The sequence below is a fragment of the Williamsia sp. z71 genome (assembly GCF_059553375.1).
Genome location: NZ_JCANWX010000006.1, coordinates 400,500 through 453,949 on the forward strand (window position 1 = coordinate 400,500; position 53,450 = coordinate 453,949).

54 protein-coding genes, 1 tRNA gene and 1 rRNA gene (1 of these 56 only partly in view) are annotated in these 53,450 nt (G+C 65.2%); 26 read left to right on the plus strand and 30 right to left on the minus strand.

Translation table 11 applies throughout. The features are described from left to right. The 4 genes from rox to AC51GR_RS17085 all read left to right on the plus strand — a co-directional run. Window positions 1-1,283, plus strand: partial view of a rifampin monooxygenase gene (rox, locus tag AC51GR_RS17070; RefSeq protein WP_496325818.1) — the 3' portion only. 142 nt of this gene lie to the left of the window's left edge; 1,283 of the gene's 1,425 nt are visible here — the last part of the coding sequence; the start codon falls outside the window, past its left edge; it ends in the stop codon at window positions 1,281-1,283. Between the two features lie 149 nt (window positions 1,284-1,432). Beyond that, window positions 1,433-2,548 (plus strand): polyprenyl synthetase family protein, encoded by a 1,116-nt coding sequence (locus tag AC51GR_RS17075; protein WP_496325819.1) that lies wholly within the window; start codon window positions 1,433-1,435, stop codon window positions 2,546-2,548. A gap of 78 nt (window positions 2,549-2,626) precedes the next feature. Then, window positions 2,627-3,790, plus strand: a complete 1,164-nt coding sequence (locus tag AC51GR_RS17080; protein WP_496325820.1) for a glycosyltransferase family 2 protein — start codon at window positions 2,627-2,629, stop codon at window positions 3,788-3,790. After that, window positions 3,787-5,292, plus strand: coding sequence for a phytoene desaturase family protein (locus AC51GR_RS17085; protein ID WP_496325821.1), 1,506 nt, complete (start codon window positions 3,787-3,789; stop codon window positions 5,290-5,292). The genes AC51GR_RS17080 and AC51GR_RS17085 overlap by 4 nt, the downstream gene beginning before the upstream one ends. A 59-nt stretch (window positions 5,293-5,351) precedes the next feature. Here AC51GR_RS17085 and crtI read toward each other — a convergent pair whose 3' ends face one another. The 4 genes from crtI to AC51GR_RS17105 all read right to left on the minus strand — a co-directional run bounded on the left by crtI (window position 5,352) and on the right by AC51GR_RS17105 (window position 9,329). Next, window positions 5,352-6,935, minus strand: coding sequence for a phytoene desaturase family protein (gene crtI, locus AC51GR_RS17090; protein ID WP_496325822.1), 1,584 nt, complete (start codon window positions 6,933-6,935; stop codon window positions 5,352-5,354). Beyond that, entirely contained in the window at window positions 6,932-7,849 is a 918-nt protein-coding gene (locus AC51GR_RS17095) for a phytoene/squalene synthase family protein (RefSeq protein WP_496325823.1), read from the minus strand. The genes crtI and AC51GR_RS17095 overlap by 4 nt, the downstream gene beginning before the upstream one ends. A 36-nt stretch (window positions 7,850-7,885) precedes the next feature. After that, a complete protein-coding gene (idi, locus tag AC51GR_RS17100) occupies window positions 7,886-8,464 on the minus strand; it encodes an isopentenyl-diphosphate Delta-isomerase (protein ID WP_496325824.1) in 579 nt (192 codons plus the stop codon). A gap of 103 nt (window positions 8,465-8,567) precedes the next feature. Continuing rightward, window positions 8,568-9,329, minus strand: coding sequence for a class I SAM-dependent methyltransferase (locus AC51GR_RS17105; protein ID WP_496325825.1), 762 nt, complete (start codon window positions 9,327-9,329; stop codon window positions 8,568-8,570). Between the two features lie 138 nt (window positions 9,330-9,467). Between AC51GR_RS17105 and AC51GR_RS17110 the strand changes: the two genes are divergently transcribed. The 3 genes from AC51GR_RS17110 (at window position 9,468) to AC51GR_RS17120 (ending at window position 12,241) form a co-directional block, all read left to right on the plus strand. Beyond that, on the plus strand, window positions 9,468-9,986 hold the full coding sequence (locus AC51GR_RS17110) for a methylated-DNA--[protein]-cysteine S-methyltransferase (RefSeq protein WP_496325826.1): 519 nt from the start codon (window positions 9,468-9,470) through the stop codon (window positions 9,984-9,986). Between the two features lie 41 nt (window positions 9,987-10,027). After that, on the plus strand, window positions 10,028-10,846 hold the full coding sequence (locus AC51GR_RS17115; protein WP_496325827.1) for an Fpg/Nei family DNA glycosylase: 819 nt from the start codon (window positions 10,028-10,030) through the stop codon (window positions 10,844-10,846). A 72-nt stretch (window positions 10,847-10,918) separates the two neighbouring features. Continuing rightward, complete coding sequence (locus AC51GR_RS17120) at window positions 10,919-12,241, plus strand: flavin monoamine oxidase family protein (RefSeq protein ID WP_496325828.1); 1,323 nt, start codon at window positions 10,919-10,921, stop codon at window positions 12,239-12,241. 68 nt (window positions 12,242-12,309) lie between these two features. Here AC51GR_RS17120 and AC51GR_RS17125 read toward each other — a convergent pair whose 3' ends face one another. Further along, window positions 12,310-12,519, minus strand: a complete 210-nt coding sequence (locus AC51GR_RS17125; protein WP_496325829.1) for a hypothetical protein — start codon at window positions 12,517-12,519, stop codon at window positions 12,310-12,312. Between the two features lie 530 nt (window positions 12,520-13,049). Here AC51GR_RS17125 and AC51GR_RS17130 point away from each other — a divergent pair. The 13 genes from AC51GR_RS17130 (at window position 13,050) to AC51GR_RS17190 (ending at window position 22,873) form a co-directional block, all read left to right on the plus strand. Further along, window positions 13,050-14,156 (plus strand): tyrosine-type recombinase/integrase, encoded by a 1,107-nt coding sequence (locus tag AC51GR_RS17130; RefSeq protein ID WP_496325830.1) that lies wholly within the window; start codon window positions 13,050-13,052, stop codon window positions 14,154-14,156. A 243-nt stretch (window positions 14,157-14,399) separates the two neighbouring features. After that, window positions 14,400-14,585 carry a helix-turn-helix transcriptional regulator gene (locus AC51GR_RS17135; RefSeq protein WP_496325831.1) on the plus strand — a complete coding sequence of 62 codons (186 nt, stop codon included), beginning with the start codon at window positions 14,400-14,402 and terminating at the stop codon, window positions 14,583-14,585. A gap of 154 nt (window positions 14,586-14,739) precedes the next feature. After that, a complete protein-coding gene (locus AC51GR_RS17140) occupies window positions 14,740-16,080 on the plus strand; it encodes a hypothetical protein (RefSeq protein ID WP_496325832.1) in 1,341 nt (446 codons plus the stop codon). Between the two features lie 154 nt (window positions 16,081-16,234). After that, entirely contained in the window at window positions 16,235-16,579 is a 345-nt protein-coding gene (locus AC51GR_RS17145; protein WP_496325833.1) for a hypothetical protein, read from the plus strand. Then, window positions 16,572-16,790, plus strand: coding sequence for a hypothetical protein (locus AC51GR_RS17150; protein WP_496325834.1), 219 nt, complete (start codon window positions 16,572-16,574; stop codon window positions 16,788-16,790). The genes AC51GR_RS17145 and AC51GR_RS17150 overlap by 8 nt, the downstream gene beginning before the upstream one ends. Then, entirely contained in the window at window positions 16,787-17,050 is a 264-nt protein-coding gene (locus AC51GR_RS17155) for a hypothetical protein (RefSeq protein ID WP_496325835.1), read from the plus strand. The genes AC51GR_RS17150 and AC51GR_RS17155 overlap by 4 nt, the downstream gene beginning before the upstream one ends. 435 nt (window positions 17,051-17,485) lie before the next feature. Continuing rightward, a complete protein-coding gene (locus AC51GR_RS17160; protein ID WP_496325836.1) occupies window positions 17,486-18,961 on the plus strand; it encodes a terminase large subunit domain-containing protein in 1,476 nt (491 codons plus the stop codon). 10 nt (window positions 18,962-18,971) lie between these two features. Then, window positions 18,972-20,318 carry a phage portal protein gene (locus tag AC51GR_RS17165; RefSeq protein ID WP_496325837.1) on the plus strand — a complete coding sequence of 449 codons (1,347 nt, stop codon included), beginning with the start codon at window positions 18,972-18,974 and terminating at the stop codon, window positions 20,316-20,318. Then, the gene (locus AC51GR_RS17170) at window positions 20,315-20,830 is read left to right on the plus strand and encodes a hypothetical protein (protein WP_496325838.1); all 516 of its coding nucleotides are present in this window, start codon (window positions 20,315-20,317) and stop codon (window positions 20,828-20,830) included. The genes AC51GR_RS17165 and AC51GR_RS17170 overlap by 4 nt, the downstream gene beginning before the upstream one ends. 77 nt (window positions 20,831-20,907) lie before the next feature. Further along, window positions 20,908-21,171 (plus strand): hypothetical protein, encoded by a 264-nt coding sequence (locus AC51GR_RS17175; RefSeq protein WP_496325839.1) that lies wholly within the window; start codon window positions 20,908-20,910, stop codon window positions 21,169-21,171. 159 nt (window positions 21,172-21,330) lie between these two features. Further along, on the plus strand, window positions 21,331-22,161 hold the full coding sequence (locus AC51GR_RS17180; protein ID WP_496325840.1) for a phage major capsid protein: 831 nt from the start codon (window positions 21,331-21,333) through the stop codon (window positions 22,159-22,161). Between the two features lie 77 nt (window positions 22,162-22,238). Then, complete coding sequence (locus tag AC51GR_RS17185) at window positions 22,239-22,556, plus strand: hypothetical protein (RefSeq protein ID WP_496325841.1); 318 nt, start codon at window positions 22,239-22,241, stop codon at window positions 22,554-22,556. Further along, a complete protein-coding gene (locus tag AC51GR_RS17190; protein WP_496325842.1) occupies window positions 22,556-22,873 on the plus strand; it encodes a hypothetical protein in 318 nt (105 codons plus the stop codon). Before AC51GR_RS17185 ends, AC51GR_RS17190 begins: the two co-directional genes overlap by 1 nt. 161 nt (window positions 22,874-23,034) lie before the next feature. On the opposite strand, the gene AC51GR_RS17195 is transcribed toward AC51GR_RS17190, so the two are convergent. Next, window positions 23,035-23,108: transfer RNA gene (locus AC51GR_RS17195), tRNA-Pro, on the minus strand. 191 nt (window positions 23,109-23,299) lie between these two features. Here AC51GR_RS17195 and AC51GR_RS17200 point away from each other — a divergent pair. The 3 genes from AC51GR_RS17200 to AC51GR_RS17210 all read left to right on the plus strand — a co-directional run bounded on the left by AC51GR_RS17200 (window position 23,300) and on the right by AC51GR_RS17210 (window position 25,737). Continuing rightward, complete coding sequence (locus tag AC51GR_RS17200; RefSeq protein ID WP_496325843.1) at window positions 23,300-23,755, plus strand: helix-turn-helix domain-containing protein; 456 nt, start codon at window positions 23,300-23,302, stop codon at window positions 23,753-23,755. Beyond that, window positions 23,752-24,102 carry a DUF4180 domain-containing protein gene (locus AC51GR_RS17205; RefSeq protein ID WP_496325844.1) on the plus strand — a complete coding sequence of 117 codons (351 nt, stop codon included), beginning with the start codon at window positions 23,752-23,754 and terminating at the stop codon, window positions 24,100-24,102. Before AC51GR_RS17200 ends, AC51GR_RS17205 begins: the two co-directional genes overlap by 4 nt. Before the next feature lie 78 nt (window positions 24,103-24,180). Then, entirely contained in the window at window positions 24,181-25,737 is a 1,557-nt protein-coding gene (locus AC51GR_RS17210; protein WP_496325845.1) for an HNH endonuclease signature motif containing protein, read from the plus strand. 80 nt (window positions 25,738-25,817) lie between these two features. On the opposite strand, the gene der is transcribed toward AC51GR_RS17210, so the two are convergent. The 15 genes from der to AC51GR_RS17285 all read right to left on the minus strand — a co-directional run bounded on the left by der (window position 25,818) and on the right by AC51GR_RS17285 (window position 42,085). Then, window positions 25,818-27,245, minus strand: a complete 1,428-nt coding sequence (gene der / locus AC51GR_RS17215; protein WP_496325846.1) for a ribosome biogenesis GTPase Der — start codon at window positions 27,243-27,245, stop codon at window positions 25,818-25,820. Further along, window positions 27,242-27,910 (minus strand): (d)CMP kinase, encoded by a 669-nt coding sequence (gene cmk / locus AC51GR_RS17220; protein ID WP_496325895.1) that lies wholly within the window; start codon window positions 27,908-27,910, stop codon window positions 27,242-27,244. The genes der and cmk overlap by 4 nt, the downstream gene beginning before the upstream one ends. A gap of 26 nt (window positions 27,911-27,936) precedes the next feature. Next, window positions 27,937-28,953: a pseudouridine synthase gene (locus AC51GR_RS17225; RefSeq protein ID WP_496325896.1), complete on the minus strand. Its 1,017-nt coding sequence runs from the start codon at window positions 28,951-28,953 to the stop codon at window positions 27,937-27,939. Window positions 28,954-29,606: 653 nt separating this feature from the next. Next, window positions 29,607-30,389, minus strand: a complete 783-nt coding sequence (gene scpB, locus AC51GR_RS17230) for an SMC-Scp complex subunit ScpB (protein WP_496325847.1) — start codon at window positions 30,387-30,389, stop codon at window positions 29,607-29,609. Then, the gene (locus tag AC51GR_RS17235) at window positions 30,382-31,260 is read right to left on the minus strand and encodes a segregation and condensation protein A (protein WP_496325848.1); all 879 of its coding nucleotides are present in this window, start codon (window positions 31,258-31,260) and stop codon (window positions 30,382-30,384) included. Before AC51GR_RS17235 ends, scpB begins: the two co-directional genes overlap by 8 nt. A 2-nt stretch (window positions 31,261-31,262) precedes the next feature. Then, on the minus strand, window positions 31,263-32,159 hold the full coding sequence (locus AC51GR_RS17240) for a ParA family protein (RefSeq protein WP_496325897.1): 897 nt from the start codon (window positions 32,157-32,159) through the stop codon (window positions 31,263-31,265). Between the two features lie 114 nt (window positions 32,160-32,273). Further along, the gene (xerD, locus tag AC51GR_RS17245) at window positions 32,274-33,200 is read right to left on the minus strand and encodes a site-specific tyrosine recombinase XerD (RefSeq protein ID WP_496325849.1); all 927 of its coding nucleotides are present in this window, start codon (window positions 33,198-33,200) and stop codon (window positions 32,274-32,276) included. 16 nt (window positions 33,201-33,216) lie between these two features. After that, on the minus strand, window positions 33,217-33,861 hold the full coding sequence (locus tag AC51GR_RS17250; RefSeq protein ID WP_496325850.1) for an NUDIX domain-containing protein: 645 nt from the start codon (window positions 33,859-33,861) through the stop codon (window positions 33,217-33,219). Next, window positions 33,858-35,624, minus strand: a complete 1,767-nt coding sequence (gene pyrG / locus AC51GR_RS17255) for a CTP synthase (RefSeq protein WP_496325851.1) — start codon at window positions 35,622-35,624, stop codon at window positions 33,858-33,860. The genes AC51GR_RS17250 and pyrG overlap by 4 nt, the downstream gene beginning before the upstream one ends. A gap of 243 nt (window positions 35,625-35,867) precedes the next feature. Continuing rightward, window positions 35,868-36,791, minus strand: a complete 924-nt coding sequence (locus AC51GR_RS17260; RefSeq protein WP_496325852.1) for a copper transporter — start codon at window positions 36,789-36,791, stop codon at window positions 35,868-35,870. Window positions 36,792-36,890: 99 nt separating this feature from the next. Then, window positions 36,891-38,078, minus strand: a complete 1,188-nt coding sequence (gene steA / locus AC51GR_RS17265; protein WP_496325853.1) for a putative cytokinetic ring protein SteA — start codon at window positions 38,076-38,078, stop codon at window positions 36,891-36,893. A 92-nt stretch (window positions 38,079-38,170) separates the two neighbouring features. Continuing rightward, window positions 38,171-39,946 carry a DNA repair protein RecN gene (recN, locus tag AC51GR_RS17270; RefSeq protein ID WP_496325854.1) on the minus strand — a complete coding sequence of 592 codons (1,776 nt, stop codon included), beginning with the start codon at window positions 39,944-39,946 and terminating at the stop codon, window positions 38,171-38,173. Further along, window positions 39,946-40,935 (minus strand): NAD kinase, encoded by a 990-nt coding sequence (locus AC51GR_RS17275; protein ID WP_496325855.1) that lies wholly within the window; start codon window positions 40,933-40,935, stop codon window positions 39,946-39,948. Before AC51GR_RS17275 ends, recN begins: the two co-directional genes overlap by 1 nt. 20 nt (window positions 40,936-40,955) lie before the next feature. Continuing rightward, window positions 40,956-41,774, minus strand: coding sequence for a TlyA family RNA methyltransferase (locus AC51GR_RS17280; RefSeq protein ID WP_496325856.1), 819 nt, complete (start codon window positions 41,772-41,774; stop codon window positions 40,956-40,958). 11 nt (window positions 41,775-41,785) lie between these two features. Continuing rightward, the gene (locus AC51GR_RS17285) at window positions 41,786-42,085 is read right to left on the minus strand and encodes a hypothetical protein (protein WP_496325857.1); all 300 of its coding nucleotides are present in this window, start codon (window positions 42,083-42,085) and stop codon (window positions 41,786-41,788) included. A gap of 51 nt (window positions 42,086-42,136) precedes the next feature. On the opposite strand from AC51GR_RS17285, the gene AC51GR_RS17290 reads away from it, so the two are divergent. After that, complete coding sequence (locus AC51GR_RS17290) at window positions 42,137-42,991, plus strand: shikimate 5-dehydrogenase (RefSeq protein ID WP_496325858.1); 855 nt, start codon at window positions 42,137-42,139, stop codon at window positions 42,989-42,991. A 148-nt stretch (window positions 42,992-43,139) separates the two neighbouring features. On the opposite strand, the gene AC51GR_RS17295 is transcribed toward AC51GR_RS17290, so the two are convergent. The 3 genes from AC51GR_RS17295 to AC51GR_RS17305 all read right to left on the minus strand — a co-directional run bounded on the left by AC51GR_RS17295 (window position 43,140) and on the right by AC51GR_RS17305 (window position 47,128). Beyond that, window positions 43,140-45,152, minus strand: coding sequence for an HAD-IIA family hydrolase (locus tag AC51GR_RS17295; RefSeq protein ID WP_496325859.1), 2,013 nt, complete (start codon window positions 45,150-45,152; stop codon window positions 43,140-43,142). Between the two features lie 166 nt (window positions 45,153-45,318). Further along, window positions 45,319-46,791 carry a flavin monoamine oxidase family protein gene (locus tag AC51GR_RS17300; protein ID WP_496325860.1) on the minus strand — a complete coding sequence of 491 codons (1,473 nt, stop codon included), beginning with the start codon at window positions 46,789-46,791 and terminating at the stop codon, window positions 45,319-45,321. 181 nt (window positions 46,792-46,972) lie between these two features. Then, window positions 46,973-47,128, minus strand: coding sequence for a hypothetical protein (locus AC51GR_RS17305; RefSeq protein WP_496325861.1), 156 nt, complete (start codon window positions 47,126-47,128; stop codon window positions 46,973-46,975). A 356-nt stretch (window positions 47,129-47,484) separates the two neighbouring features. On the opposite strand from AC51GR_RS17305, the gene AC51GR_RS17310 reads away from it, so the two are divergent. Together AC51GR_RS17310 and AC51GR_RS17315 are read left to right on the plus strand one after the other, a co-directional pair. Next, on the plus strand, window positions 47,485-47,892 hold the full coding sequence (locus tag AC51GR_RS17310) for an STAS domain-containing protein (RefSeq protein ID WP_496325862.1): 408 nt from the start codon (window positions 47,485-47,487) through the stop codon (window positions 47,890-47,892). 105 nt (window positions 47,893-47,997) lie between these two features. Further along, window positions 47,998-48,657, plus strand: a complete 660-nt coding sequence (locus AC51GR_RS17315; protein ID WP_496325898.1) for a GAF and ANTAR domain-containing protein — start codon at window positions 47,998-48,000, stop codon at window positions 48,655-48,657. 8 nt (window positions 48,658-48,665) lie between these two features. On the opposite strand, the gene AC51GR_RS17320 is transcribed toward AC51GR_RS17315, so the two are convergent. The 6 genes from AC51GR_RS17320 to rrf all read right to left on the minus strand — a co-directional run. Further along, on the minus strand, window positions 48,666-49,238 hold the full coding sequence (locus AC51GR_RS17320) for a class I SAM-dependent DNA methyltransferase (protein WP_496325863.1): 573 nt from the start codon (window positions 49,236-49,238) through the stop codon (window positions 48,666-48,668). A 36-nt stretch (window positions 49,239-49,274) separates the two neighbouring features. Continuing rightward, window positions 49,275-50,039: a PIG-L deacetylase family protein gene (locus AC51GR_RS17325; RefSeq protein ID WP_496325864.1), complete on the minus strand. Its 765-nt coding sequence runs from the start codon at window positions 50,037-50,039 to the stop codon at window positions 49,275-49,277. Beyond that, window positions 50,036-50,980: an acyl-CoA dehydrogenase family protein gene (locus tag AC51GR_RS17330; protein WP_496325865.1), complete on the minus strand. Its 945-nt coding sequence runs from the start codon at window positions 50,978-50,980 to the stop codon at window positions 50,036-50,038. The genes AC51GR_RS17325 and AC51GR_RS17330 overlap by 4 nt, the downstream gene beginning before the upstream one ends. Continuing rightward, window positions 50,977-51,681 carry a glycosyltransferase family 2 protein gene (locus AC51GR_RS17335; protein WP_496325866.1) on the minus strand — a complete coding sequence of 235 codons (705 nt, stop codon included), beginning with the start codon at window positions 51,679-51,681 and terminating at the stop codon, window positions 50,977-50,979. Before AC51GR_RS17335 ends, AC51GR_RS17330 begins: the two co-directional genes overlap by 4 nt. 3 nt (window positions 51,682-51,684) lie before the next feature. Then, entirely contained in the window at window positions 51,685-53,202 is a 1,518-nt protein-coding gene (locus AC51GR_RS17340) for a catalase (RefSeq protein WP_496325867.1), read from the minus strand. A 143-nt stretch (window positions 53,203-53,345) separates the two neighbouring features. Next, window positions 53,346-53,450, minus strand: a 5S ribosomal RNA gene (gene rrf, locus AC51GR_RS17345); the annotation flags it as partial.

Genomic DNA, 53,450 nt, shown 5'->3' on the forward strand with positions numbered 1-53,450 from the left:
GAAGCATCGAGATTCTGGATCAGCGCGGTGTGTTGGAACAGTTCCTCGAGGCCGGCCAGAAGTATCCGGTCGGCGGATTTTTCGCCGGTATCGCCAAGCCGCCACCAAAACACCTCGATACCGCACACGGCTACGTGCTCGGGATACCGCAGCCCGTGACCGATCGTCTGTTGGCCGAGCGGGCCGTCGGCCTCGGGGCCGAGCTCCGGCGCGGTCGTGAGCTGGTCGCCTTGGATCAAGACGACCACGGCGTGAGCGTCGAACTGGCCGACGGAACCACACTGCGAGCGCGTTACCTCGTCGGCTGCGACGGTGGTCGGAGCACTGTTCGCAAACTCCTCGGCGTGGCATTTCCGGGCGAGGACTCCCGTGTCGACACGCTGTTGGGTGAGGTAGAGCTGACTGCCGATCCGGAGACGCTCGGTGCGGTGATGACCGAAGTCCGCAAGACCCAGCTGCGGTTCGGTGTCGGACCGATGGGCGACGGTCTGTACCGGGTTGTCGTCCCTGCCGCTTCAGTAGCCGAAAATCGCACCACTGCACCGACTCTGGACGAACTCAGGCAGCAACTACGGGAAACCGCGGGCACCGACTTCGGTGTGCACTCGCCACGTTGGCTATCCAGATTCGGCGACGCCACCCGGCAGGCCGACCGCTACCGGGTCGGTCGTGTTCTGCTGGCGGGCGACGCGGCGCACATCCATCCGCCGGTCGGCGGTCAGGGACTCAACCTCGGAATCCAGGACGCCTTCAATCTCGGCTGGAAATTGTCCGCCGAGATCAACGGCTGGGCTCCAGGGTGCCTGCTGGACACCTACGAATCCGAGCGACATCCGGTGGGCGCCGCCGTGTTGAGGAACACTCGGGCCCAGATGGCGCTGATGGCAACCGATCCCGGCGCGATCGCGCTGAGGGAACTGTTCTCGTCGCTGATGGACTTCGACGACGTGAACACTTTCGTCACCGAGATCATCACCGCCACCGGGATCCGCTACGACTTCGGTGGGGGCCACGAACTCCGCGGTCGTCGTCTGCGCGACCTGGAGCTGACAAACGGTCGGCTGTACGGGCTGATGCACGACGGCCGCGGGCTGCTGCTCGACCAAACCGGTCGATTGTCGGCATCGGGTTGGGACGACCGGGTCCAGCATGTCGTCGACACAAGCAAAGAGTTTGACCTGCCCGCGGTGTTGTTGCGCCCCGACGGTCATGTCGTCTGGGTCGGAGACGCCCAGGAAGAACTCCTCGCCCACCTGCCCCGATGGTTTGGCGCCGCTGTCTGATTCGTCCTCGATGATTCGAAGCGTCGACCTACGATCTTCACGATCATCACCGCCATCGTGATCAGCACCCATCCGATACCGTCATCTGCTCCGAACGGTCAGTGCACCAAGTTTTTGCCGAACTGACGCCCGGACACGGAGAACGAGACATGCAGTCGCTGAAGCACCAGACCATCACGCCGACCATCGACGAGCTCGTCCGCGACCGGCACCGTGAGATCAACGCCCTGGCGAACGAGGCACTGAGCACTCACGTGTTCGACCACTCGACGTTCCTCCGGGGCCTCAGTGGAGAAGTCGCGCCGCTGACCACCGCGATCACCGATACGCTGGCCCGCGGAAAACGGATCCGCGCACAGTTCTGTATGTGGGGTGCGTACGGCGCCACCGGCGGAGACCAGGTCACCGGGATGCCGGAGATGGCCGCGGCGATCGAATTGTTCCATCTCGCAGCGTTGATCCACGACGACCTGATGGACAACAGCGACACCCGTCGTGGACTCCCGACCATGCACCGGCAGTTCACCGACGAACACGCCCGGCAGCATCGTCTCGGTGACAGCGACAATCACGGTTCTGCCGTCGCGATCCTCGTCGGTGACATGTGCTTGTCGTGGTCCGATGATCTGGCCGTGATGGCCGCCGATTCCCTCGACTTCCAGTCGCGTCGGACCGTCCGGGCCATGTGGTCGCAGATGCGTGATGAGGCCTACGCCGGCCAGTACCTGGACATGCTCAGTCAGACCGAGCCGACCATTTCGCGGTCCCGCACCGACCTCATCCTGCGGTTGAAGAGCGCGAAGTACACGATCAGCCATCCGCTCCGACTCGGCGGCTCCCTCGGCGGGGCAGACGAGATGCTCCTGCGTCTCTACGACCAGATCGGACTGACAGCCGGCAAAGCATTCCAGCTGCGGGACGACCTGCTGGGTGTCTTCGGCGATCCCCTGATCACCGGCAAACCGGCGATCGACGACATCCGCGAGGGCAAACGCACGCTTCTGATGGCCGTGGCCGAGTCGCGGGGCAACTGGTCACAAAAGGAACTGCTCCGGACCTGCCTGGGCAACCCGGACGTCGATGAAGACGATCTCGAAGCCATCCGGTCCGTGCTCGTCGCAACCGGCGCCGACAGCGAAATCGAGGCACGGATCAGCGAGCTGACCGACAAAGCCATGAACATCGTCGGGTCGCTGCCGGTCGATGACCTGACCCGGACAGCGTTGACCGGCTTGGTCGAGCGGTGTGTGTGGCGCCAGTCTTGATGATCGAGGCGATACGGTCGTCGGAACGACCTCACACTCGACCACAGCCCGGGGGAAGCTTGTTCCAGAAGACGTTCGATGCGACGCGGTGACATTGCGCAGCTAGTGGTGGCGATCGGCACCGGATCGGCAGTGGCATCGCTCGCGTTGACGGTCGACAACGCGATCCGCGTCCGCAGACCAGTACCCACCGACGTTCCGGATGCCGAGCCCCTGACCGTCCTCATCCCGATGAGAGACGAAGCGGCGGTGGCAGAGCGTTGCGTGCGCGGCGTCCTGGCCGCAGCCGACCGATGGCCCGGGACGGTGCGCGTCCTCGTGCTCGACGACGGATCCACCGATGGCACCGGCGCCGTACTCGCAGCGATTGCTCAGCGCGATGCCCGTCTCGAGATCATCGATGGGGCTCCGCTCCCGCCGGGTTGGCTGGGTAAACCATGGGCCTGCCACCAGCTCTCCGAATCGGCCTTCTCTGGTTTGGTCGGTTCCGACCCTGCCCAGTCCGGTGGCGTTCTTGTGTTCGTGGACGCCGACGTCGAGGTCGAACCGTGTGCGTTCACCTCGTCCGTGGCGATGCTGCGGCGAACCGGTCTCGACCTGCTGAGCCCCTATCCCCGGCAGATCGCCGTCGGGATCGGTGAGCGTCTGGTGCAACCGCTGCTGCAGTGGTCGTGGCTGAGCACACTGCCGCTCGGTATCGCCGAACGATCGCCGCGGCCCTCCCTGTCGGCTGCGAACGGCCAACTGATCGTCGTCGACGCGGAGACCTACCGTCGGGCGGGCGGGCACGCTGCCGTCTGCAACGAGATACTCGAAGACATCGCGCTCCTGCGTGCGGTCAAACGGGCCGGCGGTCACGGGGTCGCCGCGGACGGCAGTCGGATCGCTGCCTGCCGGATGTATGAGGGATGGCACGCCGTACGCGCAGGTTATGGCAAGTCGTTGTGGAACGCATTCGGCTCGGCGCCGGGGTCGCTTGCTGTCATGGCGTTGCTCACGCTCATGTACGTCGTCCCATTCCTGGGCGCACTGACCGGATCACGCACCGGCGCAGTCGGTTACGTCGCCGGAGTCGCCTCACGGGTGATCGCCGCCCGGTCCACCGGTGCACGAGCCTGGCCGGACGCACTGGCCCATCCGGCATCGATAGTCGCGTTTGCCGCCCTCACCGTCGATTCCGCCGTCGCCCGTCGGCGCGGGCGTTTGCAATGGAAAGGTAGATCGATCGAGGTGAACGTATGAGCCAGGTCATCGTGGTCGGCGCGGGAGTCGGCGGTTTGGCTGCGGCCCTGCGGCTGCAGGCCGGCGGACACGACGTCACGGTGCTCGAGCAATCCTCGGATATCGGGGGCAAGCTCGGGGTCATCGAACACGACGGTTTTCGTTTCGACACCGGCCCCTCACTCGTGACGATGCCGCAGGTGCTCGAAGAGTTGTTCACCTCCACCGGCGCATCGGTTCACGATGTGCTGTCCCTGCAACGACTTTCGACGGCCGCCCGCTACCGGTTCCCGGATGGCACCGAGCTCGACATGCCGGGCTCACTCGACGAGATCCCGGCCGCCATGGATGCGAAGCTGGGTCCCGGTCGCGGCGCGCAGTGGTCGGCGTTGCTCGCGCGGGCAGAATCGGTCTGGGACGTCACGCACGAGCCATTCCTGGAGTCTCCGTTGGAGATCCGCCGCTTGATGGGAGGGTTCCGGGCATGGTCGGACCTCGCGACCATCGCCCCGTGGCACTCGTTGCGCGGACTCGGTCGCCGCTATGTACGCGACCCCCGTCTTGTTCAACTGCTCGACCGGTACGCCACCTACACCGGATCGGATCCCCGGCGGGCGCCCGCTGCTCTCGTGTCGGTTCCGTGGTCGGAACAGGCGTGGGGGTCGTGGTATATCGCCGGCGGCCTGGGCGTGATCGCCACGGCGATCCGCGATCGGTTCCTCGCACTCGGCGGGACCATCGAATGCGATACCGAGGTCACCCGCCTCACCATGGATTCGCATGGACATATCGACGGAGCGCAGCTCGCGGACGGGACCTTCCGGGACGCGGACCTGGTGGTCGCGAATGCCGATGCCACGCAGGTGTACGAACGCCTCGTCTCGTCGCGGACCACCCGCCGGGTGGCCGCCCGACTGCGCAGCGCCACTCCGTCGTTGTCCGGGTTCGCAATCCTGCTCGCGCTGGACAATCCACCTCAGGTGCAGCACCACACTGTGCTGTTCGCCGAGGACTACGACGCGGAGTTCGACGCCGTCTTCGGATTCGACGGGCCACCGCGGCCGGTGGAACGTCCGACGGTGTACATCTCGGCACCCGACGACCCGGCCATCGTTCCCGGTCCCGGAACGGGAGCGTGGTTTGTGCTGGTGAACGCCGCGCGCCATGATCCACCGAACGGAATGGACTGGGACGCACCGGGGGTCGTCGAGGCACACGCCGACCACGTGATGCAGGTGATGGCCGACCGCGGCCTCGATGTGCGCTCGCACGTCCGCCACCGGATCGTGGTGTCGCCCGCCGAGCTCGAGCGGCGCACGCTGACTCCGGGCGGTTCGATCTACGGGTCGTCGTCGAACGGCGCACGCGCGGCGTTCCTTCGGCCGCCGAACACCTCACCGGTGCCCGGCCTCTATCTGGTCGGCGGCTCGGCTCATCCCGGAGGCGGACTTCCGCTGGTCATGATGTCGGCGCGAATCGTCTCAGACCTGATCGGCCCGGCGGATCAGCCATCCCGCCGGTGAATCCAGATGTCCTCGAAGCCTGATGTCGTCACCGAGGGTCGGGATTCACCGGGCGGCGTTCAGCTCGACGGCCCGACCGACCGATCGCCCCGCAGTCGCTTCCGGATGAGTTCGGCACTGATCAGGCACATCGGCAAACCGATACCCGGACGCGTACTCGAACCCGCGTAAAACAGACCCTCGACCTTGCGCGACCGGTTGGTGGCGCGTAGGAATGCACTCTGTCGCAACGTATGTGCCGGCCCGAGTGCCCCACCGGACCACGAGTTGACGTCATCGACGAAGTCGGCCGGGCCCACGGTGCGACGGACCACGATGCGCTCGGCGAGATCCGGGATCCCCGCCGATTGGGCAATCGCCGCGATCGCCCGGTCGACGACCTTTTCGATGTCCGGATCCCCGGCACCATCGATCCCCCCGTGACCCATGTCCGGATCAGGGGGCGACGGCACCAGGATGAAGACGTTCTCGTGGTCGGCCGGGGCCACCGAGTCGTCCGTGGCGGACGGCCGGCACACGTACAGGGACGCCGGGTCCGGCATGTGGGTCGGCTGCTCGAAAATGGCGTCGAAGTTCGTCGTCCAGTCCTCGGTGAAGAACAGCGAATGATGTTCCAGTTCAGGCAGATCGCCGCGCACACCCAGATAGGCCAGGACCGCCCCCGGTCCCGAGGTCGCCTTGTCCCACCATCGTTGTGGGAACGTCTGCAGATCGGCAGGCAAGAGCTTGGTCTCTACGTGGTGCAGGTCCGCGGCACCGACAACGATGTCGGCGGCGATGACGTGTTCGACATCTCCGCGGCCCTGCACCCGCACCCCGACAACCTCATTTCGGCGACGCCCCAGGCGCCCCCGACCCTTTCGCGGCCGCGTCAGAATTGCGGTCGCCGACGTGCCGGTGTGTACCCGCACCCCGTTCTCGGTCGCCAGCCTGGACAACGCCTCTACAAACGTCGTGAAACCGCCATTGGGATAGCGGACGCCGTCTGCGAGGTCGAGCCAGCTCATCAGGTGATAGATCGCGGGTGTGCGTTCGGGTGAAGATCCGAGGAACACCGCGGGATAGCCGAGCACCTGCTGTAACCGTCGATCGGAAAAACGTTGTGAGACAAACGACTCCAAAGACCTGGTGAGTAACACCGCCAGAGTCGGGAGATTTCGCAACACCTCACGGCTGAGGAAAGCGCGCGGCGAGTCGAAACTGGTGTAGAGGAAACGCTTCACGGCGATGTCGTATGCGTCGCGGGCGGAGTCGAGGTAACGGCTCAGAGCAGTACCGGCACCAGGCTCGATCGTCTCGAACAGCGCGCGGTTGCTCGATTCGTCACCACCGATGTCGATCTGCTCGTCGACACCCTCGAAGAACACTCGGTACCCGGGTTCCAGACGCACCAGTTCGACCTGCTCGGACGTCGAGGTGCCGAGCAGATCGAAGAAGTGGTCGAACACCTCCGGCATCAGCCACCAGGAGGGTCCGGTGTCGAAACGGAAACCCTCGTGCGCCCACGATCCGGCCCGGCCACCGAGGTCATCGTTCTTTTCGACCAGGTCGACGTCGTGACCGTCACGCGCGAGGAGGGCGGCGGTGGCCAAACCGGCAACACCACCTCCGATGATGACTACCTTTTGCGGTGTGCCCGTCACGAAACCTTGATCTCCTTGTCGAAAACGAGAGGTCGACCACGGCGGAGCGTGGCCGACGCAGCGATGCGCATCTTCTCGGGTGTCGGCACGCGCACCCGGTGGCATCGCACCTGGGCCGGTGACGTCGCCCGCAGACGGCGGGTCAGATCGGCGAACAAGTCGTGGGCCGTGCACACCGCCACGCGGCAGCCGCGTGGTAGCCAGGGAATGACCTCGGCGGCCGCAGCCAGGTCCAGTTCGACGTCGTCGATCCAGTTGTGCCAGATCTCGTCGTCGAGTTCATCAGGCTGGAGCCCGACCAGGTAGCGCCGTCCGAGGCCGTCGCTGTCATCGCCGAAGTCGCGCAAGAAGTTGATCTTCTGGAACGCCGAGCCCAGTCGCCTGGCCCCGGGTGCGAGCTCGTCATACAGCGGTGCCGGGTTCGGTTCGCCGGCAACGAAGGCGCGCAGGCACATCAGGCCGACCACCTCGGCGGAGCCGTAGATGTACGTCGCCAGGCTCGCGAAATCGTGGTCAACGTGCTGCAGGTCCGTGCGCATCGCCGAGAAGAAGGGGGTGATCAGCTCTTGTCCGATGCCGACCCGCCGAGCGCTGCGCGCGAACGCGTGGACAACCAGATTGGTACTCGACCCGGTTTCCATCGTCGCGTACGTTTCCTGCTCTAGCTTGTCGAGTTCGATCAGCCGGTCAACGCTGCCCTGACCGGGCCGCGGCGCGTCCACGACCTCGTCGGCCACCCGTACGAGTGCGTAGATGTTGCACACATCCTGTCGGACCTGCCCCCCGAGCAGCCGCGTCGCCAGTCCGAAAGACGACGAATACCGGCGGATCACCAACGCGGCACTGGCGTCAGCGGCAGCGTCATAGCGCAGATAGGGCTGCAAAGCCTCTGCTCGCCTCCGTGTTTGCACCATCAGACCTGTCCTTGCCCTCGTTGCTCTCGCGGTCACCTACTGCCCTCTATTCGGGCCGGTGGACGCTCCGGATGGGCTTGCGGCAACATCTCCGTACGGGTGCGGACCGGGCAATGCGCGAACCTGTTCGACGAACCACGGGCTCACCGCCCAGGGGGTGCGTTCGGCGAGGGTCCAGACGTCGGAAATCGCCGCCCAGGCGTACTCCGCGACCTCATCGGGATCCGGGCGCAGCTCCCCCACCGGGCTCGCGACGAACACCGGGCAGATCTCGTTCTCCACCACACCGCTGGCGTCGACCGCCCGGTAGCGGAAGTCGGGCAACACGCATCGCACGCCCTGCACGTCGATACCCAGCTCGCGCTGGGCGTATCGGTGGATCGCATCCTCGACCGATTCGCCGGGCCGTGGATGCCCACAGAACGAGTTCGTCCAGACGCCCGGCCAGGTGCGCTTGCTCAACGCTCGTCGGGTCATCAGAAGATGCCCTTCGTCGACCAGGTGGCAGGAAAACGCGAAGTGCACGGGTGTATCCGTGGTGTGCACGGTCGTCCGGTCCGCGGTTCCGCACGGTTGTCCGTCGGAGTCGGCCAGGACGACCAGGTCGTCGGTCATGCGTACCTCGTTCACTCGGGGTGCCTCAAGTTTGTCATCTGACATTCGGAGCCGATACCGGCCCGGATGATCCGGTGAACGAACGGGCAGCGAGCAGCGGAGGTCACGTCCTGCCGACCGCGCACCAGGCCGTTGCCGACAATTCGAATGGTGCGGTCGGCAGAGCTGCGAAGCATCGCTCACGCAACATGTTTCGCCGCTCGGGCGACAACCCCGCGACATAGACGCCCGCGGGCCCGATCCCGTATGTGTTGGGTTCCCACCATTCGTCGAAACCGCGGTACGTCACGTGGACCGTGAGTTCGCTGGACTCGACATCGCGGATGTCGGCGCGACTGAGCAACGACGTCAACTCGTCTTGCCGGACGCCGGCCAGAGCGGATTCATCCTGAGCATCCGGGTCCAATTCACGAACCATCCGCCACAACAGCGATATCGGGCCGCGTTCGTTCGGGCCGAGGTCCCAGACACAGGCGGCGACCGTGCCGCCCGGCCGTGTCACCCGAGCCATCTCAGTGAGTCCGAGCACGGGGTCGGTCATGAAATGAACCACCAGCTGAGCCAGCGTGACGTCGAACGAGTTCGCCTCGAACGGCAGGTCCTCGGCAGCCGCCCGGAGTACGTCGATCCCCGGGAATCGGGTTCGCACGGCATCGACGAAAGACGATGACGGGTCGATGGCGCTCACATGATCGACCCCGAGCCGGGACACCAGATGCGCGGTGAGGGCTCCCGGACCGCACCCGACATCGAGTGCCCGCTGGTCTCCCCCGACACCGGCGGCATCAGCGAATACGGCGCCCAGGGGTTCGGAATAACGACCCATGAACCGGGCGTAAGCGTCCGGCGGAACTTCGAACGACATGGCTCGAGCGTAGTCCGCGGGCCCGTCTCCGATACGGGAAAGGCCGAGGGCGGTGACGTCGTCGCATGTCGCGGCGGGGCACATGACCGCGGCCATGATCAGCGCGCTATGCGATCGGTGGGACTATCCTCGGCCCACGTGAGGCACGAAGATCAGCGGGTTGATGGAATCTCCTCCGGTTCGCTGTCAACACCCGTCGGCTCGATCACCGTTTCCAGTAGCGGTGAAGCGATCGTGCGGGTCGCCTGGCGAACTCCCCCGCCGACGAGCAGTCCGTCAGACGATCGGTTGCTGGCCGAAGGGCTCGAACAGCTCCGCGCCTACTTTGACGGGAACCTGACCGACTTCGACCTTCCGGTCGACCTGCACGGCTTGACGGACGCGGCCCGCATCGTGCTGACCACACTCGAGGAGACCGTGCATCGAGGTGACACGATCACGTACGGCGAACTCGCAACCCGCAGCGGCACCGGCGTCTCTGCCCGGAACATCGGCGCCATCATGGGCAGCAACCCTGTGCCACTGCTCATCCCATGCCATCGGGTGGTCGCCGCCGATGGCCTGGGAGGCTACTCGGGCGGTGACAGCGGACAAGGCCTGGAAACCAAGCGATGGCTACTCGATCTGGAGGGCGCCACCCCGCCCACGCTGTTCTGACCACGAGTGCATGAGTGCCTCGCGCCGGGTATACCGGACGAATGCCGGAACTACCCGAGGTCGAGAACGCCAGAGCGGTCGTCGAGAAGGCGCTGAACCGGGTCATCGTCGATATCGATGACACCGACACGTTCGAGTGCCGCCCGCACCGCCCGGGCGAGATCGCCCGAGCACTCAAGGGCGGCAAGCTCATCCAAGCCCGTCGCCGCGGCAAAGCCATGTGGTGTGAGACCGAAACCGCGGAAGGATCAGCAGGTCCCCGGCTCGGCATCCATCTCGGCATGGGTGGACGCATCATCGTCACAGCGCCCGACGGTGAGCAGACCTCGGTCTATGGCGGCGGCGATCCACACGTCGGTGAGCGGGACACCGACAAGCCCGAGTGGACGCGCTTCACCATGACGTTCGACGACGGGGGCCAACTCCGGCTCTTCGACAAACGCCGCCTCGGCCGCGTACGCCTGGAACCCGATATCGACGCCCTCGGCCCTGATGCCGCGGAGATCTCGCGAGAGGACTTCCGGCGTCGAATCGGTTCGAGTGGAGCGCCTCTCAAGGCCAGGCTGCTCGACCAGGCGGCCATCGCCGGGATCGGGAACCTGCTCGCCGACGAGGTCCTGTGGCAATGTGGGCTGTCCCCGGCACGCCGCGCCAAGACACTGACCACCGACGACCTCGACAACCTACGTGTGGCCCTGCGCCGTGCCATCCGATCCGCGATCAAGAAAAGCGGCGTGCACACCGGGGAGATCATCCCGTATCGCAAGACCGACGCCGTGTGCCCCCGGTGTGGGGCGCCGATGTCACGCGGCACCGTCGGCGGGCGCACGACGTGGTGGTGTTCGCGGGAGCAGTCGTGAACACTCATCGGAAAGACAGCCTCGAAAGCGGCGGCCGGTCTGGCATGCCCGCACCAATAGATCGGAACGCCGTTGACAGATTTCGACACGCTGATCGTCGGCGCCGGAATCGCCGGCCTGACCGTCGGGCGAATCCTTGCCGATGACGGCCGGCGGGTGGCGATCCTGGAGGCCAGAGACCGCGTCGGAGGGCGCGTGTGGACCTCACGCGCGGACGGCGAGGTCGTCGACTACGGAGCGTCCTGGGTCCACGGAATCGATGGAAATCCGGTAGCCGACGCCGTCAAGGCCTTCGGCATGCGCACGCTTGAGTTCACCGTGGGCAGCTATCAGCCCGATGGGCGACCCATCGCTTACTACTCTCCCACCGACACGCGATTGAGTGACGAAGCCGCCCAGCGTTTCACCGCGGACATCCATTCGTTCAGCGATCTACTGGCGATAAACATCGCCACCTCAGACCCGAGGACATCCTTCGGCGAGGCAGTGGAAAGCACTCTGGCGCAACTGAAGTGGGACGCCGATCGGTCGATGCGAGTCCGCGAGTTCCTGCAACACCGGGCCGAGGAACAGTTGGGTGTGTGGATCGACGACCTCGACGCGCACGGTCTCGACGACGATGCGATCGACGGTGACGAAGTGGTGTTCCCCGACGGCTACGACGAACTCGCCACACACCTGGCGAAGGGCCTCGATGTGCGCCTGGAACACGTGGTCACCTGCGTGCGGTGGTCGCCGACCGGTGTCACCATCGAGACCGGCCAGGGGCGTATGACGGCCGGCCGGGTTGTGATCACGGTTCCGATCGGAGTGCTGAAGTCGCCCGAGTTCATTCTCGATCCACCACTGCCCGAACCGCAATCAGGTGCATTGCGGCGGCTGGAGATGAACGCATTCGAGAAGGTGGTCCTGCGGTTTCCGCAGAAATTCTGGGACGACGACGTCTACGCGATTCGCCGGCAGGGCGAGGCCGGAAGGTGGTGGCATTCCTGGTACGACCTGACCGCCACGAACGGTTCACCGACGCTCCTGACGTTCGCGGCCGGCCCCTGCGCCAGAGCGACTCGCGAATGGTCTGACCCGCAGATCGCCGACTCCGTTCTCGACGCATTGCGAGCGCTGTACGGCGGCCGTGTTGTGCAACCGGATCGGGTACACGTCACTCGCTGGCAGGACGATCCCTACGCGCGCGGTTCGTACTCGTACATGACAGTCGGCTCGGACCGACTCGATCACGACGTCCTGTCCACACCGATCGACGACGTGATGCACCTGGCCGGCGAGGCCACCTGGACCGACGACCCCGCAACGGTGACCGGTGCGCTGAAGTCGGGACATCGGGCCGCAGAACAGATCCTGGGTCGCGCTGTGTCATTCACAGAGATCTGGAGTTGATCCCCAGAAAAAAGCGGCGGCTCCGGATTTCTCCGAAACCACCGCTGTGATCGACGCATTACAACCGGTCAAAGGTTGAGTTCCGTAGCGAGCCTGTCAATCTCGGGGTCGCCGTCTTCGAGTCCGGCGATCTTTTCTTTCGCCGCTTGGCGCAGGCGGACCCTCTCTTCGACGTCTTCCTCGCTCGTAGCAGAGGAACCCTCCGCGTACCCCATCGCTCCGCTCGCGAAAGTGTCCAACTGGCTGTCTATCTTGCGTAGAGCTTCGTCTTTCGTCATGGAACCGACTTACCCCGATGTGAACTAGTCAAACCTGTCACGCGGTTCCTCGGAGCGCCCGCGGCACGCGCTACGGGTTGGCCGCAACGAAAGCCTGATGCTGTGAACACCAGCTGCTGAAGCAGCTCGGCCCTTGCACATACGGTTCTGTGGTGCCCCCGCCGGCCTTGGGCACACCTGGGATCGTTTGGCTGCGGATCTTGTGCCCACACTCGGGGCAGATCGTCTCATCGCTCATGCATCAGAGACTCCGCCAGATCTCCGATTCGCGCAACCGCGACTGTACCGCCCCGCCAATCAGCTTCGGGCACAAAAAAGCCTGGCCAGAACTCTCTGACCAGGCTTTTCTCTGTCGGGCTGACAGGATTTGAACCTGTGTAGTTTTCATCCTCGAAAACACTCTCTGACCTGCCCCCAAGGACCCCTCCAGGCCCTCCACCTGGTACTTGCCGATCGGACATAAGTGCACGTCGGCGGCACCGATGTAAGCTCATCTGGCACGCAACTGGCACGCTCTGGAGGGCATCGGCATGGCTGGCAAGAGATCATTCGGGAGTATCCGCAAGCTCCAATCGGGACGGTTCCAGGCCCGGTACATCCACGGGGCCAACCTAGAGGAGCACAAGGCACCCACCACGTTTACGGCCAAGATCGACGCAGAGGGTTGGCTATCCGATGAGCGCCGTCTCATCGAACGTGGCGACTGGACCCCACCGGCCGAGCGGGACGCCGCCCAGGCCACCGGCGGCCTCACCCTCCGGGTCTACGCGGACAAGTGGCACGCCGAGACGGTCAACCGGCACAAGCCGAGGACCCGCGCGCTCAACAAGGGCTATCTAGAGAACGTGATCTATCCGGGCCTGGGAGACAAGCGACTCAAGGCCCTCACGGTGACCGAGATCCGGGAGTGGCACGCAGGCCTGGAGGACTTCCCCACCCGTAACGCCAACGCCTACAGCCTCTTGCGGACTATCCTCAACCAAGCGGTGGACGATGAGATTCTCACGGCTAACCCAGCGCGGGTGAAGCGTGCCGCGGTCAAACACCGCAAATCCGAGCCTATGGCTCTCACACCCGATGAAATCCGGGCATTGGCCGACGCCATCACGCCGCGGTACAAGGCATTGGTCCTCCTCGGTGGCTTCTCCGGGCTCCGGTTCGGGGAGTTGACCGCGCTCCGGCGGTCGGATCTCGACATGTCCAAGAACGCCCTCTCCGTCACGGTCCGCCGGGCCGTGGTCCGGACTACCGGGGAGTTCGTAATCGACCGGCCTAAGTCACGTGCCGCCCTCCGGACCGTGCCGCTCCCCGAGGGCCTCCGGCCCGCGCTGGAGGAGCACATCAATACCTACGCACTCCCAGGCCAGGATGGGCTGATGTTCCCCACTGGTGGAGGGGCGTTGGTGTTCTCCGCGACGTTCCGCAAGCCCTTCACCAAGGCCGCCGAGGCCATCGGCAAGCCAGGACTCACCCCGCACCACCTACGCCACAGTGCCGCAACACTTTTCGCGCAAGCCGGGGCCACCCTGGCCGACCACATGGTCCTCATGGGCCACACCTCCGCGGCCATGTCGGCGCGGTACACCCACTCCACCGACAGTCGGACCCGAGGCCTAGTACAAGGGCTCTGGACATAGTCGGTGATGGTTGACCTTGCTGGTTAACAACGACTTTCGCGCTTGTCCAGGTGTTTGACACATCGGACACGAGCGGCTTAGTGTCGTCCTCATCGCTTGACGGATAACCTCCGCAGACTCGCCATAAGTGCGCAGCACGAGGACCCAGAGCGGCTCCACGCCCGGACAGGATCCCGGATCACGTATCTGCGAGCCATCGACAGAAGCGACTCCCCCGCACATCTGTTGACTAGGAGTCCAGTCATGGCCGCATCGCGTGCCCGCACTCGTTATCTCTCTCTGCAAGACATTGCCGAGGAACTCGGTATCTCTGATCGGACCGTTCGCCGCTGGATCGCCACCGGCCGACTCAAGGCTGTTAGGCCGTCCCCCCGCGTGATCCGGGTGGAGGCCTCGGAGCTAGACCGCTTCATCGCCTCTGCCGCTTGAACGAATCACCCACCCGAACAACACAATTCGGTTCGTTCAAGGAGACAAAAGTGACTACAGCAACAGCATTTTTCAGCATGATCGGCCTGGCGGCATTGTCCTGGCCGTTCGGATACGGCATCGGCGCGGTCCTGGGCCGTCTCGGGGGTGGCCGATGACCACCGGTGCGGACCCGTACGCCGCCGAACTCATGGCCGCGGTCTTCGGCTACTCCAAGATCACCGAGCACATCCTGACCGAGGCCCGGATCCTCCTGATTCCCCCGTGGTCGCTCCTCGGAACGTGCCTCGGCCAGGCCGCCATCGCAACCCCGTACGACATGCTTCTCCCACCCATTGTCGGTAAACCGGCCAGCCTCAACCTGTTCATGGTGGGTGTCGGCGCGTCCGGCGCAGGCAAGGGGATCAGCACCGCACAGATTCTCGACTGGCCCGACACCGATCCGTTCCATCTGGAGGACGGTGAGCAACGTCTGGCCGATGCCTTCACGCCACTGACTCCAGGGTCCGGTGAGGCGATCTCCGCGGTGTTCAAAGAGAACCGTTCGGTCCCTGACATCGACGGCAAGGGCAAGATCACTGTCCCCGTGGTCATTCGACGCGCGGCATGGCTGGACTTCCCCGAGGTGGACCAACTGGCCGCGGTCAATAGCAGGCAGGGAGCCACCCTCTCGGCCGAGCTACGCAAGACCTGGAGCGGGGAACCCCTCGGCACCATCACCAAGGTCAAGGCCAACCAACTCATGGTGCCCGCCAACTCATATCGGGCCGTGGTCACCGTGTCGGCCCAACCGCTGCGGTGTGGCCCTCTACTGGCCGAGGAGGCCGGAGGGACGCTCCAGCGCATTCTCTGGCTCTCGGCCGACGATCCGGATCTGGAGGACCGTGACGAGGAGTCCAGCACGCTCGGAGTCGTGCTTCCAGACTTCGGCAGGGCCGAGGCCATCACCACGCCGGGGCCTCGGTACTTCTCCGTGGACCCGGCTGTCCGGCGGGAGATCCGTAGAGACCGGATTGCGGGCAGATGGAAGGGGACCGAGGACTCACACCGGAACCTGGTGAAACTCAAGGCCGCCGCCGCGTGTGCGGTGCTCCACGGATCAACCACGATCACGCCAGAGGTGTGGAAGTGGGCCGAGGCCTTGATGACTCACTCGGGACGGGTCCGGGCATCGGTACGTGCGGAAGTGGACAAGGCCGAGGGCGCCAAGACAACCAATCGTGCGGTATCCCAGGCCATCACTGGCATCACCGCCGACTCGGTACGAGAGACCGCGGTGGAGAACGTCGCCAAGGCCATGGCGCGGTGGATGAGGAAGAACCCCGACAAGGCCCCGACGGCCGACGGACTCCGCAAGGCCTCGGTAACCAATGCCGACAGGTCCCTGGTTCCCGAGGCGCTGGAGTTGCTGCTGAGCCGTGGGTCCATCACCGAGGCCGAGGCCTCCCGCGTCGGCACGCCCACCTACCGCCTGGCGAAAGGGGGAATCGGGTAACGGGGGAACGGTCTCACACAAGTTCCCTAAACGCGATTCATCATTTCTCTCTTTACCAGGGGTTTTACAACATGCGGGCTCGGGGGAAAACCTACGAACACGTTTCCCCCGCTCCCCGCTCCCCGGTTCGACCACAACCCAAGGAGTACCCAACGTGACCAATGTCCAAGAGTTCAGCATCGTCCTCCACCTCCTCGCACGGGAGGCCGTCCGACGTAACCCGGTGACCGTGCAACCAACTCCCAGCGGTGGCTATGACGTAGTGCTTCGGCTGGACGGGACCTATGGCGACCACGGCCAGGCCCAACAGGTGGCCAACATGCTCACCAAGGCATTGGTGGCCAATGCAGCACCGCCCGCCATCGTCCCGTTCTCCGAGGCCGCGGCGATAGTCGGACCAGGCTCCTCACTCCAAGGCCTCCTGGACGCCATCTCCGACCCGTCCGGTGAACCGCTCAACGCGGCCCAACTCCTGGCCGAGGAGGGCCACCGTGGCTGAACTCAACCCGCGTGAGGTCATGGCCCACCAAGGAGACTCGGCGGCCTTGGAAGTCCTCTCGATCAAGGCCTGGGCAGAGGAGCTGGCCTCCATCGCCAACACCTGGCTCACCCAACGTGAGGCCTACCGGGTTCACCAAACCGAACAGGCATCGGCCCGCCAGGCCTCGGCACACCGAGCCATCACCAACGAGATCAGGAGATCCCGATGACCACCATCAACCGTGACGCATACCGAGACGCGCTCGGGTACCTCTACGCCAAGCAACGAGGAGACAAGGCGGACATGGCCACACTGGCGACCTCGGGTGACCTCGCCGGGATGTTGGACGCCATGGCCGAGATGAGCATGGGACTTGCCGTGTTCGCCACCGACTACAAACCTCTCCTGTGGCTCGACAAGCTCCGGGAGGACCTGGAGCCACTCCTGGACGCTGCCGCGGGCATCGGAGGCGATTCCGATGCCTCTTAGGCCATGTACCGAGTGCGGGGAACCGCACGACGGCACCGGACGGTGCCAGGAGTGCCGACGTGCGGCCGACGTGGCTTACCCGCGGGCATCGGCTACCGCCCGCGGGTACAACGCGGCATGGGATCGCCTGTCCCGCCGTGCCCGCCGACTGCAACGGTTCTGTACCGACTGCGGGGCCACCACCGACCTCACCGCCGACCACTCCCCGGAGGCCTGGGACCGGGTGGCCCGTGGTTTGGCCGTGAGGCTCCAGGACATCGAGGTGGTGTGCCGGAGTTGCAACGCTCGGCGGGGTCGCGCACGGCCGACTGAGACCCAGGGGGGTGGCCCCCTGACCAGGCCGTCCCCGACTCGACGGGTAGCCGCACTATGCGTTACACACCCCCCGGGGGTATGCAAAGATGAAAACGGTAACCATTACCAGGAGGTGGAGCGGTGAAGGCTGGACCCAAGGCCGCGGTCGATGAGACACCACTCCCGTTCCGGCCCCGCAAGACCGGCGCGGCACGGTTCGCCGCGTTCTGTGCCAAGTTCATCAAGACCCCGAAGGGCACCGGGGCCTTGAAGCCAATGAGGTTGCGCCAGTGGCAGATTGAGTTAGTGGCCTCGGTTCTCGACGCCAAGATCCAGCCGCGTACCGCCGGGTGGATGCTCCCCCGAGGCCAGGGAAAGTCCACCCTCATGGCGGCATGGGGTGTGTACGAACTGTTCTGTGGACCGGAGGGTGCGGTGGTGTGCGTCGTCGCGGTCGATGAGCGCCAGGCCGGGATCGTGTTCAACATCGCTCGGCGCATGGTGGAGCTGGACCCGGAGCTGTCGGCCCGGTGCCAGGTGTTCAAGGAACGCCTGGTGATACCGGGACGCAACGCCGAGTTCTCTTGCCTGCCAGCAGAACCCAAACGGCTGGAGGGCTTGGACTACACCCTGGCCATCCTGGATGAGGGAGGCGTGGTCACCCGTGACACCTATGAGGTGTTGACCCTGGCCCAGGGCAAGCGGGAGAAATCGTCCCTGGTGGTCATCGGTACCCCCGGCCCGAACCCACACGACAACGTCCTGGCCGACCTACGCCAGTACGCGGCTGAACACCCGGAGGACTCCACCCTGGCCTGGAGAGAGTTCTCCGCCGATGAGTTCATCGACCACCCGGTGGATTGCCGGCATTGCTGGGCCTTGGCCAACCCGGCTCTGGGTGACTACCTCCATGAGGACGCGCTGGTGGCATTGCTGCCACCCAAGACCCGTGAAGCCACGTTCCGGCGCGCTCGGTTGTGTCAGTTCGCATCCGAGACCGATGGGGAGTTCCTACCCCGGAACGTCTGGGACGGTCTTAGTACCGGCCTGGGGATCCCGGACGGGACCGAGGTGGTCCTGGCCTTGGATGGTTCGTTCTCCGATGACACCACCGCGGTCCTGGTGGGCACCGTGAGCGCGGACCCTCACTTCGACGTTGTCGATGTGTGGGAACGGCCCACCGGGGATGAGAGCTACCGGATCCCAGTGGCCGAGGTGGAGGAGACCATCCGCCAGGCGTGCAAACGGTGGAAGGTCGTGGAGATCATCGCGGACCCGTTCCGCTGGACTCGCACGCTCCAGGCCTTGGAGGCCGAGGGGTTGCCGGTGGTGGAGTTCCCGCATTCACCGTCCAGGCTCACCGCGGCCACCGGTGACCTCTACTCCGCGGCCACCAACTCCCGGATGTCCCACTCCGGGGATCCACGCCTCTCAGCCCACATCTCTGCCGCGGTGATCGTGGAGGACGGCCGAGGGATGAGGTTGGCCAAGGCCTCCCGGCGTCGGAACGCACGAAAGATCGACCTGGCCGCGTGCCTGGTCATGGCCCATAGTCGCGCCACCTGGCGCGCAACCCGTAAACCAAAACGTCGCCGGGTGAGATCCTTTGCGGCATAAGGAGATTGAAGTGAACGAACCAAGCAATGCAGAGCTGGACCAGGCCCTCAATGTGCGGGCACCGAAATTGCACATCCTCGGCCAGTATTACGCCGGTGAGCAACCCCTGGCGTTCCTCTCACCCGAGGCCCGCAAGTCCATCGGCCAACGGTTCGACCGGATCGCGGTGAATCTTCCCCGGCTGTCGGTCCAGGCCATCGCGGAACGGCTCCGGGTCACCGGGTTCACCGACGCCGACGGCAAACGGGACGCGGCCCTTTGGGCGGCCTGGATCCGCTCGGACCTGGATCAAACGTCCCCCGCGGCCCATCGTGAGGCCCTGGGTATGGGTGAGACCGCGGTCATCGTGTGGGCCAACGCCGCCGGTAAGGCGGTGGCATCGGTGGAGTCCGGCCGACAAGTGGCCGTGTTCCGGGATGCCGGATCCGGTGAGACCTTGGCCGCCATCAAGCGGTGGACCGAACTCAAGCCGGACGGAACCGAGGGCCAGACCCGGTGGGTGGTGTACCGCCGGGACCGGATCGAACACCTCATTGGTGACGGTGCCCAGATCACCGCGGCCCGTGTCGTCCGAACGGTGGACAACCCGCTCCTGGCCGTCCCGGTGGTCCCGTTGACCAACTCCGACCGGCCGATGGACACGTTCGGGATCTCGGAGTTCATCGACCTCATCCCAGTGGTTGACGGTTTGAACAAGATCACCGCGGACATGCTCACGGCCTCGGAGTACGGCGCGCGGCCACGCCGATGGGCCACCGGGCTGGAGCTGGAGGAGCGGCCGGTCCTGGATGACGCGGGTAACGCGGTCTTGGATGAGGACGGGGAGCCAGTCGTGGAGGTGGTCAATCCGATCTCGGAGACCTCACGCCTCATGGTCAATGAGGCCGCCGAAGGCAAGTTTGGCCAGCTCCCCGGCGCGGATCTCGGGGGATATGACACTGCCGTATCGGTGTTGCTGCAACAGGCCTCGGCGGTATCAGGCCTCCCAGGTCACTACCTCGGTCTGAACACGTCCGTCCCGGCATCGGCCGATGCCATCCGGGCCGCGGAGGCCGCACTCACCGCACGGGCCGAGGCCCGCCAGGCCGTGTTTGGACGGTCCTGGGAACAGGTCGCACGGCTAATCCTGGCCGTGGAGAACGGCGGAGAGGTCACCGACTACTCCCCACGGGTCCAGTGGGCCGACCCGGCCACCCGGAGCGCGGCCCAGGAGGCCGACGCCATCACCAAGCTCCACGCCGCCGGAATCATCACGACAGAGGAGGCCCGGACCCGTCTGGGCATCGACAATCCCGACGCCGGTCCGACATCGGCACCGACAACCATCCCCGCCATCAAGGAGGCACCAGCAGCATGACCACCACCGACGAACAGATCATTGACAACGCCGAAATCGACACCCCGGAGGTCCCCGAGACCCCCGAAATCGAGGCCCAGGAGGAGTCCGATGTCACTGTGACGGACGCTCTGGAGGGTCCAGATACCCAGGGAAGTAACGGATCCGAGGCCTCGGAGACGCCAGAGGCCTCGGGGGAACCCGCCGGGGACCCGGACACGTTTGACCGGGCCTATGTGGAGGACCTCCGCAAGGAGTCAGCCGGGTACCGGACCCAACTCCGGGAGGTCCAGGAGCAACTCCACCGCGCATTGGTAGAGAAGTCCGGCGCGTTGGCCGACCCGGCAGATCTCCCGTTCGACGCGGCGCACCTGGCGGACCCCGAGGCCCTCCAGGCCGCCATCGAGACCCTGGTTGCCGACAAGCCACACCTCAAGGCCCGGAAGTTTGCTCCCGGCGCCGCCGGACAGGGACCCAAGGCCTCGGCAACCGCTGGCGTGGATCTCCTCGGGATGCTCCGAGCCAACGCGTGAGTCGGAGTGTCGGTCATCCCGGATAGATTCAGGAGTAGGGGAACCGCTCGGTGTTGCCCACTTCACGCTGGGAGTGCATGACGATGATGAATGGCTTCAACACCATTTCAATGACCATTACGCGGGACGGGGTGGAGGTGGGAACGGTGGAAGGTCTTGACCTCACAACCGAACTCACGCTTCCAGTTGACGCTGACGTGATCAAGGGGGACGTAATCAGCTACGTCTTGCCCAACGGTCGAACCCGTGCAATGAAAGCGAAGAAGGTGGACGTTCTACAGAGTCCATTCGGCAGCAATAACCTCGACCATACGAACATCAAGTACGACGTCCTCGACTGACTACGCCGCTTCGTTCGACCCCCGTTCTCATTGCCGAGAACGGGGGTCGTCCCATATAGTGAGAACTATCGGCCAGGTGCCGAGATGGTCCCCGCTAGGTGAGCCAGGTGCTCCAGACGCGAATCCCTTTGATTCCCTTTATGTCTGGAGACAATTCTCATGGTTGAAACAACCGCAACGAACGGCGCACTCCTCAAGGAACAGGTTGCCTCGCTCCTGGTCCAGCCTCTTGAAGCGGCCTCGGTCGTCCTGGCCGCTGGCCCCAAGATTTTCGACTCCTCGGAGCCGCTGCGGATCCCACGCATCAATGCCGGTACCGGCGTCGGCTGGGTTGGTGAGTCCGAACTTATCCCCGAGGCCGATGTCTCGTTCGGTGAGGTCTCGCTCATGCCGTCCACCCTCAAGTCGATCAAGACCCTCATCCGGTTCTCCAACGAACTGGCGCGCCAGTCGGTCGTGGGCCTCGACGCCGTCCTCCGCCAGCGCCTGGTGACCGATGTGGCCAACAAGCTGGACGATGCCCTCCTCAAGGGAACCGGCGCCACCAACACAGTCAAGGGCTTGATCAATCAGGCCGGGGTCTCCACCGCAGTCCTGGACACCGATGAGCCGGACAGTCTCCTGGACGCGCTGGCGGTGGCCGCCTCGCACGAGGTCATCCCGACCCACTGGTTCATCTCGGGCGCGGACTACTACACCTTGAGCAAGATCAAGGACGCCGATGGCCGTTACCTCATCCAGCCGGACCTCACCGCCGAGGGCAAAAAGACCCTGTTCGGTGTCCCGGTCATCGTCACGAACAAGCTGGCAACCGGCAAGGCGGCCTTGGTGGACATCACCAACGTGGCCGTGGTCCGAGACCTCCAGCCCTCGGTGACCGTCCTGTCCGAGCGGTACGCGGACTATGACGAACAGGCCATCCGCGTGGTCACCCGCTACGACCTCGGTCTTCTCCACCCCGAGGCCGTCACGGTCCTCACCGCGGCCTGATAGGTCCCCCAATCGTGGCCGAGGCCGTGAGTTCTAGTCACTCTCACGGCCTCGGCCACCCCACTTAGGAGACCGAAATGGCAGTAACACCCGCGGATCTGGTCAAGTGGCTTGGCCAACTCCCCGCCGACACCGAACTCCTGGCCCAGGCCGGACAGGCCGTCACGATGGCCTCGGCCATGATCGACGCCTACACCCGCGGAGCACACCTCAAGGCCGATGGGTCAACCCGTCCCGGCGTGGACGCGGTAATCCTCATGGCATCGGCCCGGATGCTGGCCAACCCCGAGGGCCTCCGGTACTCCACCGGGGTGGTGACGTTCAACCAGGCATTCGACGGGTTCACTCTGGCCGAGCGGGCCGTCCTGGACCGGTACCGCAAGAGGGCCGCCTAATGCCGCGCCTGTTGCTCCGGGACACCGTCACCCTCAAGATCGGCGGCGGACGAGACTCCAACGATGACCCGCTCCCGGTCCAGAATGTCCCGATCCGCGCCGAGGTCATCCCGATCTCCGGCAACGAACAGGCCGCACGGGGCCGGAACACCACGGTGACCACGTTCCGGCTCATCTGTCGTGACGACAGGATCGGGACCGTCACCTCGGTGGTGTGGCGGACGGTCCCGTACACCCTGGAGGGCAAGGCCATGCCGTACCGGATCGGTGGTCGGACACATCACTGGGAGGTCCTGATGTCGGTCGGCAGCGGGTAATAGGCTTGGGCCACAACTCAATATCTCGGAGACCACCTGGACAGTGGTTTGCGTCACTCGGCAAGGCCTCGGACCTCACGGACCGGGGCCTTTGTCGTAGGTCATCTGGCACATATCTGGCACAAACGACTGTGACCAGCACATAAGTGCTGGTCACGACGTCGGGCTGACAGGATTTGAACCTGCGACCACTTGACCCCCAGTCAAGTGCGCTACCAAGCTGCGCCACAGCCCGTGGCACTCCCCGTTAAGGGCGCTGAATGAGATTACCTCAGGCACCACCCACAGCGAAAATCGCCTGGTAGATGCCCTGCTGAAGCTCCGCCGCATCCGAGTCGGGAGGCTCGGCAGCTCTGACGTTTCCTCGGTTGACCTTCGGGAACAAAGTTACCTAAACTTCCCTATCTGCATGTATATTGTCCTACTGTGGCACCACCGAATTACCTGTCCGCCGACGAGGTGGCCGATGAGCTCGGATTACACGTGCGGACAGTCCGCACCTACATCCGCGATGGGCGGCTGCGGGCTGCACGTGTGGGCAAGCAGTATCGGATCACGCGAGCGGATCTGGCCGCGTTTGCTGCAGGTGCCGGCAACAGCAGCCCAGGACCGGTGGCTGCGCCGCTTCCGGAAGCAGACGCCACCGAACACAGCACCGTTGTTGTCGACCTCGACAACCTCAAGCCCGGCGACTGGGATCGCATCACCACCGTCCTCACGGCCGCAGTGGGAGGCCGGGACCGCGGGCATCGACTGCGCTTGACCACAGCCCCCGGCCCGGACGGCCGCTCACTGAAAGTGATTGCGCAAGGCAGCATCAGCGACACCGCAGACGTCCTGATCCTGCTCCGCGACCTCACCGAAGGAGGCAACTTCTCATGACCACCTTCCGGCCGACCTCGAACGGTACCGAGCTGATGGTCTACTCCGACACCGGCGAACCCGTGGCCGCTCTCGACGCAATCGGCGCAACATGGGGACACAATGTGGCAGCAGTCGCGATACCCGTCACCCGGTTGCCAGAAGGCTTCCTGGACCTCAGTACGGGCATCGCAGGTGAATACCTCCAGAAGATGGTGCAATACCACGTGGTGATCGCCATCGTCGGCGACATCTCCACAGAGGTCGCTCGCAGCGAGCCTCTGGCCGCATTTGTGCGCGAATCCAATCGCGGGCGTCATGTGTGGTTTGTCGGCACGATCGATGACGTACACACCAGACTTGCTTGACCGACACCATCTTTGACGAAATCCGCTGGTCAGCGACTTGTCGGTGGGTACTGATAGAACTATTCCATGACGTCGGGGGTGACAGATCTCATTAACCGCATCGAGGGCATGGCCCTTGATGCGGAAGAGGTCGTTGCTGTCCGTGAAGTATTGTCGCGCAGGCTTGTTGACATCTCACTGGCGCCGCTCTCGGACAAGGAAACTGTCGAACTCGCCCAAGCTGTCGAGACCCAGACCCGCCGTGATGAAGCGATCAAGGTGCGGATCGCGGTCGAGCTACGGGAACGGTCTGTCGCTGCCAAGCAAGGGCTCAAGCACACCAAGTTTCTGCGGCACCATTTACGTATTTCGGCGACCCAGGCCAGCGCCCGGTCGAAAAGGGCTGAGCGCGTGGGTCAATGGCACACTCCCTCTGGTGAGGTGCTTGCGCCGGTCTATCCGCATACCTGGTCGGCGTTGCGTGATGGCGCGATCGGAGTCGCGCACTACAGCGTCATTCACGAGACGTTGCATAATCTGCCGGGCACCATTCGCAGCAACCTCGCCTTGTGGTCCGATGGGGAACAGTTGATGGCCGAGGCCGCCCGGACGATGGATCCCGATGAACTCAAGCGGGTCGGGTTGTATCTGCGTGATCATTTGGATCCGGACGGCGAGTTCGACGACGCCGACCGAGCTCAGAAGCGCGGGTTGTCGGTGTCCAAGCAGGGTGCGGACAAGATGGCCACACTGACCGGCACCCTGGATCCGGTGACCAAGGCGCTGTGGGATGTTGTTGCCGCCAAGTGGGCTGCGGCCGGGATGAACAATCCTGACGACCCTGACTCACCGTCCGGGCCTGCTGATAAAGCCGATGCCGACACCCTGCAGGCCGCGGCAAAACGCGACCACCGCACCCCGGGGCAACGTAACCACGATGCATTGAAACGGTTGCTGGAGTTGGCGGTCGGGCAAGGCACCCTGGGCCGGCACCGGGGTTTACCCGCGCGGGTCATCGTCACCATGACCTTGGAGCAACTCGAAAAAGAAGCCGGTGTGGCGACCACCGCCTCCGGTGGTGTGGTGCCGGTGCGTGATGCCCTGCGGCTGGCGGGGGTGAACCGCAAGTTTTTGGCGTTGCTCGACGACAAGCACCGTCCCCTGTTTGTGGGCCGGGAACAACGTTTGGCGACCGAGGATCAGCGGATGGCGTTGATCGCCGCTGAGCGGGGCTGCTCACGGCCCGGATGCGACGCACCAGCTACCGAGGTCGCGGTCCATCACACCAGGGAATGGTCCAAAGGCGGGTGGACCGACATCACCGTGTTGACGTTGGTGTGTGGTCCCGATCATGGGCAGGTCCACGACGGGGAGACCGGGTGGATCACCGAGATCATCAACTCAGATACCGGACCACCGGGTTGGCAGGGCCGGATCGGGTGGCGCCAGCGTGGGTCGTTGGCTTTGCCGCAGCCGAACAACACTCATTTTCCGGACAAGTATTTTTCCAATCCGGAGATGTGGCATCCCGACAGTGATGCTGATGCCGCGTGGTTCCAGGAGCGCGCCCGCGCAGCCTTCGAGGCGAAAGCTGAAGCGGCACAGGTCTACAACGTCGACTTCGGCTGGAAGAAATCGATTCGATGGGCCGCCTGAAGGCAGTGCGGCCTGAACGAACCTTGCCCCGGTCGATTTGTGTCGACCGGGGCAGGTTGCGGATCCAATACTTGCGTTCGCTACTTCGTGCGCTCGCGCTTCTCGCGGACGCGGACGTTCACCCGAACCGGCGAGCCATCGAAGTTGAAGGCCTCACGCAGCTTTCGCTCCAGGAAGCGGCGGTAGCCGGCCTCCAGGAATCCCGTGGTGAAGAAGACGAACGTCGGCGGCCGGGTGGCAGCCTGCGTCGCAAACATCACCCGAGGCAGACGCCCACCACGCATCGGTGGCGGAGTCTCGGCGATGACATCCTTGAGCCAGTTGTTGAGCTGACCGGTCGAGATCCGCTTGTCCCATGACGCCAACGCCGTATCCAGTGCCGGCACGAGCTTGGCCACGGACCGACCGGTGTGGGCTGAGATGTTGACCGTCCGTGCCCACGGCACGCGGGACAGGTCGCGGTCGACCTCCTTGGCCAACTGCAGCCGGCGGTCCTCGTCGACCAGATCCCACTTGTTGAACGCGATCACCAATGCACGACCGGCCTCGATGATCATCGTCAGAACCCGCTGGTCCTGCTCGGTGATCGGCTCCGAGGCGTCGATCAGCAGCACCGCGACCTCGGCGGCCTCGATGGCCGACCGGGTGCGCAGCGACGCGTAGAACTCATGTCCGCTCGACTGTGTGACCTTCTTGCGCAACCCGGCGGTGTCGACGAAGTTCCAGACCCGTCCACCGAGTTCGACCAGCTCGTCGACGGGGTCGACCGTGGTTCCGGCGACGTTGTCGACCACGGCACGTTCTTCACCGGTGAGCTTGTTCATCAGCGAGCTCTTGCCCACGTTGGGCTTGCCCACCAACGCAACTCGGCGCGGGCCACCCATGGTGGTGGATTCGCGAGGCGTTTCGGGCAGTGCTTCGAGGATCTTGTCGAGCAGATCACCGGTACCGCGACCGTGGGCGGCGGACACCGTGTACGGCTCCCCCAGTCCCAGCGACCACAGGGCAGCCGCTTCGGCTTCCAGCCGTTCGTCGTCAACCTTATTCGCTGCCAGCAACACCGGGGTCTTCGAGCGCCGCAGCACCTTGGCCACCGCTTCGTCGGTGGCCGTGGCACCCACGGTGGTGTCGACAACCAGCACGATTGCGTCGGCCGTCTTCATCGCGATCTCGGCCTGGCGCGCAACGGACTGCTGCAGACCCTTGGCGTCGGGTTCCCAACCACCGGTGTCCTGCACCATGAATCGTCGTCCGGCCCACGATGCCTCGTAGGAGACACGGTCACGGGTCACGCCGGGGATGTCCTCGACCACCGCTTCACGGCGACCCAGGATTCGGTTCACCAGCGACGACTTGCCCACGTTCGGGCGACCGACGATCGCCACAACGGGCACCGCCACCGGCGCGCCATCAACGCCCAGATCGGAGAGCTCTACGAGCTCGAAGTCGGATTCATCCGACCACAATCCATCGGACGAGATTGCTGCCCCGTCAAAATTGTCACTCATGCTTCTACCCCAATCCGGTTGCGCGCCAACTCGACCAGCTTGGCGATCACCTCTTCGATGCCCATGTCGGTGGTGTCGACCTGTACGGCATCATCGGCCGGTCGCAATGGCGACGTCGACCGTGTCGAATCCAGATGGTCCCGGCGGATCACGTCCGCCAGCACAGTCTGGTAATCACTGTCAATTCCTGCAGCGACGTTCTGATCATGTCGCCGCTGCGCACGAACCTCGGGCGTTGCGGTCAGGTACACCTTGAGCGCGGCATCGGGGAACACAACGGTCCCGATGTCGCGGCCCTCGAGCACGCTGAGTCCGTTCTCTGCCAGATCGCGCTGCGCCTGCACCAGACGAGTACGTACGGCGGGTACGGCCGAGACGGCCGACACCGCGTGAGTCACCTCGTCGCGACGAATCTCGTCGGAGACATCCTCGTCGTCCATCAACACGACCTGCTTGGTCGGGTTGCTGGTGATGGAAATGCGCACGCCCTCGGTCGCTTTGTCGATCGCGTCCGGATCGTCCAATGCCACACCGGCACGCAGTGCGCGAAGGGTTGCGACCCGATACATGGCTCCGGTGTCGATGTAGTTGGCGCCCAACGCGGTTGCCACGCGGCGCGCCACACTCGATTTACCGGTTCCGGCCGGACCATCGATGGCGATCACGCCGGACGTGATCACCTCTGGGTTGGTCACATTCCCACCGCCTTGTAGAGCGCGCCGATCTCATCGTTGCCCATGACCCGCAAGGTGCCCGGACGTTGTTCGCCGATGTTGACCGCACCGATATCGGTGCGCACCAGTCGAATAACCGGGAAGCCGGCTGCGTCAAGGATTCGACGGACGATGTGCTTGCGGCCCTCGTGCAAAGTCAGACGGAGAAGCGAGATGCCCTGGTTCACGTCGAGCAATGCGAACTTGTCGATCTTGGCCGGGCCGTCATCGAGTTCGATGCCGTCGCGCAGGGTGCGACCCAGGTTGCGATGCACCTCTCCGCGCACGGTCACCATGTAGGTCTTCGGGACCTCGAACGATGGATGCATCAAACGGTGCGCCAGCTCACCATCGTTGGTGAGCAGGATGAGCCCTTCGGTGTCGGCGTCGAGGCGTCCGACGTGGAACAGCCGCTGCCCCGACATGACCCGCTCGGCAACCAGGTCACCGATGCAGGGACGGCCGAACTCGTCGGCCATCGTCGACTGCCAGCCCTTGGGCTTGTTCAACGCGAGGTACTGGTGCTCCTCGTTGACAACCACACGAGATCCGTCGACGCGGACCACAGCGGTTTCAGGATTGATACGCAGGCCCTGCTCCAGGACGATTTCGCCGTCGACCTCGACACGGCCGGCCGCGATCAACTCTTCGGCGCCGCGTCGCGAAGCCACTCCGGCCTGCGCGAGCACCTTCTGCAGTCGCAAGCCATCCTTGACGTAAGTCGCACCGTCTTCCGCTGCATCCAGCGGATTCTGGTCACGGGCGGGTTTTGCGTTGTTCAGCCGAACCTGACCGCTCTTCGCGTCAGGGGCCGAACGAGCACCGCGCTCCGGGTTGAAGCCCTTGCGATGAGTCTTCTTGAACCGTGCTTCGGCGGCATTCTTGGTCGCCTTACCCGCGGGCCTCCCGCCGGTCGCGCCACCCGCGCGCTCGGTGCCGGGGTTCGCGGTCCGGTCACCGGTCGGACGACCGAGATCTTCGCCGCCGCTCCGCACGCCACGCTCGTAAGCGGGCTTTTCGCTGCGCTCGTATGCCGGCTTTCCGCCACGATCGCCCGAAGGCCGTCCGCGATCACCAAAGCTGGGCCGTCCACCACGATCTCCGGTGGGACGTCCGCCACGCTCGCCGCCGCCGGACCGACCGTCACGATCGCCCGAAGGCCGACCACTGCGATCACCAAAGCTGGGCCGTCCACCGCGATCACCGGTAGGACGTCCGCCACGCTCGCCGCCGCCGGACCGACCATCACGATCGCCCGAAGGCCGACCACTGCGCTCGCCACCGCCGGACCGACCATCACGATCGCCCGAAGGCCGACCACTGCGATCACCAAAGCTGGGCCTGCCACCACGATCACCCGTGGGACGTCCGCCGCGCTCGCCGCCGCCGGTGGGCCTGCCACCACGATCACCCGTGGGCCGACCACCGCGCTCACCGCCGGTGGACCTGCCACCACGGTCTCCGGCGGGCCGACTGCCACGCTCGGAGTAAGGCTTGGCGTCGCGGTCGTCGAACGACCGTCCTCCCTCACGGGGAGCTCGCCCTTTGCCTTGGTTGTTGTTGCTTCTGTCCGGTTTGCCGTCTCGGCTAGCGGGTGCCATTCTCTATCCCTAATTCCCGTCGTATTGATCGATCTGCAATGCGCAGCTCAATCGTCGTCGACGGTGATGTTGTTGGTTTTGTTCTTCAAGTCTGACGGGTTACCTGCCAGTTTGGCGAATCGCGGGTCGCTGATGATCTCATCTCCGAGGGCGTCGATGACGTCCACGTCAGGGAGTAACGGCGCGAGATCCGGTAGCTCGTCCAAAGAAGCCAACCCCAGACGTTCCAAAAATAGTTCCGTCGTGCCGTACGTCACTGCGCCCGAATCCGGGTCTGTTCCGACTTCGGCGAGCAATCCGCGGGCGAGCAACGTGCGTACCACACCGTCGACGTTGACCCCGCGCACCGCACTGACCCTGGACCGGCTGACCGGTTGGCGGTAGGCCACCACGGCCAGGGTTTCGAGCGCCGCCCGCGTCAGTTTCGTCCGGGCACCGTCGAGGAGAAGCCGTTCGACGTAGGGCGCGTACTCGTTGCGGGTGTAATACCGCCAGCCGTCACCGGCGTAGCGGAGGTCCATGCCGCTGTTTCGGTCCGTCAATTCGTTCGACATCTGCCGCAGCATCGCCTGGACCCGCGAGGTCTTCTCTTCGAGCACCGACGCGAGCTGGTCGGTGGGTGCCGGTGTGTCTGTCACCAGCAACATCGCTTCAAGCGCCGACCGGAGTTCGTCGTCCGCGAGGACGTCTTCCACCGGCAGGTCGTCGTCCGCTGTGTTCTCGGCGCCGTCGTCCTCGGACAGGGCATCGGCCAGCGCATCCGACAGCATCTCGTCGGCCTCGGCGCCGGAAGTCTCCTGCGGCTCTTCGAGCGGTTGTTCCTCAGCCATAATCTTCACCCTTCTCGACGATCACCTGAGCGTCTTCGAGCTCACCGGTCCAACTCACCATCAACGCCCCGAGAGCCTCGGGCTGTTCGAAGGCCACGGCCCGCTCGCGATACAACTCCAACAGGGCCAGGAATCGCGCCACCACCTCGAGACCGCTTCCGCATTCGACGACCAGGTCCGAGAAACTCACCCACACGCCGGCACCGGCGTGCCGCAAGATCTCCCCGATCCGCAAAGCGTGCGCGGGCACCGACACCTTCTCGATGTGCAGATGCCCGAGCCCCACCTTGGGAACCGGTTTGGGTGTCATCGCCGACACCGCCACCTCGGCGAACACCGCCGGGCTGACACCGAGAGTCACCTCGGGCAGCAACGACTCGAAACGCGGTTCGAGTGACACCCCACGCGGATAGCGTTGCAGCGCGGCGGCTTCCAGCTCCGCAAACAACATCGCGACCTGTTTGTAGGCCCGGTACTGGAGCAGGCGCGCGAACAGCAGGTCGCGGGCCTCGAGCAATGCGAGGTCCTCGTCGTTCTCGACCTCACCAGAGGGCAGCAGACGCGCGGCCTTCAGGTCGAGCAGCGTGGCCGCCACCACGAGGAACTCGGTGGTCTGGTCGAGTTCCATCTCCGCACCCAGAAGCTTGGTGTAAGCGATGAAATCGTCGGTGACCTCGTGCAACGCGACCTCGGTGACGTCGAGGCGGTGTTGCCCGATGAGATTGAGCAGCAGGTCGAACGGACCCTCGAAGTTCGCCAGCTTGACCTGGAAGCGAGACTTGCCGACAACAACGGGTTCCGCCGCGACCTCGACTTCTGCAACCTCTGACGGCCCTGTCTCTGAAGGCTCGGTCTCTGAGGGCTCGGCCATCTCTAACGCGTGCGGTGAATGACTTCGCGGGCCAGTGCCCGATACGCCTTCGCGCCGCCTGATTTCGGTGCCCACGAGGTGATGGGTTCACCGGCGACACTGGTTTCGGGGAATCGGACGGTCCGGCTGATGACGGTGTCGTAGACCTTGTCACCGAACACCTCGACCACCCGCTGCATCACCTCACGGGAATGCAGGGTGCGGGCGTCGAACATCGTCACCAGGATGCCGCCGAGCGTCAGGCGCGGATTGAGCCGATCGCGAACCTTGTCGATGGTGTCGTTGAGCAGCGCCAGTCCACGCAGACTGAAGTACTCGCACTCCATCGGAATGACAACCGTGTCGGCGCAGGCGAGCGCATTGACGGTGAGCAGCCCCAGCGACGGCTGGCAGTCGATCAGCACGTAGTCGTAGCGGTCCAGCAGCGGATGCAGCGCACGGCCGAGGGTGTGCTCGCGGCCCACCTCGTTGACCAGCTGGATCTCGGCTGCCGACAGGTCGATGTTGGACGGCAACAGGTCCATGCCGTCGACCCGCGTCCGCATCAGGACATCTTCAGCAGAGATCTGCGGCGGAACCAGCATGTTGTGGACCGTCAGGTCGAGCTCGTGGTGCGGGACACCCAGACCGGCGGACAGCGCGCCCTGGGGGTCGAGATCGACCAGCAGCACACGACGACCACATTCGGCCAAGGCGGCGCCCAGGTTGATGGTGGACGTGGTCTTGCCCACGCCACCCTTCTGATTACAGACAGCGACCACCGTGGCAGGACCGTGCCGGTCTAGCGGCATCGGTTCGGGCACCGGACGCAGTTCGCGGCCGGTCGGCCCGAGCTCTCCGGGTGCGCTGGGCTTTTCGCGGTTGAGTTCCTCTACGCCGACTGGCGGCGGCGAGATCATCAACTGATTCGCTTCACGCCCGCGCCCGTATTCAGGTGGCTGCGGCGTTGTCACACCCAGAGCCTAGTGGGTCGGCGCGGCGGCGCTGTGGAGGCTCACCGCTACGCGGGTGTCTTATCGGGCCCGAGGGTGCGCCAGCGCGTACACCTCACGCATCGTTCCGACCGTCACAAGGGTGTAGACCTGCGTGGTCGTCACCGATGCATGTCCGAGAAGTTCCTGCACCACGCGGACGTCCGCACCACCGTCGAGCAGATGCGTGGCGAAGCTGTGACGCAACGTGTGCGGTGAGACGGCTTTGTCCAACCCGGCGCGCTCGGCTGCATCGACGAGCACCTGCCAGGCGCTCTGGCGACTGAGCCGGCCACCCCGTGAGTTCAGGAACAGTGCCGGGTTGAACTTGGAGACGAGCGCGGGTCTGCCACGCACGAGATACGCGTCCAGTGCGGCGATGGCCGGACGGCCGACGGGCACGATTCGTTCTTTTCCCCCTTTGCCACGCAACACCACGGACCGGGATTCGGTGTCTATGTCGTCGACGTCGAGGGTGACCGCCTCCGAGATGCGGGCACCACAGCTGTAGAGCAGTTCGAGCAATGCCCGGTTCCGCAGCGACCGCGGCGAGTCGGCGACGTCCTCACCACCGCTGGCGGTCAGGATCGCGAGCACCTCGTCGACCGGCAGGCTCTTGGGGAGCCGGCGCGGCGCCTTGGGCGGGGCCACACCGTGCGCGACGTCGTCCGGCACGATTCCCTCGGCGGCGGCGAACTTGTGAAAACCTCTCGTGGCCACCAGGGTTCGCGCGATCGAGCTGTCGGCCAACGGGGGTTTGTCGTTGTCGGCGTCACCGCGGCGAAGGGCGACGAGGAACTCCCGGATATCGGCCTCGGTGACGTCGGCGAGCACGTCGATCCCCCGCGACGCCAGATACTCCTGATACCGCCGCAGATCCCGGGCATAGGACTGCAGAGTGTTACGCGCCGAACCCCGTTCGACCTCGAGGTGGTCCAGGTAGACCTGCACCTGATCCGCGAGGCTCATGAGGTTCGGCGCGCGTTCATTCTCGACCGGTCCCGCTGTCCGACTTGCGGTTGGCGAACGCCACCGGACGGTCGGTCCAGGGTGCATCGACATCACGCAACGGAATCGACTGTGACCGAGCGGCGGACAGGGCCAGGATCCCGCTCGCGGCCGTCGCGTTGACGATGTCACCGGACAAGACCTGCCGTACCGCATCATCGAGCGACACCCAGTGCAATGTCATGTCGGCTTCTTCGTGCCCCGGATCCGGTTGCGGCACTTCGGTTATCCCGCTGGCGAGATAGACCCGCAGCGCCTCGTCGGTGAAGCCCGGCGAGACATCGATGTCGACCAGCACCTGCCACCGTTCGGCGGCAAGTCCGGTCTCCTCGATCAGCTCACGCCGGGCCGCCTCGACGGGACTCTCCTGCGGTCCCCCGTCGAGCAGACCCGCCGGGAGTTCGAGAAGACGCCGACCGATCGGATGCCGGTACTGCAGCACCATCGCGATCTCGTCCTGCTCGTTCACCGCGACCACCGCCACCGCGCCGTGGTGTTCGACCACCTCACGCCTGGCGGTGGTCCCGCCGGGCATCGCGACCTCGTCGACCCGGAGCGCAACAATCGCCCCGTCGTAGCGAACGTCGGTTCCGAGGGTCCGGAACTCGTGACGCTCGCTCAAATGCCGGCCTCTTTGGCGCCCGCCTCGGCGGCGGTCACGTCGAGGACGGAGTCGAGATCGACATCGACGTCTTCGTCACCGTGGACGTCGACCGGCAGACGCTCGGCCATCTTGTACCGCAATGAAGCCCGCACGAATGCGCTGAACAACGGATGCGGACGCGTCGGGCGGCTCTTGAGTTCCGGGTGGGCCTGGGTGCCGACCAGGAACGGGTGAACCTCACGCGGGTACTCGACGAACTCCACGAGATGGCCGTCCGGTGAGGTGCCCGAGAACACCAGACCGCTTTCGGCGATCTTGTCGCGGTAGCTGTTGTTGACCTCGAAACGATGCCGGTGACGTTCGGAAACGTCAACGGAGCCATAGGCGTTGGCCACAACCGAACCGCGGTCGAGCTTCGCCGGGTAGGCGCCGAGCCGCATCGTTCCACCGAGGTCGGCCTCACCGGCGACGGCGTCTTCCTGATCGGCCATCGTCGAGATCACCGGGTACGGGGTCTCGGGATCGAATTCGGTGGAGCTCGCATCGGCGAGACCGGCGGTACGTGCGGCCTCGATGACGATGCACTGCAGACCCAGGCACAGCCCCAGCAGCGGGATCTTGTGGGTACGCGCATATCGGACCGCGCCGACCTTGCCCTCGATGCCGCGGATCCCGAATCCACCCGGGATCAGGATGCCGTCGACATCGGCGAGCGCTGCGGCAGCCCCGGCGTCGTCGGCGCAGTCGTCGGACTGGACCCACACCAGGTTGACGCGAGCCCGATGGGCGAAACCGCCGGCCCGGATGGCCTCGGTCACCGACAGGTAGGCGTCCGGCAGCTCGACATACTTGCCGACCAGCGCGATGGTGACCTCTTCACGAGGCTCGTGGACCCGGTTGAGCAGCTCGCCCCAGACGGTCCAGTCGACGTCCCGGAACGGGAGCCCGAGCTTGCGGACGACGTAGGCGTCGAGCTGCTCGGCGTGCAGCACCTTGGGGATGTCGTAGATGGACGGGGCGTCCGGCGTCGAGATGACACCCTCGACGTCCACGTCGCACATGAGAGCGATCTTGTTCTTCAGCGCCTCGGGGACGTCGCGATCGCACCGCAGGATCAGCGCGTCGGGCTGGATACCGATGCTGCGCAGCGCGGCGACCGAGTGCTGGGTCGGTTTGGTCTTCAGTTCACCCGAGGGGGCCAGGTACGGGACCAGTGACACATGGAGGAAGAACACATTGTCCCGGCCGACGTCGTGACGGATCTGACGTGCCGCCTCGACGAACGGCTGCGATTCGATGTCGCCGATCGTGCCACCGATCTCGGTGATGACGACGTCGGGGACCTGGCCGTCGCTGTCGGCCTGGCCCATCGCGAGGATGCGGCGCTTGATCTCGTCGGTGATGTGCGGGATCACCTGGACGGTGTCACCGAGGTACTCACCGCGGCGCTCTTTGGCGATGACGGTCGAATAGACCTGTCCTGTGGTCACATTCGCGAACCCGGACAGATCCCGGTCGAGGAAGCGTTCATAGTGGCCGACATCGAGATCGGTTTCGGCACCGTCTTCGGTGACAAAAACCTCGCCGTGCTGAAACGGGTTCATCGTTCCCGGGTCGACGTTGAGATAAGGATCTAGCTTTTGCATCGTGACGCGCAGTCCGCGCGCCGTGAGCAACTGGCCGAGGCTCGAAGCCGTCAGACCTTTACCGAGCGACGATGCAACGCCCCCGGTCACGAAGATGTGCTTTGTGCCGGACCGCACATGACGTAATGGACGCAACGCTTCTCCCGTTAGTACTGCGGCAAGAAATCCTTGCCTACCTACGGGACTCCACGGTAACACCAATGGCCAGATTTCCTACTCTGACACGAACCGGTGATCGCCCTGGACAGGGCCGTACAGACACGAACGCCACGTGCCTGCGCCCGGGTGTGGCGCAGATGACACGTGGCGTCGTTTGATCCGGGTGGCCTACAGATCTACCCGCTTCTCGCGGCTTCAGATCTGCAGCGACCGATCAGCTCAGCTCTCCGGCGCGATCGCGGTGGCGCCGGGCCCGGTGCCGTAGGCGCCGTGCTTGTTGCCCAGCTCGTCCGTCAGCGCCAGGACGGCGGTGATCCGGCCGGTTGCCTGATTGGCGTTGTCGACGGTGGAGACCTCTGCGTTCAGCGCGGGGTCGGCCCGGATCACCGCGATCGGGGACGAACCCTCGGCCGAACCGGTCCGGCCCACCAGCACGGTTCCGGCACCGCGCTCGGAGAAGGCGGCCGCGAAACGGGCGATCACCTGTCCCCGCGCACCGGAATCGTCGGCAAATTTGTTGCCGGTCACGATGATCGAGAGTTGGGCCGGCGCAACCGTACCCTCGGCGTAATCGATGAAGCCGCCTTGCTTGAGTGCTGCCAGCCCGGCATCGGTGGCACCGGAGTCGACCTGTGATCCCTCCTCGTCCGGCGACAGGTTGAGCAACAGCCCCAGCAGATCCCCGGCGCGACCACCGGAGTCGGTCAACTCCGTCTTCAAGGTGCTGCCTGCCGGAATCGACTGGTCGACGATCGAACGCATCTTCTCGGCGCTCTGATCACTGACGAAAGTGTCCGTCAGTGCCAGCTGTCCACTCAGGATCGCACCCGACTTGTTCAGGTTGTCCTTGACCGCCGCCACATCGCCCTCGTCCGCCCCCGGCGCGGTGATGATCAGCACCGGACGATCGGTCAGCGACCCGGCCAACAGTCGACCCGCGATCGCGGTGTCGAAGTTGTTGGCAGCGTTGAGGTTGTTGGTCAGCTGCTGGTTCTCGTCGCGCAGCTCCTGCTCCCGCTTGTCCTGGGTGTCACTGGCCGACCCGAACGTGTCAGCGACAAATCCGGATCCCAGCACCACCCCGACAGCGAGGGCGAGGAACACCGCGACCAGCGAAATGGCGTGCTGGCGAAGCGAAATCACAAAAATCTCATTCCAGGAGTATCAGGTCGATCCAGCCACGCCGGTCCCCTGCGGGTTCGGGGCGTGTCAGCGATCAGTGTGAGCGATCAGTGACCACGATCATTCGTTCCACACCCGCTGGACCCAGTCGGTGAGGCGGTCCCACTGATCGACGATCCAGTCGGTCACTTCCGAACCACTGCTCGACATCATCACCGCGACGATCATGGCCACCAGTGCGGCCAGGATCAGCAGCGCGATGGCCGCCCCGGAAACCCGGGAACGGTACAGAGTCGCGACAGCTTTTGCGTCGACGAGCTTTGCGCCGACCTTGAGCCGGGTGAGGAAGGTCGACGGGTTGGACTCACGCAGGCTGCGGTCGAAGAACTCGTCGATCGAGGCCGGGTGGCCGACGGTGACGATCAGCGCGGCCTCGTGGTGGTCGACGAGCAGCAGCGCCAGGTCGGCCGCGGACCCGGCGGCCGGGAACGTCATCGCACCGATTCCGAGATCCTGGATCCGCTCGAGACCCGGGGCATGACCATCGGGGTCGGCGGGCAGGACGACCTGCGCGCCGGACTTGAGCGTTGCCGCCCGCATCCCCTCGGGGTCACCGACGATCAGGTCGGGGCGGTAACCCATGTCCATCAACGTGTCGGCGCCACCATCAACACCGACCATGATCGGCTGGTACTCCTTGATGAACGGCTTGAGCTTCTTGAGGTCGGCCGCGTGATCGGGTCCGTCGGAGACGACCACCACGTGGCGGCCCTCGATGCGGACGTCGACGTCGGGAACACCGACACCGTCGATCAGCAGGGGCGACTCGCTGCGGATGAACTCGATGGTGTTGCCGGAGAAGGCCTCGAGGTGATCGACCAGACCCGTCTTGGCGTCGATCATCAGATCGGCGATCTCACGCTCGCCGAGTTCGATGCCCTTCGCGAGCCGGCGTTCACCGGAATACAGGCCACCGTCGTCGACGCGGATCTTGGCGCCGTCCTTGATGCGCTTGAAGACCTCGACACCGACATCGTCGATCAGGGTGATGCCCGAGGCCGCCAACAACTCGGGACCGAGGTTGGGGAAACGACCGGAGATGGACGTCGAAGCGTTCACGACGGCCAGCACGTCAGCGGCGACGAGCGCGTCGGCCGTGACGCGGTCCAGGTCGACCTCGTCGAGGATCACGATGTCCCCGGGGCCGACCCTGGACAGCAGTCGTTTGGTGTTCTTGTCGATCCTGGCGATACCGCTGATCCCAGGCAGAGTTTCGGTTGTGCGTGACAGCAGGGCAGGCATCCTCATGCGGGAAACACTGAACCACCACTCGATGGTTTTGGTGGAGGCGCGCCGTAACACACGCCACTTTTGTCACACGAGTAACAGGCGTATCGCGGTCAAAAAGCCGCTTTCTCTTGCTCCGCGGTCCCCAGGAGTTCCTCGGCGTGAGCCCGACCGGTATCCGAATCCCCCAGTCCGGCAAGCATTCTGGCCAATTCTGCCACACGCTCGTCCCGGTCGAGCACGGCCACCGAACTCGTCACCGAAGAAGACTTGGCCGATTTCGATCCCGGGGAGCTCTGTTTTCCGATCAGCAGGTGATTGTCGGCAAACGCCGCCACCTGGGGCAGATGCGTGACCACGATGACCTGGTGTGCCTGTGCCAAACGGGCCAGTCGGCGTCCGATCTCGACCGCCGCGCGACCACCGACACCGGCGTCGACCTCGTCGAACACCATCGTGGAACCGCCACCCGGACCGGCCAGGACCACCTCCAGCGCGAGCATCACGCGGGAGAGCTCACCACCGGATGCCGATTTCGCGATCGGCCGAACCGGCGCGCCGGCGTGCGCGACCAGCCCGAACTCGACCTTGTCGGTGCCATCGGGGCCGGCATGGACCGCTCGCCCGTCGATCTCGAGCGACCGGCGATCGTTGTCGGTCGCATCATCCGGCGAGACGACGACCTCGAGCTGCGCATCCCCCATCGCCAGACCCGTCAGTTCAGAACTGACCTTGGTGGCCAACGACTTGGCGGCCTTGACGCGCACCTTGGTCAACTTGCCCGCCGCCGCGGCCACGTCGTCGCGGGCCGCGGCCACCCGGGCCGAGAGGTCTTCGAGTGTTTCCGAGGAGTCACCGATCTCGGCGAGCCGCGAGCGGGCCGCGTCGGCCCATGCGATCACACCGTCGATGTCCGGGGCGTATTTGCGGACCAGCGACTTCAGTTCGGCCTGCCGCTGCAGCAACTGCTCGAGTTCGGCGGCGTCCGTCGGCAGACCGGACAGGAAGCTGCTGAGTTCTTCACCGATGTCCCCGACGACGCTGAGCGCTTCTTCGATCCGCGGCAACAGCCCCCGCAACGTGTCGTCGTTGATCGTCCCCACGGCGGTCCGGGCCACACCCAATCCGTCGAGGACCGACCCTCCGAGCTGGGCGTCGGAGTTCGGGTCGGCGCCGGTGACGGCCACCAGAGCGGCCGCGGCCGCGGCGCGCACGGTTTCCAGATCACCGAGGCGACGGACCGTGGCCGCGATCTCTTCGTCTTCGCGGGCCTGCGGCGCGACCTTGTCGATCTCGTCCACACCGAACCGGAGTCGGTCGGCTTCTTGCGCGATCTCCCGCGAGTTGGCCTGGCGCTCCCGGAGTTGATCGGCCAACGTCACCCACCGATCGCGCGCCTCCCGGTACGCCTTGAGTGGTTTGGTCACCGCGCCGGCGGCAAATCGGTCGAGCGCATCACGCTGATGTTCTGCGCGCAGCAACCGGAGCTGGTCATTCTGACCATGGATCGCCAGCTGGCCGCTGGTGAACTGTCCGAGCAATCCGACCGGAACCGACCGGCCACCGAGATGGGCCCGGGACCGGCCGTCGGCGTTGACCGTGCGGACAGCGATCACCGTGCCGTCGTCGTCGAGTTCGGCACCGGACGAATCAAGGACCTCGGTGGCGTCGGCACCGGTGGCCCGGAAACGACCTTCCACCACGGCCCGGCTCTGGCCGGTGCGGACGCGGCCGGCATCGGCCCGCGCGCCGGACAACAGGTGCAGGCTGGTGACCACCATGGTCTTGCCCGCACCGGTCTCGCCGGTCAACACGGTCAGGCCTTCATGAAACTCGGCGCTGGCCTTGTCGATGACGCCCAGGCCGCTGATCGAGATTTCTTCGAGCACTAGGTTTGCCTCCCCCTCCACCCGGTGACCGGCAGTTCGAACTTGCGCACCAACCGGTCGGCGAACGGATCCGAATCGATCCGGATCCAGCGCACCGGCTTGCGTCCACGGACGACCTCGATGCGGCCACCGGCCGGTACCTCGATGTTGCGGCGCCCATCGCAGGCGACGAGTGCGTCCTGCCCGCGGGCCATCACCTCGACCGCCACGAGCGAACGCGGGCTGGTCACCATCGGCCGGGCGAAGAGGGCGTGGGCATTCGACGGCACCAGGAGGATGGCCTCCAGGTCAGGCCACATGACCGGGCCGCCCGCGGAGAACGCGTAGGCGGTCGAACCGGTCGGCGTGGAGACCAGGATGCCGTCGGCACCGAATGCCGAAACCGGACGTCCGTCGACCTCCGTGATCAACTCCAGGACGCCCTGCCGCGACAGGTTCTGGATGCTGACCTCGTTCAGAGCCCAGGTCTGTGCGATCACCCGACCGTCGACCCGGATGCTGATGTCGAGCGTCATGCGATCTTCGATCGAGTAATCACGGGTGACGAGTTTGGTCATCACCTCGTCGATCCGGTTCGCCTCCGCCTCGGCGAGAAAGCCGATGTGCCCGAGGTTGATCCCGAGCACCGGCACGGACAGCGGATGCGCGATCTCGGCGGCACGCAGGAACGTACCGTCGCCACCGAGCACGATGACCACTTCGCAACCGACCGCAGACTGTTCGCCGGCGGACGTCACGGCGATGTCGGCACCGGTGTCGCGCAGTTCCTCGAGGTCGAGCGGGTACACGGCGCCCAGGTACGGCGGCCCCGGCGGCGTCGACATGATGTCGTGATCGATGACGCGCAACCCGATTCCGGCGTCCGCGCACCGTTTGGCGATGACCGCCATGGTCTCGCGCACGATGTCCCGGCCGGTGTGGGCGACGACAAGGAACTCGCGTTCCTGCGCCTCCACAACCGACTCCTGTGCGCCCGGCACGTTTTCCACAGGGGCACCCGCCAGATCACTCACTGGGGCCCTTTCTCGATCGCCTCGGCAATGGCCATGCGCACATTGTCATCTACGACACCCGGTTCGGTCTGCTTACGCAGCCAGAGGAAGTATTCAACATTGCCCGACGGGCCCGGCAACGGGCTGGCCACAACACCGAGCGTCTGCAGGCCGTGACCCGCAGCGGTCTGCGCGACGGCAGTGACCGCTTCGGCACGAAGTTCGGCACTGCGCACCACTCCCCCGGATCCCACCCGGTCCTTACCCACCTCGAACTGTGGTTTGACCATGGGCAGCAGGTCCGCTCCGACGTTCGCGCAATCGGCGAACGCCGCGAACACCAGGTTGAGGGAGATGAACGACAGGTCGGCCACCACCAGGTCCACCGGCCCGCCGATCTCGGCAGCGGTCAGACTCCGGACGTTGGTGCGATCGTGCACGTGCACGCGTTCGTCGTTCTGGATGCGCCAGATGAGCTGGCCGTACCCCACGTCGACCGCCACCACCTCGGCGGCACCGCGCCGCAGCAGGACGTCGGTGAACCCACCCGTCGACGCTCCCGCGTCGAGGCATCGTTTACCGGTCACCGAGACGCCGAGCGGTTCGAACGCGGCCAGTGCGCCGAGCAATTTGTGGGCACCACGCGAGGCCCAGCCCTCATCGTTGGTCTCCGCCACCACGATCGGCGCGCCGAGGTCGACATTGGTTGCCGGTTTCGTGGCAACGGTGCCGTTGACCTTGACCAGGCCCGCTTCGATCAGATCCCGTGCGTGGTCCCTGGACCGGGCCTCACCCCGACGCACCAGCTCTGCATCGAGGCGTGCCCTACGCGCCATTGCGCACACACTCAGACACGATCGACCTTTTCCAGGGCGTCGGTGATCACCGTGTGCGCTTGTTCGAGCAGGTGCGCCTGCTTTGCCAGCTGAACCAGGGCCTCGCCGCCGGTGCTCTCATCCGATGAGGCCACGCTGTCGGCCTGCTCGAGCAACGCGGCAACATCACGCCTGATGGCGTCCGGATCGACGGCAGCGGCGGGCGCGACCGGGGCCGGGCCCGGTGTCGGTCGGGGTCCGGGCGTCGGTCCGGGTCTGGGTCCGGGCGTGATTCCGGCAGTGGGTCTGGGTCCGGGCAGGGGTTGGTTCATCGCCTGCCAAGGTTAGTCGATCTGCGGGCGGTTGATTGTTAGCGTCCAATGATGACCTCCACCACCGGAACGCGCCCGGATCCGACAGCACCCGACGCTCGAGTCCTGCGCCGCGACACCCGGCTGTGTATCTCGCTCTCGGGACGGCCGAGCAACATCGGCACCAAGTTTCACAACTACCTCTACAACGCACTCGGTCTCGACTACGCCTACAAGGCATTCACCACCACCGACCTGCCGGCGGCGGTCGCGGGAATCCGGGCACTCGGCATCCGTGGCGCCGGAATCTCGATGCCGTTCAAGGAAGCGGTCATCGACCTGATCGATGTGATGCATGATTCGGCGGCCGCAATCGATTCGGTCAACACCATCGTCAACGAGAACGGCACACTGCATGCCTACAACACCGACTACCAGGCCGCAGCAAACCTGTTGCGCGACAGCGGAATCCCAACTGCCGCCTCGGTTGCGGTCGCGGGCAGCGGCGGCATGGCCAAGGCAGTGGTCGCGGCGTTGCGCGACGAGGGCTACCGCGAGACCGTGATTGTCGCGCGCAACAGGTCGGCGGGACAGGCGCTGGCGCAGCGCTACGGGTTCACCTGGCAACCCGATCTGGGTACGCAGACCGCCGACCTGCTCGTGAACACGACACCGATCGGGATGGCCGGTGGCCCGGATGCCAACGGGATGCCGTTCACCGCAACCACCGTCCAGGCGGCCCGGGCCGTGTTCGACGTGGTGGCGATACCCTCGCAGACACCACTGATCACCGCTGCCCGCGGAAAGACGGTGATCACCGGCGCCCAGGTGATCGCACTGCAGGCCGCAGAGCAGTTCGTGCTCTACACCGGGGTCCGACCGGACGACGACCAGATCACCGCGGCGTCCGAGTTCTCACGCGCCTGAGCCGACCGAGAAATCCCCCCACCCGACCCCAGCCGAGACCACGTGTTGTGCAACGTGTGAATGGACTGGAACCGGGTGGGGGGTTCAGGGTTCGGGCTTATTCAGATTTCTTCGGGTTCAAGCTGGATTCAAGCTGGATTCAAGCGACTCAGACGAGCAGTCCGGCGATTTTCAGCGCGTTCTGCGCGGTCTCCTCGGCGGCCTCGACCGTCCACGTGTCGGCGGTGCGCTCGTTCGACCAGCCGGCGTGCAGCACCGCGTAAAGGACTGCGGCCGGATCGGCGTCGCCGTCGGTGGCGACGACGGTCAGCGTGCTGTCGAGCGCACTGACATGCCATCCCGGACGGGGTCCGACGATGACATCATCGGCGGCGGCATTGAGCCCGCTCAGATCGGCAGAGACGAACGTCGGACGCTGCGCTTCGGGTGCGTTGAGCGCGTCGGCGGCGGTGCTGACACCGGTCAGCACCAACAGGCTGTCGGCCTCGATGGCGTTGGCACCTTCGATGTCGGTGTCGAGACGATCCCCGACGACCAACGGCGTCTTCGATCCACTGCGATCGACGGCGTCGATCATCAACGGAGCGGCCGGTTTACCGGCGACCAACGGCTGCCTGCCGGTGGCATGGGCCACCGCGGCGACCATCGAACCGTTGCCCACCTGCAGGCCGCGTTCGGTCGGAACGGTGGCGTCGACGTTGCAGGCCACCCAGAGCGCACCCGCGCGCAGGGCCAGCGCCGCCTCGGACAGGATCTCCCACCCGGTCTGTGTCGAATGTCCTTGCACCACAGCGGCCGGACGGTCATCGGCACTGCGGGTCACGCCGAGTCCGACCGAGCGGATCTCGTGGACCAGCGCCTCGGTGCCGACGACCAGCACCCGAGAACCCATCGGCAGCCGCTCGGCCAGCAACCGGGCCGCGGTCTGCGCGCTGGTGACGATCTCGTCCGGCTCTGCCGCAAATCCCAACTCGCGCAGGTGTTCTGCGACCGTTTCCGGCGAGCGACTGGCGTTGTTGGTGACGTAGTAGTTCTTCTGGTCTCCGGCGTCCAGGGCGGTCTTGGCCCCGGGGATCTCCAGCTTGCCCGCGTAGACCGTGCCATCGAGATCGAGTAGCAGGGCGTCGTAGGCATCGCGCAACCGGTCACCGGCTGCGGCGGGCGCGGCCGGGATGAGCTGGGGCCGGACCGCCTCGACAACGTCCACCCGTTCGGCGACAACGGCCGGGGCGTCGGCGACAGCTGCGGCGCCGGTGCGGACCTGCTGCGCGGGAGCGGACAGAACCTCATCCACCGACTCCGGCCCGGACTCGTCTTCCGGCTCGGACAGTTCCATCAACCGCTGCTCTGCGTCGGTGAGGTCGTCTTCGTCGGCAGCGGCCGCGTTCATGAACCAGGTGATCGCTTCCTCGCGACGTCCACCGGCGAGCAGTGCCGCGGCGTAGGCGTAGAAGTAACGGGCGGCATCGGTCCCGACCCGTGAGGGGTCCAGATCGCTGGTCTGAAGTGTGACGATGGCCTTCTCGAAATCGCCGAGGTCCAGGCGCGCACCGGATTCCACGATTCGCATCTCGGCGGCGACCTCACCGGTCAGGGTGCGACCCTCGTCGCTGCGGGCCACATCGATCGCCCGCTCGGGACGGCCCAGGCCACGCTCGCAGTCCGCGATCATCGGCAGCAGCGCATTGCCCGCCGACATCCGCTTTGCGGCACGCAGCTCGGAAAGAGCCTCGGCCCATTCCTGTGCGTTGTAGGCGGCGAGGCCGGCGGCTTCGCGCACCATGGCGATACGACCGGCCCGGCGGCGGGCAGCGCGTGCATGTTCCAGAGCCAGCACCGGATCTTCGTCCAGGAGGCGGAAGGTCATGATCAGGTGGCGTGAAACCGCGTCCGAGTTCGCCTTGTCGAGGCTGAGCAGGTCGCGCCGAACCTCGGTGTCGAGGTCTTGCGGGCGGACGTCTTCGGGGAGCGGGGGCTCCGGCGGGCGATTGGCCGAGCCGGTGCCGCGACGAGCGTTCGAATCGTTTCGGAAGTTGCGGTCGTTCCGGTCGGCACCGCTGCGGACGAAACCGCCCCGGTCGGATCCATCTCGGCGATCGGTGGGCCGTCCGGTGTTGGAGTTGCCTCGACTGCTGCCGTTGCCGTTACGTCTGTCGTTCACGCGTCTGCCTTTTCGTCACGATCACACCACCTGCGAAGACCGCAGAGTCGATGGATTCACGCTATGTAGTTCGGTTGGAATGGCCGAATGGCCGCAAGCCAGGATAGCGGCTCACTACCTCAAACAGTTAATTCGAGAAGAGCATTCCCTCGCGCCCCGCCCTCCATCACAGTCGGCTCAGCACCTCACCGGCGGCCCGCGCCCCGGAGCGGACGGCCCCGTCCATGTACCCGGTCCAGTAGTCGGCCGTCTCGGTGCCCGCCCAGTGGATCGGACCGACGGGCGCACGCAGAGCCCGGCCGTATCGGGTGAGCGTGCCCGGCCTGCTCACCGCCACCGGTCCCCCTTGTGACCAGGGCTCGAGGTCCCATTTGAATATGCCGTGGTCGAGGTGGTCCCGCGCCTCCGGGCCGAAGTAGTCGACGAGGTTCTCGGTGCATTCGGCGACGATCTGCTCCTCGGGTGCCTGGTCGAGTCTGCGCATGGCGTCGCCGGAGATGAACCCCATCAGGACGTGATTGCCTTCGGCGTAGTTCTCGAAGCAGACATCGATCGGTTCACCGTTCCCGATCACCTGACCCGACAGGCCCTTGGCCCGCCAGAACGGTTCGCGGTAGACGGCCGCGAACTTGCTCACCGCACCCATCCGGTAGCCGGCATGTAGGCCTTCACGCGCGGCAGGTAGGCCCGGCAGATAGTCGATCTGGCCACTGATCGCCGGCGACATGGCGACGATCACCTTGCGTGCCCTGATCATTCCGGCATCGGTGGACAGGGTGGCGACGTCGTCGGCCCATCCGATCGAGCGGACTGCTGCGTTGTAGACGATCCGCTCACCGAGTTCGGCCGCCATCCGCAGAGGTATCAGCGCCGCACCGCCGACGAACAGTCGCTCCTGTGCACCGCCCTCGGTGGTCAGCAGCCGGATGAGGCTGCCCGGATTCGCCTCGTCACCCGCGGCCGCCACGTAATTGAAGAAGTAGAGCGCAGAGAACTCATCGGCCTCGGCCGAGAGCGCTGCCGAACTGGCCAGGCCCAGCAACATCCGTGCGGTCGGTGACATCGCCCGGGCTTCGAGCCACTGTTGCCACGTCACCGAATCCAGATAGGCGGCGTCGGGATGCTCCCACGGCCGGCCCACCGGAAAGTTCAGGAGTCCCTGGAGTTCGACCTCGGCCAGGGCCAGACCTGCCTCCGGCGTGGCCGGATCGATGGGTAGGCCCAGTGCGCTGGGCATGGTGGACCGCTGCCCACTGTTCCAGAAGACGCTGTCCCCGGCGTTGTACGTGGGCAACGTGGCGACACCGTATTCGCGGGCCAATGCGGCGATCTGTGTCTGAGTCGGCCCGATGAACTCCGCACCGGCGTCCAGGGTCACACCCAGTTTCGGGGTCGAGATGTTGTGAACCCGCCCGCCGGCGCGTTCGCGTGCCTCGAGCACCAGCACCGACCGGCCGGATTCGGCGACCGCCTTGGCCGCCGCCAACCCGGACAAGCCGCCGCCGACCACCACCACGTCATAGGTCTGCGAACCGGGACTGCCCCCGGCGGACGCCGCCCCGGCACCGAACAGACTTCCGCCGACAGAGATGCCCACAGCCGACAAGGCGGCAGCTCCGAAGAGCTGCCGCCTTGTCATCGAGCCAGCCGCGAGTGGCCGTTGACCTGCACTGTTCACATCGTGGGTGAGCATGGCCGGAATCGTAACCCGACCACGCGGAAAAAGTGGGTCATGCGACCCAGTCCGGTGACACCACGACCGGCAGTACAGAACGTCAGGGCCGCAACGGCCTCGAGCTGCTTACGACCGTCGGTAACCGTCAGTAATAGTGGGCTCGGCCTCCGACCTTGCGCCCGGTGGCACCGAGAACCCATAGAACTGCGCCGACAACCACCAAGATCCCTCCGACCACCGACAGGATCTGGATACCAAAAATTAGACCGAGGATGAGGAGGATGGCTCCGATGATGATCAATTGAACTCCAGACGACTGAGCGGCAGGCCGCAGGACCAGGGCCCTACTTCCCACCGCGGGGGCATTGACTGTTTCAGCACTGGTGTGCCGTAACCCGCGGAGTCGGGTTACCCAGACATTTCGGACTGAAACATCAGGTAATCCACGACACTCGGAGCCAGACCCAAGCCCGCCTCGTACCGGCCCAACACTTGCTGCACCGGCGAGGTGCACGAACGGGTTGATGCCGTGGGTATCGGCAGCACCGTGGTGTGGCAAAATGGGAAAGCCGGTCGAGACAGCAGCCGCGAGTTTCGATCGCCAGAACTTGGCCACGATCGGGCTCTTTGTGATTGAGGTCGAAAGGACTGGCTGCCGTGCACCCCGAGAACCCGGAATTCGTCGATTCCGGCGCCACCACTTCTGGTAGTGCTGCTGTATCTGTGGTCACCGTCCATCACGGTGAGCTGGCCGTGCTGGCCGTCACCGGCAGCATGGACATCCTGACCGCACCCGAACTGGCAGAAGCGGTGGGCAAGATACTGACCGGTCAGCCCAGGGGGCTGATCATCGACCTGACCGCTGCGGAGTTCTTGTCCTCGGCCGGCATGTCTGTGCTGGTCAACGCCCACGAGGCGATCGCACCCTTCGGTTCGTTGGGGGTCGTCGCAGACGGCCCATCGACCGCGCGCCCACTGCGTTTGGTCGGCCTGGACCAGACGTTGACCATTTATCCCACGATCGAGGCCGCCGTCGCTGCGATGTCTGCCCCCAACCCCCTCTGATCTCCTCGAAGTACCACGTATCCGGAGTAAGAGGTATCTATAGTGTCCAAAGCACGAGAGGGAGCAGGGCAAATGGAGTGTTCACAGTTGGCGTTGACGAGTCGAATGGCCGAGGTGGCGCGTGAACTACGCTCGGAGAGCAACGATATCGAAACCATTCTGCGGGCGATATCGAAAGCCGCGGTCGACACGATCCCGGGGACCGAATACGCAAGTGTCACAGTGGTCACCGCGAACTCCCAGGTCGAGACGCCCGTGTACATCGGCGATCTGGCCGGGCACTCAGATGCACTGCAGCAGCAGCTCCGCGAAGGCCCCTGCATCAGGTCTGCCGTCGGCGAAGAAACCGTGTGGATCGATGACATGCGTACCGAGAGTCGGTGGCCGCAATTCGCCACCGCCGCGGACCAGCTCGGCATTGCCTCGATGGCTTGCTTCTGCCTGTACGTCGACGGCGACAACTTCGGCGCCCTCAACCTGCACAGCACTTCGGTGGCCACCTTTGACGAAGAAGCACGCTCGATCGGTCAGCTCTTCGCCGCGCACGCCGCGATCGCCTTCTCGACCGTGCGCGAAAAAGAACAACTACGCACGGCACTGAACAGCCGGGACCTGATCGGCCAGGCCAAGGGCATGATCATGGAGCGCTATCGTCTCGATTCGACCGCTGCCTTCCGGCTGCTGGCGAAACTGTCGCAGGATTCGAACGTCAAGCTCGTCGATGTGGCCACGAGTGTGGTCGAGGCGGGTCCTGAAGATCGCTGAACCGGGGCTCAAACAAGGCCCTCCAGCTCGGCGACCGACTGCCCCGGTGTCGTGCGATAGACATCGAGTAGAAAGTCGCGATCGCGGTAGCCCGCAACATGCGACAGGTCGGTCTGAGTCAGTCGATCGTGGACAACCTCGCCGCTGACCGGGTACTCCTCGACCTTCCGTCGCCAGTGCACGGCCACCAGGTCGCCGTCGTCGGTGAGCGCTTCCCGTGATCGGCGAAGGACCGCCTCGAACTGCCCCGGCTCCAGGTAATAGAGCACCTCGCTGAGGACGATCAGGTCGAACCTGCCATCCGGCCAGTCCTCGATGAAGTCGCGGGTCTGCACCTGCACCCGGTCGGCCACCGGGGCCAACCGCTCTGCGGCGATCGCGGTCGCCCGCTCGCTGAGGTCGACAGCCAGCAACTCGTCACACCGCTCGGCGAGGAGTTCGGTGAACACACCGATCGAGCAGCCCGCTTCGAAGGCATTGCGGTAACGCCGGCGCGGCAGCGACGCCAACGTCAGCCGGTACTTGCGTTCCTCGTACCAGCGGGTGTTGAAGCCCCAGGGGTCATCGCTGGCGCGATACATTGCGTCAAAGTACTTGGTGTCCAAAGCGGTACCCTCTCAGGCGAATACGTACTCATGTGTGCGCGTCAATCGCTCGAGGACGTGTGGCGGGAGAACCGGCTGGTCCGCCGGATCCGGTGACAGCGGGTTGATCTGGGTCTCGAATGCCGCGATCGCGGCACGCTTTGTGGCGCGCGCCGTCGTCGAGAGCCGATGGCTTCGGAGCCGGTCCCACGGGACCTGCGGATCGCCGGGAGTTGCCCAGTGCCACATCCAGATCGGATACTGCCACAGGGCCAGACCCCGGCGAACAGCGACTTCTCGAGCACACCGACCGACCGCCTGATGGTCGGGATGGCCATCGTCTTCCCACACCGCGAGAAGGCCCGTGGACTCATCAGGTGACTCGTCACAGACGCCGTCGAGGATCGCGGTCATCGCGGCGTGCTCGTGGCCGAGCTTCCCATCGGTCAGGCCGGACCACCGAGATGCATCGAGGCCCAACACTTTCGTCGCGACGTCCAGCTCATCGCGCCTGCGGGCACCGAGTTCTTCGGGCGACAGGGTCGGTGAGCCGGGATGAGACCCCGATCCGTCGGAGAAGCAGACGGGCACCACCTCGATGCCCGCAGCGGCCGCAGCGATCATCATGCCGCCGGCACCGAGGATCTCGTCGTCCGGGTGCGCGGCAAGCACGATCAATCGGTCGACCCGAGGTTCGAACGGAGGCCAATCATGCCCGGACAACCAGGGCTGCCATTGCGCCTCGGTGGTCCCCTGCGCACTGACCGGTACAGCGCTGAATCGCTCGGATGACGTCATGACGCGGTCCCCGCAGCCAGCTTGCCGAGTTCCACCAGATCCCGGTCTGCGTGCGACTGCCGGAGGTAGACGCTCAGATCGGCCACCGCCTGAGCATGGTCTTCATCTGCGACGAGCGGGCCCGGGCCGAGTGCGCGAGCCACACGGTCGAGCACCCCCGTCGCGATCTGCTCGATCGACCACCGCACTCCGAAGGCGCGACGGCGCGCGCCGGCCAGATCGTCGGGTTGGTCGTCGATCTCCGCTGCCGCCTGACTCAGCTGCGCCCAGCCGGTGGCCAGGAGTGCGTCGACCGCGCCCAGATGCATCAGGGTGATGTCGTCGCCGGCGGACTTCGCCTTCTCGTACAGGGGTTGCGCCACCTTCATCGCACCACCGAACCAGCAGGCGGCAACCCCCACGCCGCCGTGCCAGAAGCCGGCCCGGTCGAGGTAGTCGCCCGGTTCACCGATGGGCCGGGCCGGAACACGATCGAATTCCACTGAAGCAGTGCCGGTTTCGGCCATACCCGGATTGTGCCAATCACTCGCCGCCGGATGCACGCCGTCCGAACGCAGATCCACCGCGAACAACCGCCGATATCCATCGGCTCGGGCCGTCACCAGCGCATGGGTGCACCCCTCGGCACCCGAACACCAGACCTTGGTTCCGCACAGCGTCCAGGCTTCCGACTCGAGCACCGCAGTCATCACCGGCGCTGCGGGTTCGGCGGCCCACACACCCCACAGTTCACCCGGCCCCACGCCGGGGGCACCGAGCTCATGCAGGATGGCCACCGCATCACCATGTGCCTCGACCATGCGCCCGGTGGCGATATCGCCACGGGTGAAGGCCGCCAGCGCGCGGAACCGTTCGCGGGTGTCGCCTTTTCCCGGCAACGGGAGGTCGAACCCCGGCTCCGAGACGATCTCCGACGCTCGCTGGATCGCAGTGGTACTCACGAAGCCTCCCCGGCCCGGCCGAGGTCCACCAAATAGTCGGCGAAGCCACCGGACGCCCGACCCTCACGTCGCGTCGACGTCAGTACGGGCGCACGCCCACTCCAGCAAATCGGCACCTGAGCAAGTCGCAGCCGGGCAATCAGATCTACGTCCTCGTCGTGGGCGACCAGTGCAAAGCCGCCGACATCGAAATACACCGGCGCCCACATCCCCAGATTCGCCCCGTGCACATGGCGGTGGCCGTCAAAAGGCTGATACTCGGAATGGAATCTCTCGGCGACCTCCGGGGGCCAGCCATTCCAATCGCGGGCGGCAATGGTGCCGACGAAAGCCTCCCAGCCCTCGCCAGCTGCCGCCACCTGCTCGCTCAGCCAGTTTGGTGGAACCACAGAATCGGCGTCCGTGGTCGCGAACCAGGTGTTGTCGTTCCAGGAACCGTGGTCGAACCCGGCCTTACGTGCCTGGCCGACGGATCGTCCCGTCACCTCGATGGCTCCGACACCGGGCGGGATGCACCCGGCGGTCCCGTCCGAGCAATCGTCGAGTACGACGACCACTCGGACCGGAACATCAACCTGCTCGGCGGCTGCGGCAATCGAACTCAAACACTCGGGCAGAACTGCCATTTCGTTGTGCGCGGGCACAACGACGACAATGTCGTCCGGCCTGCCTGTTCGAACCTGGTCACCTGGCCTGTCCACTCCCTACGCCTTCTGCTGCGCGCCGGCACGCGCCGGATTACTCTGCTCCGCTGCCTTGGGGTCGAGTTCGGCGGCCTTGGCCCGAACCCCGGCCTCCACCGCGTTGCCCAGATCAGGATCGACCCGACTCCAGTACTCGAAGGCGCGCGCCAGCACCGGCTCGCTGACCCCGTTCAGGAGATGACCGACGATGTTGTCGGTCAACCGCCCGCGTTCGGCATCATTGAGCACCTCACGGACCATCGTGCCTGCCTGGCCGAAGTCGTCGTCCTCCGGATGGTCGACGTAGGCGGACCGGACGATCTCACCGTTCGCGGCCCACCCCGGATCCACCTGGAAGCCTGTTGCCGCGGCCGGACCACCCTTCGAGTTCGGCGCGTATACGGGATCGCTGACTTTGCTCACGCGCATCGCACCATCTTTGGAGTACGAATGCACCGGATACTTCGACGCGTTCACCGGGATCTGCTTGTAGTTGGCACCGATGCGGTACCGATGCGCGTCGGCATAGGAGAATCCACGGGCCAGCAGCATCCGGTCCGGGCTCAGGCCGATGCCCGGAACCAGGTTGTTCGGCTCGAATGCCAACTGCTCGATCTCCGTGTGGTGATCGGTCGGATTCCGGTTCAGCGTCATCCGCCCGACTTCTTGCAAGGGATAGTCACCGTGCGGCCACACCTTGGTCAGGTCGAATGGGTTGAAACGGTAGGCCACCGCGTCGTCGAAAGGCATCAACTGAACCTTCAGGGTCCAGGACGGGAACTCCCCGGAGTCGATGTGCTCGAACAGGTCTCGCGTGTGATAGTCGGTGTCGATGGATGCCATCTGGTCGGCTTCATCCTGGGTGAAGAACTCATGGCCCTGGTCGGTGATGAAGTGATACTTCACCCAGTGCTTCACGCCCTCCGCATTGACCCACAGGTACGCATGAGAGCTGTAGCCGTTCATGTGGCGCCAGGTCCGAGGGATACCCCGATCACCCATCAGCCACGTCACCTGGTGCGCGGATTCCGGGGACAGTGTCCAAAAGTCCCACTGCATGTCGTGGTCGCGGAGGTTGTTGTCGGCCCGTCGCTTCTGAGAACGGATGAAGTGCTGGAACTTCATCGGATCCTTGACGAAGAACACCGGGGTGTTGTTTCCGACCATGTCGTAGACGCCCTCGTCGGTGTAGAACTTCAGGGCGAAGCCACGGGGATCCCGCCATGTGTCGGGGCTTCCGCGCTCCCCTGCGACGGTCGAGAATCGCGCAGCCATCTCGGTGGCGGCACCCGGCTGGAACACCGCGGCACACGTGTAGGCCGACACGTCGGCGGTGACCTCGAAGACGCCGAATGCACCACTGCCTTTGGCGTGTGGCTGCCGCTCCGGAATCCGCTCGCGGTTGAACTGGGCCATCTGCTCGATGAGGTAATGATCGTGCAGAACGATCGGGCCGCCGGCTCCGACGGTCAACGAGTGCTCGTCGCTTCCAACCGGGGCTCCGGCGTCCGTTGTGGTGTAGATCTTCTCGTCTGGCATACGCACCTCCGCGCTCTTCGCGAGCGGGCAAGGCTGCCGCCGCACTCTGACGTTACGAGTACCCGAAATCGTACGCCGCGATAGCAAAATACCCTGTATTCGAGTCCATTGCTGGAATCGGATACAGGGTATTCGCAAATTGTGTTCGGCGGTGTCCTACTCTCCCACACTGATTAGGGTGCAGTACCATCGGCGCTGGTAGGCTTAGCTTCCGGGTTCGGAATGGGACCGGGCGTTTCCCTACCGCT

Bases quoted from the DNA above. Each gene is read 5' to 3' on its own strand.
- AC51GR_RS17240 (WP_496325897.1), bottom strand. From the start codon at position 32,159: ATGATCTCGCCGCCGCCAGTCGGCGTAGAGGAACTCAACCGCGAAAAG.
- AC51GR_RS17130 (WP_496325830.1), top strand. From the start codon at position 13,050: ATGGCTGGCAAGAGATCATTCGGGAGTATCCGCAAGCTCCAATCGGGA.
- AC51GR_RS17290 (WP_496325858.1), top strand. From the start codon at position 42,137: ATGACCTCCACCACCGGAACGCGCCCGGATCCGACAGCACCCGACGCT.
- steA (WP_496325853.1), bottom strand. From the start codon at position 38,078: ATGAGGATGCCTGCCCTGCTGTCACGCACAACCGAAACTCTGCCTGGG.
- AC51GR_RS17190 (WP_496325842.1), top strand. From the start codon at position 22,556: ATGCCGCGCCTGTTGCTCCGGGACACCGTCACCCTCAAGATCGGCGGC.
- AC51GR_RS17280 (WP_496325856.1), bottom strand. From the start codon at position 41,774: ATGGCGCGTAGGGCACGCCTCGATGCAGAGCTGGTGCGTCGGGGTGAG.
- AC51GR_RS17155 (WP_496325835.1), top strand. From the start codon at position 16,787: ATGACCACCATCAACCGTGACGCATACCGAGACGCGCTCGGGTACCTC.
- AC51GR_RS17325 (WP_496325864.1), bottom strand. From the start codon at position 50,039: ATGACGTCATCCGAGCGATTCAGCGCTGTACCGGTCAGTGCGCAGGGG.
- scpB (WP_496325847.1), bottom strand. From the start codon at position 30,389: ATGGCTGAGGAACAACCGCTCGAAGAGCCGCAGGAGACTTCCGGCGCC.
- AC51GR_RS17205 (WP_496325844.1), top strand. From the start codon at position 23,752: ATGACCACCTTCCGGCCGACCTCGAACGGTACCGAGCTGATGGTCTAC.
- idi (WP_496325824.1), bottom strand. From the start codon at position 8,464: ATGACCGACGACCTGGTCGTCCTGGCCGACTCCGACGGACAACCGTGC.
- AC51GR_RS17140 (WP_496325832.1), top strand. From the start codon at position 14,740: ATGACCACCGGTGCGGACCCGTACGCCGCCGAACTCATGGCCGCGGTC.
- AC51GR_RS17080 (WP_496325820.1), top strand. From the start codon at position 2,627: ATGCGACGCGGTGACATTGCGCAGCTAGTGGTGGCGATCGGCACCGGA.
- AC51GR_RS17085 (WP_496325821.1), top strand. From the start codon at position 3,787: ATGAGCCAGGTCATCGTGGTCGGCGCGGGAGTCGGCGGTTTGGCTGCG.
- AC51GR_RS17285 (WP_496325857.1), bottom strand. From the start codon at position 42,085: ATGAACCAACCCCTGCCCGGACCCAGACCCACTGCCGGAATCACGCCC.
- AC51GR_RS17105 (WP_496325825.1), bottom strand. From the start codon at position 9,329: ATGTCGTTCGAAGTTCCGCCGGACGCTTACGCCCGGTTCATGGGTCGT.
- AC51GR_RS17185 (WP_496325841.1), top strand. From the start codon at position 22,239: ATGGCAGTAACACCCGCGGATCTGGTCAAGTGGCTTGGCCAACTCCCC.
- AC51GR_RS17320 (WP_496325863.1), bottom strand. From the start codon at position 49,238: ATGTATCGCGCCAGCGATGACCCCTGGGGCTTCAACACCCGCTGGTAC.
- AC51GR_RS17315 (WP_496325898.1), top strand. From the start codon at position 47,998: ATGGCCGAGGTGGCGCGTGAACTACGCTCGGAGAGCAACGATATCGAA.
- xerD (WP_496325849.1), bottom strand. From the start codon at position 33,200: ATGAGCCTCGCGGATCAGGTGCAGGTCTACCTGGACCACCTCGAGGTC.
- AC51GR_RS17125 (WP_496325829.1), bottom strand. From the start codon at position 12,519: ATGACGAAAGACGAAGCTCTACGCAAGATAGACAGCCAGTTGGACACT.
- AC51GR_RS17135 (WP_496325831.1), top strand. From the start codon at position 14,400: ATGGCCGCATCGCGTGCCCGCACTCGTTATCTCTCTCTGCAAGACATT.
- AC51GR_RS17115 (WP_496325827.1), top strand. From the start codon at position 10,028: ATGCCGGAACTACCCGAGGTCGAGAACGCCAGAGCGGTCGTCGAGAAG.
- AC51GR_RS17095 (WP_496325823.1), bottom strand. From the start codon at position 7,849: ATGGTGCAAACACGGAGGCGAGCAGAGGCTTTGCAGCCCTATCTGCGC.
- der (WP_496325846.1), bottom strand. From the start codon at position 27,245: ATGAGTGACAATTTTGACGGGGCAGCAATCTCGTCCGATGGATTGTGG.
- AC51GR_RS17075 (WP_496325819.1), top strand. From the start codon at position 1,433: ATGCAGTCGCTGAAGCACCAGACCATCACGCCGACCATCGACGAGCTC.
- AC51GR_RS17300 (WP_496325860.1), bottom strand. From the start codon at position 46,791: ATGACAAGGCGGCAGCTCTTCGGAGCTGCCGCCTTGTCGGCTGTGGGC.
- AC51GR_RS17170 (WP_496325838.1), top strand. From the start codon at position 20,315: ATGACCACCACCGACGAACAGATCATTGACAACGCCGAAATCGACACC.
- AC51GR_RS17175 (WP_496325839.1), top strand. From the start codon at position 20,908: ATGACGATGATGAATGGCTTCAACACCATTTCAATGACCATTACGCGG.
- AC51GR_RS17235 (WP_496325848.1), bottom strand. From the start codon at position 31,260: ATGGCCGAGCCCTCAGAGACCGAGCCTTCAGAGACAGGGCCGTCAGAG.
- AC51GR_RS17340 (WP_496325867.1), bottom strand. From the start codon at position 53,202: ATGCCAGACGAGAAGATCTACACCACAACGGACGCCGGAGCCCCGGTT.
- AC51GR_RS17180 (WP_496325840.1), top strand. From the start codon at position 21,331: ATGGTTGAAACAACCGCAACGAACGGCGCACTCCTCAAGGAACAGGTT.